Source organism: Daejeonella sp., from assembly GCF_044348475.1.
Taxonomy (GTDB): domain Bacteria; phylum Bacteroidota; class Bacteroidia; order Sphingobacteriales; family Sphingobacteriaceae; genus Daejeonella.
In genome coordinates this window covers 1-57671 of sequence record NZ_JBIKSU010000009.1, presented here as the reverse complement: position 1 = coordinate 57671, position 57671 = coordinate 1, and the positions used below count along the sequence as shown (strand labels likewise).

57 protein-coding genes (1 of these 57 running past the window's edge) are annotated in these 57671 nt (G+C 37.4%); 36 read left to right on the top strand and 21 right to left on the bottom strand.

Annotation, left to right across the window (positions count from 1 at the left end; translation table 11 throughout):
• Positions 1-127 carry the beginning of an argininosuccinate synthase gene (locus tag ACIQZ6_RS04225; RefSeq protein ID WP_395808523.1) on the bottom strand. It extends 1064 nt beyond the left edge of the window, so the window shows 127 of its 1191 coding nt (coding positions 1-127); the start codon lies at positions 125-127; its stop codon lies beyond the left edge, outside the window.
• A 3-nt stretch (positions 128-130) separates the two neighbouring features.
• Positions 131-856 carry a GNAT family N-acetyltransferase gene (locus ACIQZ6_RS04220; RefSeq protein ID WP_395808513.1) on the bottom strand — a complete coding sequence of 242 codons (726 nt, stop codon included), beginning with the start codon at positions 854-856 and terminating at the stop codon, positions 131-133.
• A 581-nt stretch (positions 857-1437) separates the two neighbouring features.
• Between ACIQZ6_RS04220 and ACIQZ6_RS04215 the strand changes: the two genes are divergently transcribed.
• The 22 genes from ACIQZ6_RS04215 (at position 1438) to ACIQZ6_RS04110 (ending at position 20493) form a co-directional block, all read left to right on the top strand.
• The gene (locus ACIQZ6_RS04215) at positions 1438-2838 is read left to right on the top strand and encodes an APC family permease (RefSeq protein ID WP_395808511.1); all 1401 of its coding nucleotides are present in this window, start codon (positions 1438-1440) and stop codon (positions 2836-2838) included.
• Between the two features lie 462 nt (positions 2839-3300).
• Positions 3301-4062, top strand: a complete 762-nt coding sequence (locus tag ACIQZ6_RS04210; protein WP_395808509.1) for a class I SAM-dependent methyltransferase — start codon at positions 3301-3303, stop codon at positions 4060-4062.
• Positions 4063-4154: 92 nt separating this feature from the next.
• Entirely contained in the window at positions 4155-5243 is a 1089-nt protein-coding gene (locus tag ACIQZ6_RS04205; protein ID WP_395808507.1) for a glycosyltransferase family 87 protein, read from the top strand.
• Between the two features lie 164 nt (positions 5244-5407).
• Positions 5408-6700, top strand: coding sequence for an amidohydrolase family protein (locus ACIQZ6_RS04200; RefSeq protein ID WP_395808505.1), 1293 nt, complete (start codon positions 5408-5410; stop codon positions 6698-6700).
• A gap of 202 nt (positions 6701-6902) precedes the next feature.
• A complete protein-coding gene (locus ACIQZ6_RS04195) occupies positions 6903-7376 on the top strand; it encodes a nuclear transport factor 2 family protein (RefSeq protein ID WP_395808503.1) in 474 nt (157 codons plus the stop codon).
• A gap of 229 nt (positions 7377-7605) precedes the next feature.
• Complete coding sequence (locus ACIQZ6_RS04190; RefSeq protein ID WP_395808502.1) at positions 7606-7800, top strand: hypothetical protein; 195 nt, start codon at positions 7606-7608, stop codon at positions 7798-7800.
• Positions 7801-7915: 115 nt separating this feature from the next.
• The gene (locus ACIQZ6_RS04185; RefSeq protein ID WP_395808500.1) at positions 7916-8821 is read left to right on the top strand and encodes a prohibitin family protein; all 906 of its coding nucleotides are present in this window, start codon (positions 7916-7918) and stop codon (positions 8819-8821) included.
• A gap of 47 nt (positions 8822-8868) precedes the next feature.
• Positions 8869-9393: a peroxiredoxin family protein gene (locus ACIQZ6_RS04180; RefSeq protein ID WP_395808498.1), complete on the top strand. Its 525-nt coding sequence runs from the start codon at positions 8869-8871 to the stop codon at positions 9391-9393.
• Positions 9394-9515: 122 nt separating this feature from the next.
• Positions 9516-10232, top strand: coding sequence for a hypothetical protein (locus tag ACIQZ6_RS04175; RefSeq protein WP_395808496.1), 717 nt, complete (start codon positions 9516-9518; stop codon positions 10230-10232).
• Positions 10233-10470: 238 nt separating this feature from the next.
• A complete protein-coding gene (locus ACIQZ6_RS04170; RefSeq protein WP_395808494.1) occupies positions 10471-11415 on the top strand; it encodes a glycosyltransferase family 2 protein in 945 nt (314 codons plus the stop codon).
• On the top strand, positions 11412-12185 hold the full coding sequence (locus ACIQZ6_RS04165) for a polysaccharide deacetylase family protein (RefSeq protein WP_395808492.1): 774 nt from the start codon (positions 11412-11414) through the stop codon (positions 12183-12185). The genes ACIQZ6_RS04170 and ACIQZ6_RS04165 overlap by 4 nt, the downstream gene beginning before the upstream one ends.
• A gap of 63 nt (positions 12186-12248) precedes the next feature.
• A complete protein-coding gene (locus tag ACIQZ6_RS04160) occupies positions 12249-12707 on the top strand; it encodes a PH domain-containing protein (protein ID WP_395808490.1) in 459 nt (152 codons plus the stop codon).
• 225 nt (positions 12708-12932) lie between these two features.
• Positions 12933-13376, top strand: a complete 444-nt coding sequence (gene rplM, locus ACIQZ6_RS04155) for a 50S ribosomal protein L13 (protein WP_306551826.1) — start codon at positions 12933-12935, stop codon at positions 13374-13376.
• A 9-nt stretch (positions 13377-13385) separates the two neighbouring features.
• On the top strand, positions 13386-13772 hold the full coding sequence (gene rpsI, locus ACIQZ6_RS04150; RefSeq protein WP_090702659.1) for a 30S ribosomal protein S9: 387 nt from the start codon (positions 13386-13388) through the stop codon (positions 13770-13772).
• An 18-nt stretch (positions 13773-13790) separates the two neighbouring features.
• The gene (gene rpsB / locus ACIQZ6_RS04145) at positions 13791-14648 is read left to right on the top strand and encodes a 30S ribosomal protein S2 (protein ID WP_395808487.1); all 858 of its coding nucleotides are present in this window, start codon (positions 13791-13793) and stop codon (positions 14646-14648) included.
• Between the two features lie 163 nt (positions 14649-14811).
• Positions 14812-15651: a translation elongation factor Ts gene (gene tsf, locus ACIQZ6_RS04140; RefSeq protein WP_395808485.1), complete on the top strand. Its 840-nt coding sequence runs from the start codon at positions 14812-14814 to the stop codon at positions 15649-15651.
• 57 nt (positions 15652-15708) lie between these two features.
• Positions 15709-16818 carry an N-acetylglucosamine-6-phosphate deacetylase gene (gene nagA, locus ACIQZ6_RS04135; RefSeq protein ID WP_395808483.1) on the top strand — a complete coding sequence of 370 codons (1110 nt, stop codon included), beginning with the start codon at positions 15709-15711 and terminating at the stop codon, positions 16816-16818.
• Between the two features lie 33 nt (positions 16819-16851).
• Entirely contained in the window at positions 16852-17559 is a 708-nt protein-coding gene (gene pyrH, locus ACIQZ6_RS04130) for a UMP kinase (protein WP_395808481.1), read from the top strand.
• 79 nt (positions 17560-17638) lie between these two features.
• Positions 17639-18202 carry a ribosome recycling factor gene (frr, locus tag ACIQZ6_RS04125; RefSeq protein ID WP_395808479.1) on the top strand — a complete coding sequence of 188 codons (564 nt, stop codon included), beginning with the start codon at positions 17639-17641 and terminating at the stop codon, positions 18200-18202.
• 76 nt (positions 18203-18278) lie between these two features.
• On the top strand, positions 18279-20027 hold the full coding sequence (locus tag ACIQZ6_RS04120) for an ABC transporter ATP-binding protein (protein WP_395808477.1): 1749 nt from the start codon (positions 18279-18281) through the stop codon (positions 20025-20027).
• Positions 20028-20056: 29 nt separating this feature from the next.
• On the top strand, positions 20057-20284 hold the full coding sequence (locus ACIQZ6_RS04115; RefSeq protein ID WP_395808475.1) for a PLDc N-terminal domain-containing protein: 228 nt from the start codon (positions 20057-20059) through the stop codon (positions 20282-20284).
• Positions 20281-20493: a PLDc N-terminal domain-containing protein gene (locus tag ACIQZ6_RS04110; RefSeq protein WP_395808473.1), complete on the top strand. Its 213-nt coding sequence runs from the start codon at positions 20281-20283 to the stop codon at positions 20491-20493. Before ACIQZ6_RS04115 ends, ACIQZ6_RS04110 begins: the two co-directional genes overlap by 4 nt.
• On the opposite strand, the gene ACIQZ6_RS04105 is transcribed toward ACIQZ6_RS04110, so the two are convergent.
• The 7 genes from ACIQZ6_RS04105 to ACIQZ6_RS04075 all read right to left on the bottom strand — a co-directional run bounded on the left by ACIQZ6_RS04105 (position 20490) and on the right by ACIQZ6_RS04075 (position 28274).
• Positions 20490-21764 (bottom strand): MFS transporter, encoded by a 1275-nt coding sequence (locus ACIQZ6_RS04105; RefSeq protein ID WP_395808471.1) that lies wholly within the window; start codon positions 21762-21764, stop codon positions 20490-20492. The two genes, ACIQZ6_RS04110 and ACIQZ6_RS04105, sit on opposite strands and share 4 nt — an antisense overlap.
• Positions 21765-21796: 32 nt before the next feature.
• The gene (locus tag ACIQZ6_RS04100) at positions 21797-23176 is read right to left on the bottom strand and encodes a M20/M25/M40 family metallo-hydrolase (protein WP_395808469.1); all 1380 of its coding nucleotides are present in this window, start codon (positions 23174-23176) and stop codon (positions 21797-21799) included.
• A 36-nt stretch (positions 23177-23212) separates the two neighbouring features.
• Positions 23213-25318, bottom strand: a complete 2106-nt coding sequence (recG, locus tag ACIQZ6_RS04095; protein ID WP_395808467.1) for an ATP-dependent DNA helicase RecG — start codon at positions 25316-25318, stop codon at positions 23213-23215.
• A 5-nt stretch (positions 25319-25323) separates the two neighbouring features.
• Positions 25324-26253, bottom strand: a complete 930-nt coding sequence (locus ACIQZ6_RS04090; RefSeq protein ID WP_395808465.1) for an EamA family transporter — start codon at positions 26251-26253, stop codon at positions 25324-25326.
• A gap of 2 nt (positions 26254-26255) precedes the next feature.
• On the bottom strand, positions 26256-26636 hold the full coding sequence (locus ACIQZ6_RS04085) for a RidA family protein (protein ID WP_395808463.1): 381 nt from the start codon (positions 26634-26636) through the stop codon (positions 26256-26258).
• 38 nt (positions 26637-26674) lie between these two features.
• Positions 26675-26812: a DUF6728 family protein gene (locus tag ACIQZ6_RS04080; RefSeq protein ID WP_395808461.1), complete on the bottom strand. Its 138-nt coding sequence runs from the start codon at positions 26810-26812 to the stop codon at positions 26675-26677.
• Positions 26813-26891: 79 nt separating this feature from the next.
• Positions 26892-28274, bottom strand: a complete 1383-nt coding sequence (locus ACIQZ6_RS04075; RefSeq protein WP_395808459.1) for an OmpA family protein — start codon at positions 28272-28274, stop codon at positions 26892-26894.
• A gap of 161 nt (positions 28275-28435) precedes the next feature.
• On the opposite strand from ACIQZ6_RS04075, the gene ACIQZ6_RS04070 reads away from it, so the two are divergent.
• The gene (locus tag ACIQZ6_RS04070) at positions 28436-29725 is read left to right on the top strand and encodes an aminopeptidase P family protein (protein WP_395808457.1); all 1290 of its coding nucleotides are present in this window, start codon (positions 28436-28438) and stop codon (positions 29723-29725) included.
• Here the strand turns inward: ACIQZ6_RS04070 and meaB are convergent.
• Positions 29712-30614: a methylmalonyl Co-A mutase-associated GTPase MeaB gene (gene meaB, locus ACIQZ6_RS04065; RefSeq protein ID WP_395808455.1), complete on the bottom strand. Its 903-nt coding sequence runs from the start codon at positions 30612-30614 to the stop codon at positions 29712-29714. The genes ACIQZ6_RS04070 and meaB overlap by 14 nt on opposite strands.
• Before the next feature lie 168 nt (positions 30615-30782).
• Between meaB and ACIQZ6_RS04060 the strand changes: the two genes are divergently transcribed.
• Genes ACIQZ6_RS04060 through ACIQZ6_RS04045 form a run of 4 tightly spaced genes read left to right on the top strand, consistent with a single transcriptional unit; the run spans position 30783 to position 35489 of the window.
• The gene (locus tag ACIQZ6_RS04060; RefSeq protein WP_395808453.1) at positions 30783-31661 is read left to right on the top strand and encodes a glycosyltransferase family 2 protein; all 879 of its coding nucleotides are present in this window, start codon (positions 30783-30785) and stop codon (positions 31659-31661) included.
• On the top strand, positions 31658-32665 hold the full coding sequence (locus ACIQZ6_RS04055) for a glycosyltransferase family 2 protein (protein ID WP_395808452.1): 1008 nt from the start codon (positions 31658-31660) through the stop codon (positions 32663-32665). The genes ACIQZ6_RS04060 and ACIQZ6_RS04055 overlap by 4 nt, the downstream gene beginning before the upstream one ends.
• A gap of 41 nt (positions 32666-32706) precedes the next feature.
• The gene (locus ACIQZ6_RS04050; protein WP_395808450.1) at positions 32707-34542 is read left to right on the top strand and encodes an ABC transporter ATP-binding protein; all 1836 of its coding nucleotides are present in this window, start codon (positions 32707-32709) and stop codon (positions 34540-34542) included.
• Between the two features lie 2 nt (positions 34543-34544).
• Positions 34545-35489: a glycosyltransferase family 2 protein gene (locus tag ACIQZ6_RS04045; RefSeq protein ID WP_395808448.1), complete on the top strand. Its 945-nt coding sequence runs from the start codon at positions 34545-34547 to the stop codon at positions 35487-35489.
• A gap of 17 nt (positions 35490-35506) precedes the next feature.
• Here ACIQZ6_RS04045 and ACIQZ6_RS04040 read toward each other — a convergent pair whose 3' ends face one another.
• The 5 genes from ACIQZ6_RS04040 to ACIQZ6_RS04020 form a co-directional block, all read right to left on the bottom strand.
• Positions 35507-36313 carry an FkbM family methyltransferase gene (locus ACIQZ6_RS04040; RefSeq protein WP_395808446.1) on the bottom strand — a complete coding sequence of 269 codons (807 nt, stop codon included), beginning with the start codon at positions 36311-36313 and terminating at the stop codon, positions 35507-35509.
• Between the two features lie 84 nt (positions 36314-36397).
• Positions 36398-39403, bottom strand: a complete 3006-nt coding sequence (infB, locus tag ACIQZ6_RS04035; RefSeq protein WP_395808444.1) for a translation initiation factor IF-2 — start codon at positions 39401-39403, stop codon at positions 36398-36400.
• A gap of 115 nt (positions 39404-39518) precedes the next feature.
• Positions 39519-40754 carry a transcription termination factor NusA gene (gene nusA, locus ACIQZ6_RS04030; protein WP_306551851.1) on the bottom strand — a complete coding sequence of 412 codons (1236 nt, stop codon included), beginning with the start codon at positions 40752-40754 and terminating at the stop codon, positions 39519-39521.
• A gap of 33 nt (positions 40755-40787) precedes the next feature.
• Positions 40788-41252, bottom strand: a complete 465-nt coding sequence (gene rimP / locus ACIQZ6_RS04025; protein ID WP_395808442.1) for a ribosome assembly cofactor RimP — start codon at positions 41250-41252, stop codon at positions 40788-40790.
• A 137-nt stretch (positions 41253-41389) separates the two neighbouring features.
• Positions 41390-41845, bottom strand: coding sequence for a hypothetical protein (locus ACIQZ6_RS04020; RefSeq protein ID WP_395808440.1), 456 nt, complete (start codon positions 41843-41845; stop codon positions 41390-41392).
• 30 nt (positions 41846-41875) lie between these two features.
• Here ACIQZ6_RS04020 and ACIQZ6_RS04015 point away from each other — a divergent pair, with 30 nt between their 5' ends.
• The gene (locus ACIQZ6_RS04015; RefSeq protein ID WP_395808438.1) at positions 41876-42223 is read left to right on the top strand and encodes a phage holin family protein; all 348 of its coding nucleotides are present in this window, start codon (positions 41876-41878) and stop codon (positions 42221-42223) included.
• 50 nt (positions 42224-42273) lie between these two features.
• Here ACIQZ6_RS04015 and ACIQZ6_RS04010 read toward each other — a convergent pair whose 3' ends face one another.
• From ACIQZ6_RS04010 to panC, 6 genes are all read right to left on the bottom strand, one after another.
• On the bottom strand, positions 42274-44394 hold the full coding sequence (locus ACIQZ6_RS04010) for a M1 family metallopeptidase (protein ID WP_395808436.1): 2121 nt from the start codon (positions 44392-44394) through the stop codon (positions 42274-42276).
• Between the two features lie 2 nt (positions 44395-44396).
• Positions 44397-45644 carry a TlpA disulfide reductase family protein gene (locus tag ACIQZ6_RS04005; RefSeq protein ID WP_395808434.1) on the bottom strand — a complete coding sequence of 416 codons (1248 nt, stop codon included), beginning with the start codon at positions 45642-45644 and terminating at the stop codon, positions 44397-44399.
• 16 nt (positions 45645-45660) lie between these two features.
• Positions 45661-46800: an acyl-CoA dehydrogenase gene (locus tag ACIQZ6_RS04000; protein WP_395808432.1), complete on the bottom strand. Its 1140-nt coding sequence runs from the start codon at positions 46798-46800 to the stop codon at positions 45661-45663.
• Positions 46801-46990: 190 nt separating this feature from the next.
• A complete protein-coding gene (rfaE2, locus tag ACIQZ6_RS03995; RefSeq protein WP_395808430.1) occupies positions 46991-47485 on the bottom strand; it encodes a D-glycero-beta-D-manno-heptose 1-phosphate adenylyltransferase in 495 nt (164 codons plus the stop codon).
• Positions 47463-48476 (bottom strand): lysylphosphatidylglycerol synthase transmembrane domain-containing protein, encoded by a 1014-nt coding sequence (locus ACIQZ6_RS03990; protein WP_395808428.1) that lies wholly within the window; start codon positions 48474-48476, stop codon positions 47463-47465. The genes rfaE2 and ACIQZ6_RS03990 overlap by 23 nt, the downstream gene beginning before the upstream one ends.
• Before the next feature lie 11 nt (positions 48477-48487).
• Entirely contained in the window at positions 48488-49327 is an 840-nt protein-coding gene (gene panC / locus ACIQZ6_RS03985) for a pantoate--beta-alanine ligase (RefSeq protein WP_395808426.1), read from the bottom strand.
• 146 nt (positions 49328-49473) lie between these two features.
• On the opposite strand from panC, the gene ACIQZ6_RS03980 reads away from it, so the two are divergent.
• The 8 genes from ACIQZ6_RS03980 to ACIQZ6_RS03945 all read left to right on the top strand — a co-directional run bounded on the left by ACIQZ6_RS03980 (position 49474) and on the right by ACIQZ6_RS03945 (position 57455).
• Positions 49474-50298, top strand: coding sequence for a glycogen/starch synthase (locus tag ACIQZ6_RS03980; RefSeq protein WP_395808424.1), 825 nt, complete (start codon positions 49474-49476; stop codon positions 50296-50298).
• A gap of 99 nt (positions 50299-50397) precedes the next feature.
• Positions 50398-51780: a DUF4270 domain-containing protein gene (locus tag ACIQZ6_RS03975; RefSeq protein ID WP_395808422.1), complete on the top strand. Its 1383-nt coding sequence runs from the start codon at positions 50398-50400 to the stop codon at positions 51778-51780.
• Between the two features lie 372 nt (positions 51781-52152).
• Positions 52153-52794, top strand: coding sequence for a DUF1080 domain-containing protein (locus tag ACIQZ6_RS03970; RefSeq protein ID WP_395808420.1), 642 nt, complete (start codon positions 52153-52155; stop codon positions 52792-52794).
• Between the two features lie 337 nt (positions 52795-53131).
• Positions 53132-53839, top strand: coding sequence for an orotidine 5'-phosphate decarboxylase / HUMPS family protein (locus ACIQZ6_RS03965; protein WP_395808418.1), 708 nt, complete (start codon positions 53132-53134; stop codon positions 53837-53839).
• 31 nt (positions 53840-53870) lie between these two features.
• Positions 53871-54896 (top strand): zinc-binding dehydrogenase, encoded by a 1026-nt coding sequence (locus tag ACIQZ6_RS03960; protein WP_395808416.1) that lies wholly within the window; start codon positions 53871-53873, stop codon positions 54894-54896.
• A gap of 5 nt (positions 54897-54901) precedes the next feature.
• Positions 54902-55696 carry an SDR family NAD(P)-dependent oxidoreductase gene (locus ACIQZ6_RS03955; RefSeq protein WP_395808415.1) on the top strand — a complete coding sequence of 265 codons (795 nt, stop codon included), beginning with the start codon at positions 54902-54904 and terminating at the stop codon, positions 55694-55696.
• Between the two features lie 17 nt (positions 55697-55713).
• On the top strand, positions 55714-56601 hold the full coding sequence (locus ACIQZ6_RS03950) for a sugar phosphate isomerase/epimerase family protein (protein WP_395808413.1): 888 nt from the start codon (positions 55714-55716) through the stop codon (positions 56599-56601).
• Between the two features lie 476 nt (positions 56602-57077).
• On the top strand, positions 57078-57455 hold the full coding sequence (locus ACIQZ6_RS03945; RefSeq protein ID WP_395808411.1) for a BlaI/MecI/CopY family transcriptional regulator: 378 nt from the start codon (positions 57078-57080) through the stop codon (positions 57453-57455).
• Positions 57456-57671: the final 216 nt, after the last annotated feature.

The following is a 57671-nucleotide window of genomic DNA, read 5'->3' as shown; positions in this document are numbered from 1 at the left end:
GGTCGGAAAAACCACCAGTATTCACAATCACTGAATGTACTTCCATATCACGATCTCTGGATAAGTAAATACAGCAAAAGGAAGTATCCAAACCTCCGCTGAAAGCTAAAACCACCTTCTTCTTCATCATTTAATTTTGTAAAAGTTTAACGAATAATGCACTTATACCAACAACCATTTTTAAAGAGTTGCGCAATTTCTCTTCTATACGCTCCAAAAGCGTTTGTTTACGTGACACCTTGTTCAAATGTTCTTCAGCAGTTTTATTTTTCTGCTCTTCAGCTTCTTTCATTTTCTGCTCAATCTCTTTGGCCTTTTCTTCCGGATCCCAAAGCATGGCTGTGCACATACAGTTTTTGCGGTCCTTACTCATCAAGATGTCATAGTTCACACAGCTCTGACAGCCTTTCCAGAAATCTTCGTCCTGTGAGAGTTCAGAATAGGTAACAGGCTCATAACCAAGCTCCGAATTAATTTTCATAACCGCTAATCCGGTAGTCAGACCAAAAATCTTTGCCTCCGGGTATTTCTCTCTAGAAAGTTCAAATACGGTTCTTTTGATCATCTTGGCAAGCCCTTTGTTGCGAAATTGCGGATTAACAATCAACCCTGAATTGGCAACAAAAGTACCATGGCTCCAAGTTTCGATGTAGCAAAAGCCCGCCCATGTACCATCTTGCTGCAGGGCAATAACCGCCTTACCTTCCAACATTTTTTGGGTAATATAATCTGGAGTTCTTTTAGCTATGCCCGTGCCTCTAGCCTTGGCAGATTCTGCCATCTCATCACAAATTTGCTCTGCGTACTTAATATGATGTTCTGTTGCCGGGATGACAACAAATTCGCTTTCTTTCATTGATTTAAAGAAAAAATCCGGTTTTGAATCGGAAAAAAGAAACGTTTTTCTTTCCTTGTGTAAATAATCTGATTGATTGATTTGCCGGCTGGAAGGTTCCGGTTACCTATGGGTTAATGCCAGGATTCAAGTCCGCGGCATAAAGGGTCGTCGGAAACGCAACACTAACTTCTCAGGCCTAAAATTACTACAAACAATACCCCTCATATAACCCGTTTGGGTTACTGATACTGTATTGGCCTGGTAGTGTAAACTATTCATTGTTAATAGTATATTGCTATTGAATTTTTACAAAAAAACAAAAAAAATACTGAAATCTACAATATTAAGGGGATAATATTACAATTTTTTAATGCAGCTATATCGTTTGATAAATAATATGATACTCTCTAATTGAACGAGTTAGCCAGTTTAAAATCGTATCATTTGATTTTATAACCCTAGTCATGATCAAAAATAGACATTAAATAATGTCATTAAGCCGGCCAATATTTAATTAAAAATATGCTTATACCTTATTATCTTGCAATTGCTAAAGCCTGAAAAGCAGGGCATAACACTAAAAATATCCATGCAATACCATGAATGATCAAATAAAACCAGAAGCATCACTAAAAAGAACATTAGGGCTTTTTGCGAGCACATTAATGGTAGTGGGCATAGTTATAGGGAGTGGGGTATTTAAAAAAATAGTCCCAATGTCTCAAACCGGCCTGGGTGAGACTGCAATCTTGATGGCCTGGCTTCTGGCCGGAGTAATTAGTTTATTTGCAGCATTTACAGTTAGTGCTTTAGCTTCACTTACCGAAGAGTCTGGAGGCTTATATGAATACTTCCGATTATCTTATGGAGATTTCCTGGCCTTTATTTCTGGCTGGGCCGATTTTATAATTATTAGTCCGGCAGCCACTGCAGCTTTGGCTTTCCTATTTGGCGAAATCATTAATTCATTCATTCCTCTTTACAATCCATTAGATCAATGGAAAGATCTTTCTATTGGTGGCTTCATTTTTCCATTTGCAAATTCAGGGGTAAAACTGGTTGGTATTTCAGCAATTGTTATCCTAACAGGGATTAACACGTTAGGTTCACGCGAAAGCGGGGTATTCAACTCTATTATAACCTCGGCAAAAATTTTAGGAATATCGGTTCTTATTATTGTGGGATTAACCTATTCAGGCCAGGTGGCAGAAATCAGCAGCACGTTAACAAGTTCAATGAAAGTGCCGCAAGGAATGTTATTCTTTAGCGCCTTTTTTGCAGCTATGTTAAGTGCTTTTTGGGCTTATAATGGTTGGGAAACTGCCACAAACATCTCAGGAGAGATAGTTAATCCAAAAAAGAACCTTCCATTAGCGCTAACAATTGGCTTATCGATAGTAGCACTTATCTATACGCTACTTAATTACAGCTATTTTAATGTGCTTAGTCTGGAGCAGATCAGGGCTATTCATTCAAATGAAATTGGTGCATTCATTGTAGCTGAAACCTTATTGGGTAATTTTGGCAAAATCTTGCTTATTGTATTGCTGGTTATCTGTGTATTTGGAGCCCTAAACAGTACTATCGTTACTTCTCCACGCAAGTTCTACCGCATGGCGCAGCAAGGATATCTGTTTAGCCATTTACAAAAAGTACATTCTAGATTCAGAACTCCCCATGTTTCATTAAGGTATATGATGGTAATTGGCTGTATTATGCTTATTTCAGGATCATTTGACATGCTCACCAATATGGTTATTTTTCTGAATTTCGTACTTTATGGATTTTTAGCTTTTGCAGTTTTAAGGTTGAAAAGAATGGGAAAGATTCAGGTTAAAGTTATTGGATATCCAGTGGTGCCAATGGTATTACTCCTTTTCTCGATTGCCTTAACATTTAATACTATTTGGGTTCAGCCCCAGCAGTCTTTGGTTGGAATCATACTTGTTCTAAGCGGAGTACCCTTTTATTATTACTTCAAAAAGAAGAAAAAGGCTTAATAATTGGTGTACCAAAAATCAATCAATAGGTAAATAAACCCTTAGTCTTAATTTATACCAGTGTAAATTAAGCCCAACATGTATCCTCATGGTAAGAGCGTAAACCAAGCAATACTTTCTTAAAATTAGGCTCTTGACACGAATTTACTTTAAATCTGTATAGTCGAATAATTAACAAGAGAGTGCCTCTAAATACCCCAAAAAGCATACTGTCAACCTAGCTGATGTATTCTAAATAGTACGATTGATACTGTTGGAATTGAGCTGAAAAATCTAAAAATATGCCACGCATGATGTAAATAAGTGAAACATAATTTGTTTTAGATTTTTGATTTAAGCATATTATTGTAATATTTACGTTGCAATAAACCTTTTATCTTTTTGATAAATGAAAGAATTTTTGAGTAGCCTTTATTTTGAACATCATTAAATTGTTGACTGCCAGCCAGAAAGAATACCAGCATGGACATTAATTATTACAAAGAATATGCAACATTAGAACGTCAACACTGGTGGTTCAAAGTAAGAGGAAAGATCATAAGCAGACTGATTTCAGCAAGTATCCAGAATAAGGAAAATAAACCCTTAACTATTTTAAACATTGGTGCAGCTACTGGCAAAACCAGTGAATTACTCTCCAAGTTTGGGACAGTCACTTCGCTAGAGTATGATCAGGATTGCTGCAATTATGCCAATCAACAGTTTAATATGACTATCATCCATGGTTCTATCCTTGAGCTACCATTCAAAGATGAAGAGTTTGACCTTGTTTGTGCGTTTGATGTGATTGAACATGTTGAAGATGATTTATCAGGTGTTCATGAAATGAAAAGGGTTTGTAAAAAAGATGGCCAAATTGTACTAACTGTACCCGCATATATGTTTTTATGGAGCCACCATGATGTAGTGAACCATCACTTTAGACGATATACTCTCAAAAGTTTAAAAGATTTAGTTAAAAAATCAGATTTACTTACCGTAAGAACCACTTTCTTTAATACGATATTATTTATACCCATCACTATTTTTAGATTGTTGAGTAAAATGATACCTGATAAGATAATCAGAAAGGGAGCAGGCTCAGACGCCACCCTCCATACATACGATGGTTTAATCAGCCGCATATTATACCGCATATTTAGTTGGGAATTAAGCATGCTCAAATTATTTAATCTTCCATTTGGCGTATCCATCTTTATTTCGCTATCAAAAAATAATTCATAATGCTGAAGTCTGTCAATACTTTTTTTACTGAAACAATTTTTAAAAAGAAGGTTTATATTTTTTCATTATGGTACCTAATCAGCGCGATAGCATTGATAAAAATTTTAAAGAATGGTAACTACAACAACTTCCTTATTTTTAAATTCACTTTTTTCAGCCTGCTAGATCAAAAGAATTTATTTTTACCACAGCCTGAAAATTTTCAGCATTATAATTTATACGGTCCAATTTTTAGTGTTCTGATTGCTCCTTTTGCGATACTTCCAAACTGGCTCGGTCATACCCTTTGGACGTTCTTTAACTCATTCATCCTCTTATTTGCAATTAGGAAATTGCCCTTATCATCTGGCGCAACCTTGGCAATTTTACTAATTGCGGCGCATGAAAACCTAACCTCCATTCTCAGCTCGCAGTTTAATCCATCCATGACAGCAATTATTTTGCTAACCTATACCTTCATCGATCAAAAAAAGGATTTTTGGGCAGCCTTAATGATTGTCTTAGGCACATTCATCAAGCTATATGGGATAGTTGGATTAGCTTTCTTTCTATTCTCGAAAAATAAATTAATGCTTGTATCTGGTCTCATTTTTTGGAGCGCACTTGCATTTTCTATTCCCATGCTATTTTCATCACCTGCATATATACTTCAAACCTATAAAGATTGGTTTGAGGCCATTACAGAAAAAAATAAAATGAATAGTACACTAATTACCGACCAGGATCTTTGTTTGATGGGCATGGTGCGAAGAATATCCGGAAACCCTTATATTCCAAACTGGCCATTTTTGGGAGCGGGTCTTTTCTTATTTTCAATTCCTTATTTACGCATCAAACAATACAAAGAGCCGGCATTTAGGTTATTGCTCTTATCAAGTACCTTAATATTTACTGTTATTTTTAGTACAAGCTCTGAATCTCCAACTTACATTATTGCTTTCACAGGTGTAGCCATTTGGTTTGTAACTCAAGAAAGACCTTTGAAAGCCTGGCAAGTAGTTCTTTTTGTTTTTGCCATGGCCTTAACCAGTTTCTCGCCCTCTGATTTATTTCCCAAATTTATTCGGAATGAATTTATTAAACCGTATTCACTAAAAGCGCTTCCATGCGTGCTAATCTGGTTCGTAATCAGTTATCAGTTATTGACTAGAGATTTTAGAAAGAATGCCCAGGTCAAATGAAAAATTAGTTTTATAATTTGCTGGTCAATAATTTAGCTTAAAAGCAAATGGCCGGATTAAAAAAGCTAAGGTCATTACATTCCGATCAAGGAAGCAGATTGCAAAAACATAAATATGCCTTTTATTATCTCTATTTTTCCGAAAAATAAAACTCAAAATTGATCATGATGAATCGCCGTCTCACCCTGCTTTTTGTATTTATATTTCTGGCAAGTGCACTTTTTGCACAAAAAACTATACAAAAGCCTATCAAATCACTTAATGAAGCTGAACTGCCCCAGGGTACCAGAACTATAGCCATAGTGGATGTTCTTCTGATTGACGGAAATGGTGGACAAGCAATTTCAAATGGTTCAGTACTCGTTAAAGGGAATAAAATTATCGCAGCTGGTTCATCAAAAAGTATTCAGATACCTCAGGGTACTGAAATTATTCAGGGCAAGGGGATGTCGTTATTACCGGGGCTTATTGATTCCCATTTCCATATCGACGGAGCTGAAGATCTTCCCTCAACTTTTCTGCAAAATGGGATTACTTCAATTCGTGATCCAGGACTATGGATTGAAATGTATGATCAGGTACGAAAATCAAGTAAACATAAGCCACGACTCTTTTTAAGTGGCCCGCATTTGGATGGTTCACCTCCTGCATATCCCAATGATGCCTATGTGGTTCGCGATGAAGCAGAAGCAATCAGACAAGTAAACGAAGTTGTAGACCAGGGTTCAACTGTCATCAAAATATATTTCAGAACCCCGCCAGGACTGATCAAAGCAATCACCGATGCCGCACATAAGCGTGGAATTCCGGTTACCGGGCATCTGGAAATTACTGAAGCAAAACATGCCATTGAAGCCGGTCTCGATGGGATTGAACACATTACATCATTCGGATTATCTCTCACTCCAAAACGCAAAGCCGAAAAATATCGTCAAAGCATGCTGGCCGATAATAATTATCGGAAACAAGGACGTTATGAAGCCTGGGCTGCACTTAATCTAAACTCTGCAGCAGCCGATAGTCTAGCCCGATATCTAGTCAAAAAAGGCACATTTGTTAGTCCGACCCTAGCAATTTTTGAATATCAACCTGGAAAGGGAGCTATTGACAGTATTCAGCTTAAAGGATTCGATCAAATGATGAAACTTACATCAAAACTTCAAAAAGCTGGCGTAAACATTGTCGTTGGTTCACATGGCATGGTTCCATATGCCGAAAAAGGCTGGGCATATCAGCGAGAAATGGAACTTTTCGTGGAAAGTGGAATGTCAAACTCAGCGGTTATTCATGCCGCCACAATGGTAAATGCCCGCTTTTTCAGGATTGAAAAGGAATTAGGCAGCATCGAGAAAGGAAAGCTCGCAGATTTGATACTGGTTAGAGGTAATCCACTGGAGGATATTAAAGCGATGAGGAATATTGAGAAAGTGATGATTAACGGGGTATTTGTCAAATAAATTTATTCGTTGGTATAGTAAAAACTATTCACTCACCACAAATTTGACTATTAAATTTTAATGTAGTTTTACCTTGGGCTCCATTTTACATCGGTTTAATCTGCATCTTGAGGTTTAGTCTAGTTGCCAAAAATTATACTAAAAGTTTGGCAATGTAACAAGTACAAGCATTCATTTATCCGTCCTAAAAGAAATAATACTCATGAAAATAAAAGCTCTTTTAAATGCTTTTCTAATATCATTGTTATTGACGATATCTGTATCAGCACAAGAAAAGAAGGTTGCCCATACATCTTCAGAGTTATTCAAAGAAATTGAACGAGCCGACCGCATCCTATTTGAGGCCTTCAACAGGCAGGATATGACTACGTTTAAGGCCATGTTCACAGAAGATCTGGAATGGTTCCAAGACAATGGCGGGCTCATACCCTATAAAACCGTTTTTGAAAATTTTGAAAATACCTTTAAGAATGAGAATAAACTCAGCAGAGTATTGGTAAAAGGAAGCCTTGAAGTACACCCAATAAAAGATTATGGAGCTATACAGATCGGATCACATCAGTTTCGTCATTTTGAAAATGGAAAAGAAGAAGTCGGAACCTTTAAATTTCTAATGATTTGGAATAAAAAAGATGGTAATTGGAAGATCTCTAGAGTGGTGAGTTATGACCATTAATAGAAATTATGACACCATAATTAATTGAGAAATATCAATTTTTCATCTATATATTTACATTGAATCAAATTTCATACTTACACTATCTATCGGCTAAAATTAATTGAAAAGTCTAAACCTACTTAAACCGGTATTCTTTATTAGTCTGACATTGGTATTTGCTCAATACTTATGTAAATATTTGAATTTACCAGGCCAGAACCTTTTTAATGTTATAAATCTGCCATTTATGGTGATCTACATAATTATGGCATTAAATGAAATTTATACTTCAAACAGGGTAAATTTGATAGAAAAAATCATGTGGACCATAAGTTTTATAGGATTGGGCTGGATTGCAGGACTTATCTATTTGCTTTTTGCAAGGAAGAGAATGTTTAGAAAATACAAAATGCTTTTCAATGGTACAGAGTCATTCGCATGAATGAATTTTGCTGTACCTCTAAATTTGTCTTTTCGTTTTAATAAGATTTAAACTGATACCGTTTTCTTAAATTAATAGTGCTTAATCTAAAATCATTTAACCTAAATAACTCATTATGTTTTTAATTATCATTGGAATATTTGCCCTTGTCGCCAGCTTTTTTATGGCCTCACAGGATGGACCAGCAGCACGATTTAGTACTATTACACGTATTGGCGCAATCATATTAGTACTAATCGGTGCATCATTTTCCATGTTCAAAGTAGTTGAATCAGGAGAAGTTGGTGTTAAAACGCTTTTCGGAAAAGTTAATAATGATGTTTTATACAGTGGTTTAAATATTGTAAACCCAATGATAAAGGTAACTACCTTTGATGTAAAAACTCAAAATTATACCATGTCTGGAATAAACGATGAAGGATCTAAAGCTGGCGACGATGCCATTAGGGTACTTTCAGCAGATGGTTTGGAAGTGGTCATTGACCTTTCTGTACTTTTTAAGGTAAAGCCTTCTGCTGCACCTGAAATTCTTCGTACCATCGGCACAGACTATCTAGATAAGATTGTTCGGCCCATAGCACGTACTGCCATAAGAGATAATGCAGTTTCATACGATGCTGTGGCTCTTTATTCGAGCAAGCGGGATGAATTTCAAAATAAAATATTCAATACAATCAATAAAAGTTTTATAAAACGCGGACTTGAATTAGAGCAGCTGTTAGTTAGAAACATAACTTTACCGGCATCCGTTAAAACCACCATTGAATCAAAGATCAATGCTGAGCAAGATGCCCAGAAAATGACCTTTGTACTTCAAAAAGAAAGACAGGAAGCCGAACGAAAACGTGTTGAAGCTCAAGGTATAGCAGATTATCAAAGAATTTTGTCTACAGGATTAAGTGATAAACAACTTCAATATGAAACGATCAAAGCCCAGAAGGAGATTGCACTTTCACCAAACACGAAAGTAATCATTATGGGAAACAGCAAGAATTCACCAATCATTTTGGGCGGCAATTAATTGAATGAGCTATTAATCAAGCCATTGGAAAAAGATTGAAAAAGATTATGAAAATCAAGATCAGCCTATTAACGCTATTGTTATTAATATCTCTAACTGTACTTGTTAATGCCCAAACAATCATAAAACTAGGGTCAGCAACAGATAATCGTGAGTTTGTGCTAAGCAAAGAAAAAGGCAAATTTGTTGCCCTTCATTTCCTGCTTAAAACAGAATGCCCTTATTGTATACGCCATACTCAGGAATATTTTAGTAAAGCAAAAACACTTAAAAATGTAGTGCAAATATTTATTAAACCCGATACTGAACTTGAAATCAGAGCATGGTCTGGAAAATTAGCAGCCGAGGATCTAAAAAATTTTCCAATCTATCGCGATCCCGATGCGCAACTAGCCAATCAACTGGGAATACCTGATGGTTATAAATTTCATAATCAGATTGTACATTATCCTGCTACAATTTTATTTGACAGGAAGGGTAAAGAAGTATATCGTTATGTTGGGAAAAATAACTCGGATCGTTTATCTTTCGATCAATTGGCTTTAAAAATTCAGGAACTGAGTAAAAAATAAATGGATATCTGCTTAAAAAAACTAAGCTAAAAAAATACCTATTAAAGCACATAATCTATTCAAACATAGAAACTTCAGACCCACTTTTTACTTCGTTAAATGATCTAGACAGCGCCCAGTGTTTGTCTAAACAATTTACCTTTCTGGATGGTGATAAACCTCATCCTCTATGCAAGATTGCAGCAGAACAAGTGCAAGATTATCTGATCAATCAAAAAGACTGGATTCATAATTTTGGTTTAAACGCATCACAAAAAGGAACTGTAATTGGCAAGATGTTTGGAGTTCTGGTAGTTAAAAATCATCGAAATGAAACAGGTTATCTTGCTGCTTTTTCAGGAAAACTTGGAGGTGCTAATCATCATGCTAAATTTGTTCCTCCGGTTTTTGACAGCCTAACAGAAAACAACTTTTTAAATCGAGGAATGGCTGAACTCAACCAAATGAATCAGGTAATTTCTGAAGAAAATGAATACAAGCTGCAGGGCTATCTGGATCGAATTAGTATTCTGAAAATCAGAAGAAGAAAACTCTCCAATAACTTGCAGCAAGAATTATTCAATAATTATCATTTTTTGAATCAACATGGTGAAGAAAAGAGCTTGAACGAGCTTTTTGCACAAGCTTCTTATAAAAACCCACCTGCAGGGGCCGGAGAATGTGCCGGACCTAAACTACTTCAATATGCGTTTCAACATAAAATGAAACCAATCGCTATCGCAGAATTCTGGTGGGGCCAGTCTCCAAAATCAGAACAATGGAAGCATGGCCACTATTATCCCTGCTGCAAAGAAAAATGTGAGCCCATTTTGGTACACATGCTAGACGGAATAGCTTGATGATGTAATATGCTCTATAGCATGTTTGATATACTTGAATTTTAGCATAAGCAACTAAAAAACAAGAAAATCTTTTTTCTGAATTCAATCAAATTTTATTCATTTTTTTATCTGAATTATTAAAATATTTCTATTTTAGAGATGTAATATTTTAATTACAATTAAACCTTTGCCTTATTGCGAGCCAGCTCACAAATTTATTACATGTTACTATTAGACGTTAAGCATTACAAAAACTATGGTACCAAATAAGTTAGTCTCCGTAGTTATACCTGCATTTAATGAGTCAGAAAACATAGTCAAAATATGTTCAGAACTTGCCGAAGTTTTCAGCAAACTAAATTACTCTTATGAAGTTATCCTTGTAGCCGATGGCTGCACAGATAATACAATGAAAACCATTGAAACGCTCATTTCCATTCATAATAACCTATTTTTTATTGAGTTTTCACGAAATTTTGGTCATCAGCTAGCCTTAAAAGCTGGCTTAGATTATGCAAAAGGGAATTGTGTCATCAGTATGGATTGCGACCTTCAGCACCCTCCAGGGCTCATTCCTGAATTATTAGCAAAATGGGAAGAAGGATATGAAGTAGTGTACACAATTCGTTTAGAAGATAAAAAACTACCGCTAGGTAAACAACTATCTTCGAGGCTTTTCTATAAAACATTAAACAGCCTTTCAAATGTTGAACTAGAAACCGGATCGGCAGATTTCAGATTACTTGACAGCAAGGTTTTATCGGTGATCCGAAATTTTCACGAAAATGAGCCATTTTTGAGAGGTTTATTTAAATGGATAGGGTTTAAACAAACTTCAATTGTGTTCAAGCCTAACGCCAGGCATAGTGGAAAAAGCAAATACAGTGTCCAGAAAATGATCAAATTTGCACTGCAGGGAGTAACATCATTTTCTGTCAAACCTTTATATGCAGCTATCTATCTTGGCTTTACATTCTCTGTCTTATCTATTTTATATCTCCCATATGTGTTACATGCTTTCCATACCGGCAAGGAGGTATCTGGCTGGGCATCTATCATTATGACTATCGTATTCTTTGGTGGATTACAACTTACTATTTTGGGGATCATTGGAATCTATATCGGCAAAATGTTCATGCAAGTAAAGAATAGACCTAATTATATTATTCGTTCCACTAATATTAAAGAACAGCAGTATTGATTCTTCTTAGCTTTGATATAGAGGAGTTTGATATGCCTCTTGAATATGGAAAAGAAATAAATTTTCAAGATCAGATAGATATATCTATCAGTGGTACCAATCATATTCTTGATATTCTCGATAAGCATCGGGTAAAAGCTACCTTTTTCAGTACGGTAGTATTTGCACAAAATGCGCCTGATATAATCAAGCGAATAATCAAAAGCGGTCATGAACTCGCATCGCACGGATATTTTCATTCAGCATTTGAGCCTGAACATCTTGCATCATCCAGAAATGAACTGCAAGAGATTTCATCTCAAAAAATAACCGGATTTAGAATGCCGAGAATGAAGCCAGTTGATGAAAATGAGGTCAAAAAAGCCGGCTACCTCTATAATTCATCTATTAATCCAACCTGGCTACCCGGACGTTATAATAATTTAAACCGGCCACGAACCAAATTCAAAGAAGCTGGTATATGGCAAATTCCAGCATCTGTTAGTCCGATACTACGTTTCCCTTTGTTTTGGCTATCCTTTCACAATCTCCCAATAAAAATATATCAGTGGGTGGCTGAAAGAACACATAAAAAGGATGGATATCTTAACATTTATTTCCACCCATGGGAGTTTACAGAACTGGGCGATCAGGAAAGATTTGGTTTCCCGGGATATGTAAGCCGAAATTCGGGCAGGAAAATGATTGAACGGATGGATCAGTTTATTGGAGCCTTAAAATTGAAGAATTATTCATTCAGCACAATTTCAGAGTTTATTCAAAATTCATAAGGGGCATAAAAAACAGGTAAATTCTATACTTTATGGTATATTATACTAAAATTAGCTGTTCATATGATTTACAAAGCCTCACTCGACAAAACTGCAATCCTAATTACCAGTTTGGTAACCCTGATTTTTGGAGCTCTGATCGTCTTTAATTTTAGCCTACCTCTTGCCATATTTTTAATACTCATCTATTTAATATGCTTGCTTTTAAAACCTCTTAGCTATGAGATTACTCAAGATGAGCTAATTATACGCAGGCTAATCAAAAGTGTTCGCATTAACAGGAATGATATTAAAAGTTTGGAATTAATTGAAAAAGCTACACTTTCAGGAACCATTAGGACCTTTGGAGTTGGCGGACTATTTGGTTGGTACGGAAAATTCGCCAATTTTCAATTAGGTGCTATGACCTGGTATGTAACCCGTAGAGATAAGCCGGTATTAATTATAAAAAAGGATAGCAAAAAGATTCTTATTAGCCCAGATGAAGCAGAAGCCTTCGCTAAAGAATTTAATGGATTTTAGCCTAAATATAAGTATCAAAAAAACTACTAGTTTCCTTCCACTGATAAAGACCATTTTTTTGCTAATTGGTATTTTATAAAAATCGATGCTGGCTTTCAAGCATTAATAAACGAGAGCTATCAAAAAAAATCGAAATACCCCTTGCCAATTAATCAAATTCTCGTATCTTTGCAATCCCTATTTTTAGGGCATTTAATAAATAATACATAATTTAAATTAAAGCAAGTGAATACGTTAAGTTACAAAACTGTCTCTGCCAATAAAGCGACCGCCAACAAAGAATGGGTAGTTGTTGACGCTCAGGGCGAGATTTTGGGGCGCTTGTCTTCTAAGATCGCAATGATCATCAGAGGAAAAAACAAGCCATCGTTCACCCCACACGTAGACTGCGGAGATAATGTAATCGTTATCAATGCAGACAAAGTAAAACTGACAGGAAACAAATTTGCCAACAAGCAATATGTTTCTTATACAGGTTATCCTGGCGGTCAGAAATTCATTTCTCCAAAGGAGTTAATGGCAAAGCATCCTACCCGCGTGGTAGAGAAGGCTATACGTGGAATGTTACCTAAAAACAGTTTGGGCCGTGCATTGTACAAAAACCTGTTTGTTTATGCAGGTACTGAACATCCGCATGCAGCACAAAATCCTCAAACCATTAAACCGTAATTAAGAGAAATGTCAACTACAAACACTTCAGGAAGAAGAAAAACAGCAGTTGCACGCATTTATCTAACAGATGGAAGCGGCAAGGTTACCGTAAACGGTAAAGATTACAAGGAGTATTTTCCAACATTGCCATTACAATACATCGTAATGCAATCAACCGAAGTTTCTGAATCAACAGGAAAATTTGACGTGATTGTAAACGTTGCTGGCGGTGGTGTTAAAGGACAGGCTGAAGCCGTTCGTTTAGCAATTGCCAAGGCTATTGTAGAGCTAGATCCAGAGAAAAAACCTGCATTGAGAGCTAAAGGTATTATGACCCGCGATGACCGTATGGTTGAGCGTAAGAAACCAGGTCGTAAGAAAGCCCGTAAGAAATTTCAATTTAGTAAACGTTAATCTCAGGAGGATCAGACAATGGCAAGAACAACATATCAAGATTTATTGGATGCAGGTGTACATTTTGGTCACCTTACCCGCAAATGGGATCCGAAAATGGCACCGTACATTTTCATGGAGCGTAATGGCATCCACATTATAGACTTAAACAAAACATTAACAAAATTAGAAGAAGCTGCTGCTGCGATCAAACAGATCGTAAAATCAGGTCGCAAAATCTTATTTGTTTCTACAAAGAAACAAGCTAAGGATATTGTTGCTGAGCAAGCTCGTTCTGTAAACATGCCTTACGTAACCGAACGTTGGTTAGGTGGAATGTTAACTAATTTTGCAACTGTTCGTAAGTCAATCAAAAAGATGTCAAACATCGATAAGATGACTAAAGACGGAACTTTTGATGTATTATCAAAGAAAGAAAAATTAATGATACAGCGTGAGCGTATCAAATTAGAGGCACTTCTTGGAGGTATCGCTGATTTGAACCGTTTGCCTGCAGCATTATTCATAATTGACGTAAAGAAAGAACATATCTCTGTGGCTGAAGCGATGAAATTAAACATCCCTACTTTTGCAATGGTAGATACTAACTCTGATCCGTCAAATATCGACTTCCCTATCCCGGCGAACGATGATGCAACTAAATCAATCACATTGATCACAGATGTTATCATGAAAGCTATCCACGAAGGATTAGACGAGCGCAAGCGTGAAAAAGAAGAAGAAGCTGACAAAGAAGCTGCAGTTGCTAAAGCAAAATCAGATACTGCAGGTGAAGCAAAAGACGAAACGGCTACTCCAGGAAAACGTACCCGTAAGGCTACAGGATCAGAAGGTGTTGCAGTAGTAGCTGAACCAGAAGCAAAAGACGAAGAATAATTGCTGAATTAATCGCAATTACCAAGGCAAAATCTACATTGAACAAGGATAAAATCCTCAATCGATAACAGATTTTACCTTATCAACTATCAAATTAATTTTAATAATATCCCTTTAAATCCCCGCCCAAGGCGGGGATTCAAAGGATTAAAAGAAAAATAACATGTCTACAGTACAAATTACTGCCGCAGATGTAAATAAATTACGCCAGCAAACCGGAGCCGGTATGATGGATTGCAAAAAAGCATTGACCGAAGCAAACGGTGATTTTGAAGCTGCAATTGATAACCTTCGTAAAAAAGGTGCAAAAGTTGCTGCAAGCCGTCAAGATCGTGAATCAAATGAAGGAGTAGTTATCGCAAAAACAACAGCCGACGGAAAACGTGGTGTGGTTGTTGAATTCAATTGCGAAACCGACTTCGTTGCAAAAAATGCTGATTTCGTTGCATTCGCAAACAGCATTGCAGACTTGGCAATTGAGAAAAACCCTTCTTCATTAGAACAACTACTTGAGCTTGATCTCAATGGCGAAAAGTTAGCTGATACCATCATTTCACAAATTGGAAAAATTGGAGAAAAAGTTGGTGTTTCTAAATTTGAGAATGTGACAGGTGAAAAAGTTATCGCTTATATCCATGGAAATTTTCGCTTAGGCGTATTAGTAGCATTAAGCTCTAATCCAGCTAGCGCTGATGAAGTGGGTAAAGATGTAGCGATGCAGATTGCTGCAATGAACCCAGTTGCTATCGATAAAGGCGATGTTGACTCAAAAACTATCGAAAGAGAACTTGAAATTGCTAAAGATGTAATCCGCGCAGAGGGCAAACCTGAAGAAATGGTTGAAAAGATCGCTGCAGGTAAGCTTAATAAATTCTATAAAGATTCTACTTTACTAAATCAGGAGTTTGTTAAAGACTCTTCTAAAACTGTTGCACAGTTTTTAAATGATGTAGAAAAAGGCCTCACCGTTTCTGCATTCAAGCGGGTTCAGTTAGGAGCTTAATATTTTAAATCCTCTCCAAAACGGAGAGGATTTTTTTTGTCTGAAAATTCCTGCGCCATGAAAGTTGCTTTAATAAACGCTATTATTTTTACCGGGGAAGAAAAATTAGAGAATAAATCTATCCTAATTCAGGACGGCCTGATATTCTCAATCACTGACCAATCAGAAATACCTTCAGATTACCAAATCACCGATCTTCACGGACTATCTATTGCTCCTGGTTTAATAGATCTTCAGATTTATGGCAGCGGAGGAAAATTATTTGGCGCTTTACCAGATGAAGAAGGTTTGGAACAATTAGAAAATGACCTTCTTGATCAAGGCACAACCGGATTTTATGCCACAGCAGCAACCAATAGTGATGAAGTGGTCATCAAAGCAATTGATACTGCAAAGGCATACCGCAAAAAAGCTAAGGGTAATTTTTTGGGCTTACACCTAGAAGGACCCTACCTAAACGAAAAAAGAAAAGGTGCACATCCAGAAAAATATATCAAAAAAGGAACTCTTTCAGAGATTAAAAGCTGGGTAGAACGAGCAGAAGGTGAATTAAAAATGATAACCATCGCCCCAGAGCTCCAAGATCAGGAATTAATTGATTACCTCCACTTTAACAATATCATTATATCTGCAGGACATAGTAATGCCAGTTATGAAGAAGCACTTTCCTTTTTAAATAATCCGGTGCAGGCAGCTACTCATCTTTACAATGCCATGCCACCCATTCATCATCGTGAACCAGGACTTATCCCGGCAATTTTTAAATTGAAACCATTTACCAGTATCGTAGCCGATGGAGTTCATGTGAGTTTTCCAATGATCGAACTGGCTAAACGTGAGTTAGGTGCAAAATTATTTCTAATTACAGATGCAGTAACTACAAGTAATGAAGGTGCTTATCAACATCAATTTACTGGCAACCGATATACAATGCCAGACGGAACATTATCAGGATCATGCCTTACCATGCTAAAGGCTATAGAAAACTGTGTAGAAAAAGTGAATATTTCATTGGATGAGGCCTTAAGAATGGGCTCCACCTACCCGGCACAATTAATAAAAGATAGTACTCGCGGACTGCTGAAAGCTGGTTGTAAAGCCGACATTATTGTTTTTGATAAAAATATTAAACATCATAGCACCTATATTTCAGGCAAACTGAACTAAAATATTTTAATAACTTTAAAAAAAAATCTCCTCATGAAGTTCAAACGTATCCTGTTAAAATTAAGCGGCGAAGCATTAATGGGCGAAAAGCAGTACGGAATCGATATTGATCGTGTTGCACAGTATGCCAAAGATATTCAGGCCGTTCACGCTAAAGGAATAGAGATCGCACTGGTAATTGGTGGTGGTAATATTTACCGCGGATTAAGTGCAGAAAAAGCAGGTATGGATCGTGTACAGGCAGATTACATGGGGATGCTAGCCACAGTAATCAATAGTATGGCATTGCAGGATGCACTAGAGAAAACCGGTGTCAAAACGCGTTTACTAACTGCTATAAAAATGGAGCAGATTTGTGAGCCCTTCATCCGCCGCCGAGCAGTTCGACATCTTGAAAAAGGCAGAATCGTTATTTTCGGTGCGGGTACTGGTAATCCATATTTTACTACAGATACTGCTGCCTCTTTGAGAGCAGTAGAGATCAATGCCGATGTAGTAATGAAAGGCACGCGCGTAGATGGAATTTATACCGCAGACCCATTAAAAGATGCGAATGCAACAAGATACGACGAAATAACATTTGACGAAGTTTACAAAAAGAACCTAAATGTTATGGATATGACGGCATTCACCCTGTGTCAGGAAAATAACCTTCCAATCATTGTATTTGATATGAATAAACCAGGTAATTTAATGCGTCTGGTAGATGGTGAACCAATCGGTACTTTAGTAAAAGGATAAGAAATCAAGGGTTGGGTAAAGCTTAAATACCTTAGAATAACAGGAATTTAATTAATTTTACAGATCGAACAGATATATTATGAACGAGCTAATTAAGAAACAACTGGATGATGCAAAAGCTCATATGGAAAAAGCCATTGAGTTTTGTGATAATGAACTAATAAAGATCCGTGCCGGAAAAGCAATGCCTACAATGCTAGACGGAATATTTGTAGATTATTACGGCACACCAACAGCACTCAATCAGATTGGAACTGTGAATACTCCTGATGCCCGCACACTCGTGGTGCAGCCTTGGGAAAAAACTATGTTAATTTCAATTGAAAGAGCCATTATGGAGGCAAATATAGGCCTCAACCCACAGAATGATGGGATAGTGATTCGTTTGAATGTTCCGCCCCTTACTGAAGAACGTCGTAAAGACTTGGTAAAAAAAGTTAAAGAAGAAGCAGAAAAAGGACGAATTGCAGTACGTAATATCCGTAAAGATGCGAATGAAAAGATCAAGCGTTCAAAATCTGAAGGTATTTCTGACGATGAAATCAAAACTGGCGAAGCTGAAGTTCAAAAATTAACAGATAGCTTTATCGTTCGAATTGACCGCCTGATGGAGGCCAAAGAGAAAGATGTGATGACGGTCTAATCTTCATATACTTAAAAAAAGAAAGGGAATAGGAATTTAGCTTGTTCCCTTTCTTTTTTACTGAAAAAATTAAAGCATGAAACTATTATTAGAGTATTTAAAAAATTATAAAAGCTTGATCTTCCTGGCACTCCTACTTGCTGCAGTAAACCAGGTCTTCTCTTTACTTGATCCATGGATCTTTCGCAAAATCATAGACACCTATGTAACACGTTACCAAGAATATACAACAGAAGAATTTTTTAAGGGTGCAGGTTTGTTAATTCTAGCAGCAATGGGTGTTGCAATGGTTTCTCGAATCGCGAAAAATTTTCAGGACTATTACGTAAATGTGATCACACAACGACTAGGAGCCAAAATCTATTCTGATGGCCTGGCACATTCTCTTGAATTACCTTATTCAGTATTTGAAGATCAGCGAAGCGGCGAAACCTTAGGTATTCTACAAAAAGTAAGGACTGATAGTGAAAAACTAATAACCGCACTCATTAATATTGTGTTTACATCATTAGTTGGTGTAACCTTTGTATTTATTTATGCAATCAATATCCATTGGTCAATCGCTGTAGTTTATATCTCTGTTATCCCTGTTCTTGGGATAATTAGTTCAGTTTTAAGTAAAAAAATCAAGGTTGTTCAGAAAGCAATAGTAAGTGAAACCACCATACTTGCTGGTTCAACAACCGAATCGCTACGCAACATTGAGCTTGTAAAAAGTCTCGGGCTATCAAGTCAGGAAATCAAACGACTCAACAACACAACAGATAAGATCTTAAAACTAGAACTTAAAAAAGTAAAATATGTACGGAGTTTGAGTTTCATACAAGGCACTTTAGTTAACCTGCTTCGTAACATGATCCTGCTGCTAATGCTTTACCTGATATTTGCAGGGCGGATCAGCGTAGGAGAATTTTTCTCTCTGTTTATTTATTCCTTCTTTATTTTCGGACCCCTACAAGAGCTTGGAAATATTATCAATATCTATCGTGAAACTGAAGTATCACTGGATAACTTCAAAGGAATATTAAATACACCGAAAGAGAAAAAACCAGAAAAGCCAACCATTTTAGGCCGAATTACCAAACTAAAATTTGATACTGTAAGCTTCAAACATCAGTCGTCAAACCGGAATGCACTCGAAAATATCTCCTTTGAAACTGAAAAAGGTCAAACAATCGCATTTGTTGGGCCTTCCGGATCGGGAAAAACCACCTTGGTCAAACTTCTTGTTGGTCTTTATAATCCAGACAGCGGGCAGGTACTTTACAATGAGGTATCATCTACCCATATCGACCTAAATGAACTACGTGAAAAAATTGGATTTGTAACTCAGGACACTCAGTTATTTTCAGGAAGCATTCGTGAAAATCTGCTATTTGTACGGCCAAATGCAAGCGATGAAGATTGTATGCTCGTTTTACAAAAAGCAGCCTGCCAGAATCTACTTTCACGAGCAGATAAGGGTCTAGATACGATTATTGGAGAAGGTGGAGTTAAAGTATCAGGTGGAGAAAAACAACGCCTATCTATAGCCAGAGCATTGCTTCGGAATCCCAACATTTTGGTATTTGATGAAGCAACATCTTCACTTGACTCATTAACAGAAGAGGAGATTACAGAAACTATCCGTGATGTTTCTGTAATTAGTGATCATATAACCATACTGATTGCACACCGGCTTTCAACTATTATGCATGCTGATAAGATCTTTGTTCTTGAAAAAGGCAAAATTATCGAAGCAGGTAAACATGATGAATTACTTGCCGAAAAAGGATTGTATTTTGCCATGTGGCGTCAGCAGATAGGTGAGAAATTATCAGTTTAAGTGTAAATTTTTAATTAAATTTAATAGCGATGATTTGCACATTACTAAATATTAACATTGGGCTATGGGAAACCGTCATGATTGCTTTTGCAGTCATTGCACTTTTTCTGATCATTCCATTTGCGATATTTGATACTGTAAGATCAAAAGACCTGAGCACCACACAGAAATTTCTCTGGATACTGTTTATTCTGATAGCCCCATATTTGGGAGCCATTGTCTATCTTTTCTGGGGCCGTAAACAAAAAGCAATATGAGTATATTAATAATAATTCTATTTATCGGGGGCTTGTTGCGCTTCCTTATGGGTATCGTTTGGTTTGTTTTGATTGTGTATACCCTGATGGATCTACTCAGAAGCAATTTGCCAACAAACACGAAGTTATTGTGGTTGATCGTCATCCTGATTGCACCATTTCTGGGGTCAATAATCTACCTTGTAGGCGGAAGAAATAAACAAATTTAATGACTGTTTATCTGTTTTAAGCTTAATGGGACAAGTCTTTTGGTTTTGAAATAGGTAAAAATAACGATCATTATAGTCATGCTTCCTCCAAAAATGACCGAGGGTATAGTTCCCATCAGCCTTGCGGTAGCTCCCGACTCAAATGCCCCAATTTCATTAGAAGAATTGATAAAGATTCCATTCACTGCTGATACTCTTCCACGCATCTCTTCTGGTGTGAGTATCTGTAAAATGGTAGAACGAATAATCACGCTGACACTATCAAAGGCACCCTCAAAAAATAAACACAAAAGCGTGAGATAAAAATTTCGGGAAAGCCCGAAGCAAATGATCGAAATTCCAAATCCTGCAACCGCTAGCAAAAGATTTCTCCAGGGTTTATTCATTGGTGGATATTTTGCCAAAATAAACATGGTGATCACCGCCCCAAGTGCTGGTGCTGCACGCATAAAGCCAAGCCCCTCAGCACCTACCTTCAAAATATCATGCGCAAAAATTGGCATCAGCGCTACCGCGCCACCAAAAAATACCGAAAACATGTCAAGACTTAATGCCCCAAGAATCATTCTACTTTTAAAAACAAATTGAATACCTTCTGACAGGCTTTTAAAAATGTTTTCCTTAGGTACAAAATAAGCGGGATAATTTTTAACGAAAAATATGATGCATCCAAGAGCAAGGGCAAGAAATGTAACGATTACAACAAAACAAGCTGTTATTCCACTGAAAGCATACAGCAGGCCTCCAACTGCAGGGCCCATGATCGACGCTGTTTGCCAGCTACCACTATTCCAAGTAGACGAGTTTGCATAATGCTCTTTTGGAATAATCTGTGCCATTAATGCAAAGGCTGTTGGCGAATAAAATCCACGCGTAATACCAATAAAAAATATCATTACATAAATGATGATGATCACCGGCGTTTGTCCAATTAAGCTCAATACATGATCAGTAGTTACCACGGTAAGTACCGCCGAACAGCACAGCATAGAGCCAATGATCCAAATCAGAAGTTTTTTCTTGTCTGATTTATCGGCAATATAGCCCCCATAAAGAGTAACCATTATAGAAGGAATGGCTTCAGCCAGACCAATCAGGCCCAATGATAAAGGATCTTTGGTTAGCTGATAAATATGCCAGCCTATCACAACTGCCTGAACCTGATAAGCAAAGGTGAAGAGAAACCGCATCGCAATGTACGAGCGGAACTCCGGAAAGCGCATCGCTATATACGGATCAGTTTTAATTGCTTCTGACTTTAAATCACCCATTCGGAGCTATCCAATTAATTGCTGAAATCTACCTATTTAGTACCATATTGATCAATAAGATAGATCAGTGAAGCCATGGATGCTGCTCCAAGCTCCAATTCACGTTTATTCACATTTTCAAACACATCATTGCTAGAATGATGAATATCAAAGTATCGCTGTGAATCTGGTCTAAAACCAATAAGAACTACTCCGGGAATGACTCTCAACGGACCAATATCAGCGCCACTGCCACCTGCGTCTAAATCATTTAAACGGTATGGAGCAAGAAGTGGCTTCCATTTAGAAAAATGCTTTAAAGCCTGAGGGGCATTTTCTACACTAAATCCGCGGGGAGTAAATCCTCCTTCATCCGATTCCACAGCAGCAACATGCATCTCATTATTTTGCTTTGCTATCTCGGCATATTTCATTCCTCCGCGTAAGCCATTTTCTTCATTCATGAACATCACAGCCCTGATTGTGTGCTTTGGCTTGATTTTCAGCGATTTGAATATTCTTAAAACCTCTACAGACTGCATAACTCCGGTTCCATCATCATGAGCTCCTTCAGCAAGATCCCATGAATCGAGATGACCGCCAACAGTAATGATTCCATCAGGTTTTTCAGTACCACGAATCTCACCAATTACATTGTAGGAAACCGCATCAGGCAGGGTTCGGCAGCTTTGCTTAAAATAAAATTGAATGACTGGTAGTTTCTTGAGTTTTAATTTCTGACTCAATAAGTTAGCGGCTTTTGTACTGATTGCTGCGGCAGGAATTTTTGTAACCCCTTCCTGATAGCGCATTCCGCCAGTGTGAGGAAAATCATCAACGATGCTAGACATGGAACGAACAATCACTGCTACAGCTCCTAATTTTGCTGCCTCAATTGCCCCCTGACCACGCTGATCAACAGCACCACCATATGCACTGAATGTATTGAACAATTTAGGATCAAAAGGACGATTGAAAAATATGATCTTACCTTTAACAACCTGCTCACCTAAGGCTTTTAACTCTTCGAAATTTTGAACCTCTAAGATTGGGGCGGTAATACCTTGTGCCTGACTAGCAATTGAACCGCCAAGAGCTGCAATAGGTACACGTATTTTTGTTTTACCTTCAATAATATAGGCTACTTCTTTTTCACCACGCTCCCAAACAGGCACCATCAATTCTTGGAGGTAAACCTTGTCAAAACCATAGTCTTCCATCAACTTTTTAGTCCATTCAACAGACTTTTGTGCATTCGCTGAGCCGCTAAGCCTGGGTCCAATCTTTTTGCAGAGGTACTCCAAATTTTTATAGGCATGCCCATTAGACAAAGCCTCATCATAGATTTTACGGATTTGGATAGAATCTGTATTCTGAGCAAATAATGATGCTCCGATAAACAGCGCGGGTAACATAATCTTATAGAATTTCATTTTTTTTAATTAGATTGTTTTTAAAAATCAATTTGTTCAGGATATCTTATCCCAGCTTATGCCACCTGATTTTGTCTCAAAATACTGTCTTAGAATACGATTATCTTCATTCATCAATTCAGGATCATTGTCAAGGATATGAATAACAGTTTTTCTGGCCTCTGCCAATAATTGCTGATCGATAGCAAGGTCAGCTAATTTAAGATCAAGAACGCCACTCTGCTGTGTTCCTTCGATATTTCCAGGTCCACGAAGCTGAAGATCAATTTCAGCGATCTCGAATCCGTCATTGGTACGAACCATTGTGTCCAATCGAATTTTTGCATCAGAGCTAAGCTTCATACCCGACATTAATATGCAAAAAGATTGCTCAGCTCCACGGCCAACTCTGCCTCTTAACTGGTGCAATTGCGAAATTCCAAACCGCTCTGCGTTTTCAATGATCATGACGCTCGCATTTGGAACATTAACTCCTACTTCAATCACTGTTGTGGCTACCATGATCTGGGTTTCACCCTTTACAAAACGCTGCATTTCAGCAGCTTTATCTTTTGCTGCCAATTTACCATGTACAATACTGATTCGATATTCAGGCAGAGGAAACTCAATGGATATTGCTTCAATACCAGCTTCAAGATATAAAAGATCAAGTTTTTCACTTTCCTTAATCAAGGGATACACAATATAAACCTGTCGGCCTTTAGCTATTTCTTCGCGCATGAAACCAAACATCCTTAACCGCTGACTATGATATAAGTGAACCGTTTTTATGGGTTTTCTTCCTGCAGGAAGCTCATCGATCACTGAAATATCTAAATCGCCGTATAGTGTCATGGCCAGCGTACGTGGAATTGGGGTTGCCGTCATTACTAAAACATGCGGAGGAATAACATTCTTTCTCCATAAACGCGCCCGTTGTTCTACCCCAAACCGATGTTGTTCATCAATAACCACAAGCCCAAGGTTCTGAAATTGTACCGCATCTTCTATTAACGCATGTGTGCCAACTAGTATATTCAATTGGCCACTCTCCAGACGCTCATGCAGCCCACGCCTTGCCTTTTTTGGTGTAGAGCCTGTAAGTAATTCAACACTTATAAAACCGTCTCCTAGAAGGCTTTTAATAGAAAAATAATGCTGTTGTGCCAGAATTTCTGTTGGGGCCATGATACAAGCCTGAAATCCATTATCAATAGCCAGTAGCATGATCATCAAGGCAACCACAGTTTTCCCGCTACCAACATCCCCCTGAAGCAAGCGGTTCATTTGAACCCCACGTTGAGTATCCTGCCTAATTTCTTTGATCACACGCTTCTGAGCCACAGTTAGTTCAAAAGGTAATTTTTCTGAATAGAAGGTGTTGAAATTATCGCCAACATTATTAAAAACTGAACCTTTGAATTTTTGCGACCGTAATACTTTGGTTCTGAGAAGCTTTAGTTGTATAAAAAAAAGCTCTTCAAATTTAAGTCGTTTCTGAGCCTCTCTAAGTGCTTGTACATGCTCCGGAAAATGGATTGTATACAGCGCTTTCTGCCTACTAATTAGTTCATGCTTTTGCATGATATATACAGGAAGAGTTTCTTCAACCTGCCTAATCACCTGATCGATAAGTGCGGCCTGAGCACGCTGAATTCCTTTACTATCCAGATTAAACTGCTTGAGTTTCTCGGTAGAACTATATACTGGCTGTAGCGTTAAGTTACCTTGGCTCACTACATTTGGCTGATATACTTCCAACTCTGGGTGAGAAATAGAAAAATGCCCGTTAAAAAGTGTTGGCTTCCCAAAAACAATAAAAACTGCACCAGGCTGAATAATTTTATCAATCCAGCGAATACTTTGGAACCATACCAATTCCATACTGCCCGTATCATCTTTAAAACGAGCAACAAGCCTTTTTACATGCTTATCACCAATAATTTCTTTTGAAACAATACGTCCAAGAATCTGTATAGCAGGCAGATCCGGATTAAGCTCTCTAATCTTATAGAAACGCGTACGATCAATGTAGCGGAACGGATAATGTTGCAGAAGATCAGCATAAGAAAATATTTCAAGGTCTTTCTTAAGGATCTCAGCACGCTGCGAACCTATTCCTTTTAAATACTCAATAGGGGTTGTAAAAATCTGTTCTGCCAATCCGCTTAAGGGATAATGACCGGCGTTTTATTGGCCGGCGTTTTAAATAAAATTTCTTTAATCGTAGCCCAGTTAAAGACTATGACCGCTACCAACAAGATCAGATATGAATATACTTGAACCATGCTGATTTCTTCGTGAAAATAGAAAAATGCGACTGCAAAAGCAACAATAGGATTTATATAAATGATAATACCTAGGGTGGATGAAGGCATACCTATTAGAGCATAAAGGCTTAAAAAAAGTGGAATAATTGTAAAGAAAACAGAAATTACTACGATAGTTATCCAGAATTTAGGATCAGAGGGCAAAAATTCAAAATCAGATAGAAAAAAAGGAAGCATCAATAGTGCTGCAATAAGAAGATGTAAGCCAAGCATATTGAACTTGTCGATTCGAACCATTACTCTTTGTATAATCAAATAGAAGCTGTAAAGTGCAGCTACCAATACAGACCATAATACATCTTTTAAAGAACCCTGGGCCAGGATTACAATGCTTACCGATGCAAATCCCAAAGCAACCAGCTTCAATGTAGAAAGCTTCTCTTTCAGAATCAAGAAACCACCTAATGCCGTGATCAAAGGACAGACCATGTATGCGAATGCTGCAGATTTAAGACTTACATTGTTCACCACGTAAATGTAAGTGAACCAATTTCCAGTTATTAATAATCCGGCAAGCAGGCTAAGCCAAATGAGCTTCTTAACACTATATATCTCTTCCTTTTGAATGTATTCAATATCTAATTTGATCTGGTTTTTTCTGAAAAGAAAAATATATAACCAGGTCAATAAAAGGGAAGTAAAAATGCGATAATATAAAATTTGTTCAGATGGATAATCCTGGAGCATTCGCAGAGGGATTGAGAAAAAACCCCAAACTACTACCGCAGAAAATGCAGCAATAAAATATTTAAGTATACCCTCTTTCAAGTTCAGGCTTTGACAGCAATTAAAGAGATCTCAACATTTACATTTTTAGGTAAACCAAGCACAGCTACAGTTTCTCTGGCCGGATAATCAGATTTAAAATAAGATCCATAAACTTCATTAACATCGCCAAAATGATTCATTTCACTTAAAAAAATGGTGGTTTTAACCACATTCTCGAATGAGAAACCAGCTTTCTGCAATAGCGCGCCAAGATTTTGCATAACCTGTTCTGCTTCATCTTTGATAGTGCCGCTTATGAGCTGATTAGTTTCAGGGTCAATTGGGATTTGCCCAGAAATAAAAAGCATATTTCCAGTTTGCACAGCCTGGCTATACGGGCCGATAGGAGCCGGTGCTTTTTCTGTAAAGATGATGGATTTCATAAATCTAGTTTAGTATGATCAAAAGAGTTTTAAAAAAATCAAAAGACATACCATTCAAGCAGCTTGTAAATAATACCAGCTAAGAACATAATTATTGCAGTAGTATTGATGATGTGCATGATCTTCAGATTAAAATTCTTTGGTCTGCTAGGATCGTTCTTTCTAAAAAAATACATAATGCCAAAATTATTAAAAAAAAAAAGAGTCCCGATTAATCGGGACTCTTTTTTACAATTTGCTTATATACAATATTGTTTATTGTTGTTTGAATTCAACACGACGATTTTGAGTACGTCCTGCTTCAGTAGAGTTTGAAGCAAGTGGACGGCTTTCACCGTATGCACTTGTAGCAATTCTACCTGCAGCAATTCCAGCATTAACTAAGTAAGTTTTTACTGAGTTAGCTCTGTCTCTTGATAAAGACATGTTGTATTCGTCAGTTCCTTCAGCAGAAGCATGACCATCTAATTGAACAATACTAGAAGAATTAGCTTTTAAATCAGAAGATAATTTATCTAAAATTGGGTAAGCATTAGTTTTCAAAACTGAAGAATTGAATTCGAACTGGATTGCAATTGCAGAACCACCTACAAACTCAGGACATCCGTTAAGAGCAGCAGTACCTTTAACAGTAGGACATGCATCTTTTGAATCAGGAATACCGTCAGCATCAACATCTAATGGACAACCAGAACCATCAACTTTAATTCCAGCCTCAGTGTTAGGGCATTTGTCTAATTTGTCAGCAACACCGTCACCGTCAGAATCTTTTAACAAATCAGCAGCTTCTAGTGCAGAAACACGACCTTTTAATGCTTCAACTTCTTGACGTAATGTAATATCTTTCAATTCATCATACATCAAAGCTAAAGGATTAACCCAATCTAAGTTTGGCTTAGCTGTTGAACCTAAAGAGAATTCTAAACCAGCTGATTTATATGACCATTTATCTTTTGTGAAACCTTTTCCTTTGGTACCATCAAGATCATCAGCATCAAGGAAGTTCATTGTGTAACCTAAATCAAAGTTAACACGTTCAGAAACCTTGAACTTTACACCAACACCAACAGGAACGTATTCGTTTCTGATATTGTTGCGATCACGATTCGGACCATAAGTACCTTTAGCTGGAGTTGCATTAGGATTGATTTCAACCCAGTGATATGCAGCTTGTCCAAAACCAGCTTTAACGGTAAAGTTTATTGCATTTTCTCTTTTAAGGAAATCAACAGTAGCTACATTAGTAACTGCCATAATACTTACAGCAGAACTGATTTGAGTAACTCCGTCAGTACGTGGACCAGAACCTAAGTTGATAGTTGCACCATCATTATCATAGGTAAGTCTTCCACTTAGGAATCCTAACTCAAGACCAAATGCATGACCTAATTGCTTTCTTACTGTAAAACCATATCCTAAAGATGGGCTCCAGTTAGTAAAATCATTAGTACCGCCAATTTTAACAAGAGGTTCTAATACTCCAGCATTGACACCTAAATTCCAGGTTCTATACTGTCCTCTTCCACCAAAAACTTTGGCCGAAGAGCTCGCAGCAGTCTGTGCCAGAGAAACCTCTCCAAGGGCCAGTAATGCTACTAATGAAAACACAAGGGCCTTCTTAATTGTAGAATTCTTCATAATAGTTAATTTAAAGGTTAACAAATTTCATCAGTGTAATTTACACAAAAATAGTCATAAATTTGACTTGTGCAAATAATCAAATACAGTTCTAGTAATTTTGTTAACAAATTTAATAGGATAAACTATTTTAATCCGGTCAATACTCACCTATTACACCTATGAAATATCCAATCATAAATAATCAGCTATTTAAATTAAACCGAGAAAATTTCAAAAAACGGCTTTCTAATGGATCTATAGCTATATTTCAATCAAATGACGAATTTCCAAGAAGTGGTGATCAATCTTTTACATTCAAACAAAATCCTGATCTTTTCTATTTAAGTGGGATAGATCAGGAGCAAAGTATTTTAATTTTATTTCCTGATTGCCCTAATCCACAATACAAAGAAGTACTATTTTTAAGACAAACAAGTGAACATATCGCCGTATGGGAAGGCCATAAACTGACTATTCAGGAGGCAAAAAAGGTTTCAGGAATAGAAAATATCTATTGGCTGGATGAATTCTGGAATATATTACCCTCCATTATTAACTATGCGGAACTCATTTTTTTAAACACCAATGAGAATGATAGGTACGCACATCAGGTACCTTACCGCGATATCCGTTTCATTGAAAAGTTAAAAAATCTCTATCCCTTGCATCGCTATGAACGCGCTGCACCAATTTTACGCGACCTCAGACCAGTAAAATCGGATATTGAAATTGAGTTAACGCAAAAGGCATGCGACATTACTAGGGATGCCTTTAACCGCATACTTAAAGTTATTAAACCTGGAATTGCTGAATATGAGATTGAAGCAGAGATAATCCATGAATTCATACGTCAGGGTGCAACCGGGCATGCCTATAATCCCATCATTGCCTCAGGTAAAAATGCCAATATTCTTCATTATAATGATAATAACCAGATATGTAAGGATGGCGATGTGATACTATTCGACTTTGGTGCTGAATATGCGAATTACAATGCTGACCTCAGTCGCTCAGTTCCAGTAAATGGCCGTTTCACTAAAAGACAGAAAGATGTTTATCATTCAGTTCTTCACATTATGAAAGAAGCCCGAAAAATGCTTTTACCAGGAACCATCTGGAATGAATATCATACTGAAGTTGGAAAAGTGGTTGAGTCTGAACTGATTAAACTTGGATTGCTTGATAAGCATGATATTGCAAAACAAGACCACAAAATGCCTCTGTATAAAAAGTTTTTTATGCATGGCACCTCACATCACCTTGGATTGGATGTACATGATTTTGCAAGTAGGTACAAGCCATTTGAAGAAGGCAATATCTTGACTTGCGAACCAGGGATTTATATTCAGAATGAGGGATTAGGAATTCGTCTAGAGAATGATATTCTACTAACTAGAGATGGCAATATCGATTTGATGGCCAATATTCCAATTGAGGCTGAAGAAATTGAAGAAATTATGAATGCTTAATACTACCGAGAATCTTATCAATAAAACGGTATAAATTAAATGAAGGGTCAACTGAAGCAATACTAATTTCCTCGTGAAGCTTTATTCTGCTGATATTTTTCATTTTTTCATGCTGAATAAGCTTCCATGCCTTTTCGGCAAGTAGAAAAGTACGACGGCTGTTATTCTTAAAGGGCTGATCTTTGATTACCTGCATGAGCTCTTCAATACCTGTTGACTTTTCGGCAATGGTATTGATAACCGGGATAATCTCTGTTCGTTGATGTACAAGTTTCTTTAGATTATTGGCAAATGCCTCAGCACCCTCACGATCCGACTTATTTACCACAAAAATATCGGCAATTTCCATCAATCCCGATTTCATGCTCTGAATTTCATCGCCAGACTCTGGCACCAATACCACCACACTAATGTCTGCCAGGCCAGCAATCTCTACTTCCGATTGCCCCACACCAACCGTTTCAACCAAGATATAATCAAACCCCGATGATTTAAGTATATCAGTCATCTCAATTGTCTTTCCTGATAAGCCCCCCAATGATCCACGAGTTGCAAGAGAACGGATATACACGTTAGGCTTATTAAACTGTTCAGACATCCTAACGCGATCGCCAAGCAAAGAGCCTAAGTTAAAAGGAGATGTTGGATCAATAGCCAAAACAGCAATGGATTTACCCTGAGCGCTTAGATTATTTATCATGGCGTTTACTAAGGTGCTTTTGCCTGCTCCCGGAGGCCCGGTAATACCTATAACAGGGGTATCTGATGGCCCAAGCTCTTTGAGTAAATCTTCAGAACCTGCCAAATCATTCTCAACCAAAGTCAAATCTCTGGCTAATTTTTTAAAGTCACCAAGCTGAATTGGATTTTTGATTAGGGGTAACTGCATGATACAAAAAAGGTGTTTTTATTCCATATTACAAAGTTTGGGTTTTTATTAACTTTGCGTATCTAAATTATAATATCTCATATCTCATATCTCATATCTCATATCTCAAATCTCATATCTCATATCTCATATCTCATATCTAACATCTCATATCTAACATCTCATTAAATGAAAGTTACAGGTTTTTCATTCATTCGTAATGCCGTTAAAAATGACTACCCTGTTGTACAGGCAATTCTTTCTATTTTACCCATATGTGATGAGTTTGTAATAGCCCTTGGCAACTCTGAAGACAATACACAGGAACTCATTGAAAGTATCGCCTCTCCAAAAATAAAAATCATTCATACCATTTGGGATGAAAGCATACGAGAAGGTGGAAAAACATTCGCTCAGGAAACTGATAAAGCATATGCTGCTATTTCAAAGGATACCGATTGGGCTTTTTATATCCAAGGAGATGAATGCGTCCATGAAAATTATCTTCCTGTAATAAAAAAGGCAATGGAAGAAAATTTGGGTAATAAAAATGTGGAAGGTCTTTTATTTAAATACCTACATTTTTATGGCTCTTACGATTTCATAGCTTCTTCAAGACGTTGGTATAGAAACGAGGTCAGAGTTTTAAAATTTGACCCAGGGGTTCATTCCTACCGGGATGCTCAAGGTTTTAGAAAAAATGACAGGAAAATAAAGGTTAAACCCATAGATGCCTATATTTATCATTATGGATGGGTTCAGCCTCCTGCAGGTCTGGGAAACAAGGTTCGTAATTTTAATAAATTTTATCATGAAGACTCCTGGATTCAGGAACATCTTCCTGAAAATCAGCAATTTGATTATGGCAACGCTGATCGCTTGATCAGATTTGAAGATACTCATCCGCTTGTTATGCAAAAGCGAATTGAAGTTAGCAATTGGAAGTTTCAGGCCGACCCAACACTTCTGAAAAAGAAAATGAGCCTGAGACGCCGAATATTACAAAAAATAGAAGATGTATGGCAATGGAGAATTGGAGAATATAAAAACTACAAAATTGTTCAATGAAAAAAGCGTCCACTTCTAGAAAAAGTATATCTGTAGTTATACCAAATTATAATGGCAGACACCTGTTGGAACGAAATCTATCTTCAGTTTTAGATGCCTTAAATAGTGCTAACACAGATTTTGAAATTATTATAATCGATGATTGTTCAACAGATAGTTCTGTGGACTTTCTAAAACAAAGCTATCCAACTATACGCTTGATTATTAGCGACCAAAATCAGGGCTTTTCAGCCACCTGCAACAAAGGAATAGCGGTAGCCGAAAAAGATTTAATTTTACTTTTAAACACCGACATTGAGCTCAACAACAACTATTTTGAAACTCAATTTAAATATTTTGAACTTCCGGATACGTTTGGTGTAATGAGTAAAATAATTGAAGCCAAAAATGCTGAAACCCAAGATACTGCACGGTTTTTAAGATACTCCGGATTTAAAATCAAAGCCAATGATTTTTTTTACGTTGAGGATGAGAACTTTCTTACTCCAACCGCTTATTTATCAGGCGCAAATGCTTTAATAGACGCCAAAAAATTAAAAGAAATAGGAGGTTTTGATGAAATCTTTTCGCCTTTTTATTGCGAAGATTTTGATTTGGGGCTAAAGGCATGGCGCTTAGGCTGGAAATGTTATTATGACCCAAAATCTTATTGCATTCACGATCATTCATCAACTACCAAAAATTATCGTACTCAAAACTGGGTTAAAGCCATATATTTTCGAAACAGATTGTATGTACATGCCATACATTTGAGTAGAACCAGATTAATTTTTTGGTTGATGCAAATAACCTTTATTGATTTTCTTTTCATGTGGCTTGGGTTAAAATTTTATTTCTATAAAAGTTTCGGAATGTTTTTTAACAATTTAAAGCACCTGGTGCATTCCCGTAAAAAGATGAACCAATTAATGACCCAGCATCAAGGCTCAGCAAGCATTGATGAGGTGATCAATAAAATTGACAAGATGCTAGAGGGGCAAACAATCATTCAGGGTAGAAATTAGACCTGCTTCAAAATGATTAACTTTACAGGACAAATTAATTTATGAAAACCTTTTTCCGACTTTTCTCTTTTGCATCACCGGTTCAGCGATTTGCCGTTCCATTTTTTATTGCCTCGGTATTAGGTGTCATCTTTGGACTGCTCAATTTCACGCTACTTATCCCTGTATTTGAGCTATTATTCAACCAATCTGGTAAAATAGGAGCCCAAAAACTAACTGTGGTACCTACATTCGATTTTAGTTTGAGCTATTTTAAAGACTTATTCTATTTCTATTTTCAAAGCGTAATCAACAGTTCGGGCAAAGTTGGAGCATTGAAAATGGTCAGTATTGCCATAGTCATTTCTGTAATTTTGAGTAACCTATTTAAATATATTTCGGCTAGGGTTATTGAAAATTTCAGGTTAATGATTGTAACCCGAATTCGAAGCAGTATTTTTAAAAAACTAACGGATATCGATATCCAGTATTTTAGCAGCCAACGCAAAGGAGATCTGATCTCAAGATTCATGACCGATGTTGTCACTATTCAAGACTCTATCATCCGCTCCATACAAGTTATTCTACGTGAGCCTATTGCCATTATTCTGAACTTTGCAGTACTATTTACCATTTCTGCCAAACTGACATTTTTTGCACTGATCTTAATTCCAGTTTCTGGTCTGCTCATTTCAACAATCGTAAAACGACTTAAGAAGCATGCCGCTGCAGCCCAGGAATCTCTAGGATTATTGGTTTCCAGTATTGATGAGGGCCTTAATGGGGTTAAAATTATCAAATCGTTTAATGCTGAAAAGTATATCCAGGAAAAATTCAATGCCATTAATATGTGGACAAGCAAGATCCATAGGCGACTGGCTAGGCGGCTTCTACTGGCTGTTCCGGTTTCTGAAATGATGGGGGTAATTACTGTGGCTGCACTCCTCTATTACGGAGGCACGCTAATACTTCAAGAGGGGTCGGATCTAAGGGGAGCTGAATTTATTGGCTATATCATCATATTTTCACAAATAATTATTCCGGCAAAGGCTATTTCAGAAGCTTTTGGGAATATCTCCCAAGGCATCTCTGCTGGCGAGCGTGTTTTCCAATTACTAGATGCCCCAGAAAATATCACTGATAAACCAAATCCAATTTCAAAAACTTCATTCAATGAATGTATCCAGTTAAAAAATGTCTCTTTCGCTTATGGAGATAAAGAAGTATTGAAAGGAATCAATTTTGAAATTCGAAAGGGAAGTACAGTTGCCTTGGTTGGCCCTTCGGGTGGAGGGAAAACCACACTCATGGATCTCCTTCCAAGATTTATGGATCCTTCTGAAGGTGAAATTTGCCTGGATGATATTAGTATCAAAGAGATAAGTATGCACGATGTAAGAGCGCTCATGGGCATTGTAAATCAGGAATCTATACTTTTCAATGATACCATTTACAATAATATTGCATTTGGAAGATCTTTTACACAAGAGGAGGTAGTTGAAGCAGCTAAAATTGCAAATGCACATGAGTTCATTGTTAAAACCTCTGATGCTTATCAAACCAATATTGGGGATAAAGGGATGAAATTATCTGGCGGACAAAAACAACGAATTTGCATTGCCAGAGCAGTGCTTGCAAATCCGCCTATTCTGTTGCTTGATGAAGCTACTTCAGCTCTGGATACCGAATCAGAAAAATTAGTTCAGGGAGCACTCAAAAAATTAATGCAAAACCGCACTTCTATTGTAATTGCCCATCGCTTAAGTACCATTCAGGAAGCCGATCAGATCGTTGTTTTAGAAAACGGTAAAATTCAAGAACAGGGTAACCACAATGAACTGATTTTAGCCGACGGCCTCTACAAAAAATTAATCGAAATGCAAACATTTAACGATTAAAAATGAATCATAAAGCACTGATTTCCATAGCTTTATGTACATATAATGGCGAAGCCTATCTGCGAGAGCAGTTAGAATCAATTGTTAATCAAAGCTACTCGCCACTTGAACTTATTGCGGTTGACGATTGTTCCTCAGACAATACCCTAAGCATTCTGAAAGAATATGAAGCTAATTACCCATTCATCAAAGTTTTTGTCAATCCAGAAAATCTAGGGTATATCAAAAATTTTGAAAAAGCACTAAAACTTTGCAACGGTGAGTTCATTGCTTTATCAGATCAGGATGATATCTGGGATTTGCATAAGATTGACAAACAGGTTAATGCAATTGGTAATCATTTAATGGTTTACCATGATTCTGAATTCGTTGACCAGGATGGACAATTATTAAATAAAAAAATGTCTGATATAATGAATTTATACCGTGGAGATCAGCCAGAGTCATTTTTGTTTTTTAATTGCATTTCTGGACACTCCGTATTAATGAAAAAGGAGCTACGAGATGAATTATTGCCATTCCCGAATGCTTATTTTCATGATTGGTGGATGGGATACGTGGCCACTAATCTGGGCACTATTGACTGCATTGATGAACCCCTTGTCAAATACCGGCAACATCACACCGCAGATACGAATATTTTAAAACGAAAGCGTGATAATGCAACTAGAAATCAGCTCAGTGCATCAATGAAATATGACAAAAAAATGCGATGGTTGAAATCTTGTGCAGAATATCCAAAAAATAAAGATCCTCAATTCATTCAAAATTTATATGCTGAATTCATGAAAAATAAGACCGTTTATTTTTCTTTCGGACTGGCTCGAATGATCCATGCTAACCGTTCTATACTCTTCAGCATCAATAAAAAGAGTTTATTCAGTAAATTAAATTTTGCCCTGAAAGAGCTATGGGGTGGAAAAATGAGGAGTATTTTTTCAGACTAATTCAGACTTTCTTCTCTTTATACTTTATAGCAAAAAACATTGATCGCCATATCAAAACTTTCACAGATCAGCCTAGTGTCTACAAATGGGCTTTTTCTTGTAGCTGATTCTTTTATATAATAATGGAATCCAAGACTTTCAACCAGTGCAAGAAGCTCATGAAGAGTTTGCTTTGAATTCACATTGTTATGATATTCAAAAAAGATATGATCGGCATTCTGTAAACTCTTGCCACAGTATTTCAATACGGTATCCTCAGCACCTTCAATATCGATTTTCAGAAAATCAACCTCATCGGTCAGGAAGTCTAAAAGTGGTACTGCCTCTATAATTTTAGGCTTCTGATCAGCATATTCATTGCCTATGCGCCCTCCCATTCCTCCATCAGTATAAAAGGATAGCGTTTCTGTTTTAGTCCATACAGCCTTCTGATAAAGGGTCACATTCTTTAATGCGAATGTTTTAACATTCTCCTCCAAAATTGCAAATATCTCAGCATCCGGCTCAAATGCAATAACTTGATGATCAGGATAATTTAGAGAAAAATACAAAACACTTAGCCCCATATTGGCGCCGCAATCAAGAATGACTGCTGAACCAGGAGTGGGTTGAAAACGATAAATTTCTGTTTCAAAAATTTCGATATACGACTCAGCAAAACTTGGCCCGTGGTGAAATTTAAAAGGCTTATCAAACACATGCGCATAGCCCACCGTAAAATGTTTGAAATCAGCAACACGGCCTAATTCGAGTTTGATATCACCCGCAAAAAACCTAGAAATAATTCTTCTCTTAAGCCTTCTGTATTCTTTTCTTAAACCCACGAATGATAGAATAAATTGATTCCAAAAATATGATTAAAACAAAAAAAGCGATCAAAAGATCGCTTTTAATTATATCTATTAAAACTATAGTTTTCTTTTTACTTCTACCTGTTCGTATGATTCTACAATATCACCAACCTCAATATTATTGAAATTTTGAATATTTAAACCACACTCATATCCTGTAGCTACTTCTTTCACATCATCCTTGAAGCGCTTCAATGAAGCTAACTCTCCGGTATAAACAACTACACCATCACGAATAATACGCACCTTGCTATTTCTAGTGATCTTTCCATCTAATACCATACAACCTGCAATAGTACCCACTTTAGTGATTTTAAACACCTCTCGTATTTCAACGTTTGAAGTGATTTTCTCTTCAAATTCAGGGTCAAGCATACCTTCCATTGCAGCTTTAACTTCATTGATAGCATCGTAAATAATAGAATATAGACGAATATCAATCTGTTCGGCTTCGGCCAATTTACGTGCACTTGCTGAAGGACGTACCTGGAAACCGATGATGATCGCATCAGAAGCTGAAGCGAGCAGTACATCAGATTCAGAAATCTGACCAACTGATTTATGAATGATATTAACTTGAATTTGTTCAGTAGAAAGCTTCAGTAATGAATCAGATAATGCTTCAATTGAACCATCCACGTCACCCTTAACAATCACATTCAACTCTTTAAAGTTTCCGATCGCCAAACGACGTCCAATTTCATCAAGCGTGATATGTTTCTGGGTACGCAATCCCTGCTCACGTTGTAATTGTAATCTCTTATTAGCAACCTGGCGTGCTTCCACTTCACTTTCCATCACGTTGAATTTATCGCCTGATGTAGGTGCACCCTGCATACCAAGTACCTGAACAGGAGTTGATGGTCCGGCATGGTCTAATTTAACGCCACGTTCATTATGTAAAGCTTTTACCTTTCCGCTATATCCACCTGCAAGTATGGCATCACCAACCTTCAGTGTTCCTGATTGAATTAATACGGTAGTAACAATACCTCTACCTTTATCTAATGCTGCTTCAATAACAGTACCAACTGCACGTTTGTTAGGATTAGCAGTTAATTCAAGCATATCGGCCTCCAGACAAACTTTTTCAAGTAATAGGTCAATACCCATTCCCGTTTTACCAGAAATTTCCTGACTTTGATATTTTCCACCCCAGTCTTCAACCAAAATATTCATGGCAGAAAGTTGCTCACGGATTTTATCAGCATTTGAACCCGGCTTATCTACCTTACTAAAGGCAAATACGATGGGCACATTTGCAGCTTGTGCATGATTAATAGCTTCACGCGTTTGAGGCATCACACTATCATCTGCAGCAATTACAATAATCGCAATATCAGTGACATTTGCTCCCCTTGCACGCATGGCTGTAAAGGCTTCGTGACCAGGAGTATCTAAAAATGTTATTTTTCTTTCGTTTTCAAGGCTAACCTCATAAGCACCAATGTGCTGAGTAATACCTCCGGCTTCACCGGCAATCACATTAGTTTTACGAACAAAGTCAAGTAAAGATGTTTTACCATGATCCACGTGACCCATTACCGTTACGATTGGGGCCCTTGGCAATAGATCTTCCGGCTTATCTTCTTCACCGAATAAACCGCTTTCTTCATCTTCGGGTTTTACAAATTCTACCTCGAAGCCAAACTCATCAGCTACAATGGTGAGGGTTTCAGCATCAAGCCTTTGGTTGATGGAAACAAACATTCCCAAACTCATACAGGTAGAAATAACCTGAGTTACAGGAACATCAAGCATGAGTGCTAATTCATTTGCAGTAACAAATTCGGTTACCTTAATGGTTTTAGATTGTGCTTCAAGTTCTAATGCAGCATCTTCAGCTGTTTGAGCAACATCATCACGCTTTTGACGACGTAATTTAGCACGCTGAGCAAATTTACCTGATTTACCTGCTCCACTTAAACGGGCAAGTGTTGCTTTGATCTGATCCTGAATTTCTTTATCGGTAGGTTCAGCCTTTGGAGCATCCGGTGTACGCGGTTTGTTTCTAAAATCTGGTCGAGCTGCTGATCCACCAGCACCAGGTGCTGGTCTACTTCCTCTGAAATCTGGACGGTTTCCCTGATATCCAGCACCAGGTGCCGGACGTGGAGTACTTCCTGCCTGTCCTTGAGGAGCTTGTCCCGGCTGCTGACCGGGAGCATTATCTTTACGCTTACGTTTACGTTTATGATCAGCGCCTGCAGCTGCAGACGATGATGCTACAGGCTGACCACGACGTGGCTGCGCTATTGGCAATTCAATACGTCCAATTACATTAGGACCTGATAAACGTTCTGCTTTAGCCCGTATAACTGGTGCATTAGGGTTACCCTCCTGCGTATTTGGTTTATTTTCTTGTTTTTCCTGAGCAGGCGGAGCTGTTGCGGGATTAATGGCCGCTGGAGCTGCAAGCACTTCAGGCTCAAGCTTCTTTGAAGCTTTTGGAGTTTCTATAAGCTCATCAACCGAAGCTACTGGCTCAAGCTTTTCGGCTGGTATAGCTACTGGTTCTTTTACTGCAATCGGCTCTGCAATTACTGGTGCCTGAGCAACTGGCTCAGGTTTAACAACAGCTACCGGAGCAGGTTTTTCTGGCTCAGGGTTTTTCTTTTCTGGACGGGTTTTTGAGTTAAGCTGATTTAAATCAATCTTACCTACTACTTTTACACCCGGCAAAGATCCTTCATCAGGTGTAGGTTCAACAAGTGCAGCCTCATTTGGTTTTTCAACCACAGGAGTAGTAAAAGGATTTACATTCTTGATCAGAATCTCTTCCTGTTCAAATTCCTTTGAATGCTGTGGCTCCGACTTCTCAACGGCTACAGGGACATCATCGCGTCGAATCTTGCCAATCACAATTTGTTTGGCTTCCTCTTTTACAATCTTATCACCCTGATACTCCTTAAGAAGAACATCATACATCTCATCGGTGAGCTTAGTATTGGGCCTGGCTTCAACTTTGAAGCCTTTTTTTCCTAAAAACTCAACCGCTGTGGACAAGCCAATATTCAGCTCCTTCGCAGTTTTAAGTAAATTTGTGCTTTTACCTTCTGACATTTATTATTTAACCTCGCTATTTTTGTATAAAAGTACGTTTTTTATATGTTATATGTTTTAGGATCGGGCAATTTCTCTACCCAGGATTTTTTTCAAATATCCCAACTCAAATAACTTATTCGAATTCTGACTTCAGAATCTCAATTACATCCTTCACTGTTGTTTCTTCCAGATCGGTACGTTTTACCAATTCATCTGCATTTAATGCCAGAATTGATTTTGCTGTATCTAGTCCAACACGCTTGAATTCATCAATAATCCAGCCTTCAATTTCATCTGAGAATTCCTCAATATCCACATCCTCATCATCTTCAAGTGCTTCACGGTATACATCGATCTCGAACCCTGTCAGCTTTCCGGCTAACTTAATATTGTGTCCACCACGGCCAATAGCGAGTGAAACCTGATCTGGTTTCAAATATACTGCAGCTCTTTTTTCTTCTTCGTCTAATTTGATACTGGTTATCTTGGCCGGACTTAAAGCTCTTTGAATATACAATGAAATATTGTTTGTGAAATTGATCACATCTATATTTTCATTCTTTAGTTCACGAACAATACCATGAATACGTGACCCTTTCATACCCACACAGGCTCCTACAGGATCAATTCTGTCATCATAAGATTCTACCGCAACTTTTGCTCTTTCGCCTGGTTCACGCACAATCTTTTTGATGGTAATTAGGCCATCAAAAATTTCAGGAACTTCCATTTCGAATAAACGCTGTAGAAACTCAGGTGCAGTACGTGAAATAATAATCTTGGGGTTGCCATTTAACATTTCTACCTTTTCAATTATTGCACGTACAGAATCGCCTTTTTTGAAATAATCTGCTGGGATCTGCTCAGTTTTAGGTAATAAAAGCTCATTGCCTTCATCATCAAGCACGAGCGTTTCTTTTTTCCAAACCTGGTAAACTTCACCAGAAACAATTTCGCCAACACGATCTTTATATTTTTTAAATATTTCGTCTTTTTCAAGTTCAAGGATTTTTGAAACAAGTGTTTGACGGGCAGCAAGTATTGCTCTGCGTCCAAAACTTTCAAGTGTGATCTGTTCGATAAAATCATCACCAACTTCTAGATCAGCGTCAAAAGTTTTTACTTCAGCCAGCTCAATCTCCAGATCATCATCTTCAGAAAATCCATCCTCCATAACAGTACGGGTACGCCAGATCTCCAAATCACCATTGTCTGGGTTGACAATCACATCGCAATTTTCGTCAGTACCATACCTTTTACGCAACATGCTGCGGAAAACCTCTTCCAAAACACTAATAACCGTAGGACGGTCAATATTCTTGAAGTCTTTAAACTCCTGGAATGAATCGATTAAATTAATATTGCTCATTTTTTATTGAATTTGTCCCATTTATATAGGACGTTATTTAAAACTCACTAAAACTATACTTTCTGAAATATTTTCAAATGGGATCAAGCTTTCAATCAATTCTGCTTTTTTCCCTTTTCCTTTCACACTTTCCTGTATGGTAATGCCCGATTCTTCGACATTGATCAATTTACCTTCCTTAGTATTACCATCCAACAACTTGATTTTCAAGGAGCGATTGATATTTTTCTGAAATTGCCTGAATGATTTTAGCGGAGTATCTATACCTGGAGAAGAAACCTCAAGCCTATAAGCCTGTTCAATTGTATTTTCCTCTTCAAGATGAAAACCCACATGGCGGCTAATTGCAACGCAATCACTAATTGCAACGCCATTATCGCCATCTACTAAAATAGACAAAATTCCGCTCCCATGCATCTGAACATCAACCCAAAACAAATCTGGACGATCAGCTATCTTCTCTTCAACTAATTCAATTACCCTTTTCTCTATGTTCATAATCGACCTTTTTTGATCCCATTAAAAAAATGGGAAGGTAAAAAAAGAGCCCCGATAACGTCGGGGCTCTTCTCAGATCGATGCAAATATAAAAAAACTATCCGGCATTGCAAATACCTGGTTTCAATACATTTATATTATTTACTTGACCTGAATTTAAATTCAATGAAATCGCCGCTAGTGAATACTTTTCTAGTAGAAATAATATCTTCAGGCTTCCTGAGCAAAATTTTAGTATAACACCTGGCAAAGTAAGACACGCCAGGATTAAAACCTACTTCTGGCTTAAATTTGATTCTGTCTTGGGCGATAGTATAAGTTCCTTCTAAGGCAGATTGAAAATCTCTAAGTTCTTGATCGGAAGTATCTTTATAAACAGCAAAAAAATTGACCCATTCAGTATTCTTCAATGAATCAGAACTCAATTCTTCAATCATAAACGATGGCACTTTAGATAGGATCACTTCAGTACTATCATCAGAAAGACTAATTTTTAACTCGCTACTTACCTTGTCTTTTGGTATTTCCTGCCTGCAGGAATTAAGCAAGAGAAAAATAAATGTGAAAATGTAAAATAGAATATTCAATTTCATTGTTTATTACATTTTTTAAAAAAATGAATTATGAGACTAATCATTGAGATATTATTAATGGGAGCTGCAGTTGCCATAGCTGCATACCTTTTGCCAGGAGTTACGGTAGAAAATTTCTGGGCTGCAATTATAGCAGGTGCTCTCATTGCATTAGCCAATGCTACAATCGGTATGATTCTTCGGATTTTAACTTTTCCAATCAATTTTTTAACACTCGGACTAATGTCATTTATTATTACTGTGTTGATGGTATTATTAGTTGATCAATTAATGGTTAGTTTTAATACACAGGGATTTTTCTCTGCCTTTTTATTTGCTGCTGTTCTTGCACTGATTCAAATGATATTTTCTGCTTTCCGCTCAGAAAAAGCTATTTAAAATTTTATTTGAACCCAATCACTGTCTTTAGAATCAGGGATTGGGTTTCTTTATTTTTGTAATGCATCATTAGTAGCCTTTTTCACAGCAAGCGATTTATCGTTTGCTGTAATAGCGAAAACAGTACGATTATCCATTGATCGGTAATATTTACCAAGAATTTGAACTGCTGAAGCTCTTACCTGTGAATGGTCATCTTTCAGAGCCAATTCCTTTATTTTTCCATAAACCGAGGTTCTTTCTTCGTTCGAAAGGTATTCCAATACCATTAAAGCAGTATTCCGAATTACCCAGCTTTTATCTTTAAAAGCTTCAATCAACATTCTTTTGGCAAGGCTTTCCTCTTTTTTCTGCAGGAACATGATTACTGCCTCTAGTCTATCCATAAAAAGCGGAGCATGCTCGTATTGAAATACATTTTGTTGTAAGTTTTTAACTTCTGATTTTTCAGCTAGAATATACTTTTCGGCATCAACATTGACCAAATCTGGAAGTGTAGCTACAGGAAAAACAAACGACTGCTTTTGCTTATCCAGAACAATCTCCTTACGTTCTACTTTCCCGTTAAAATAAATGTCAATAGCAATAGGAATACGATAAAGTGGAGTTTTTGACAGGTCCTGATTTTGCCTGATTGTTACAGAAACTTCTTTCCTTTCAGGATCAAAAGTATTCTGTATGTTTAACACAGGGTGGCCTGATGACAAAAACCATTGATTAAAAAACCAATTCATGTCAGTTCCAGTTACCTCTTCAAAAACAAGTCTCAAATCATGAATTTCAGCAGATTTATAGGCATAACGGGTAAGATATAGGTTGAGTGCTTTGAAAAATGCCGCATCTCCAACAGTGTTTCGCAGCATATGAATGATTCTTCCACCTTTCTGATAGCTGATTTCATCAAACATGTGTTCACGATCTGCGTAATCAAAACGTATGACATCTACGTTCTCTTTACTTTTATTACCGAAATAAATCGAAAAATCCTGAAATCCTTTAAAATCAGCCTGCTCTCTGCCATATTTAAATTCATTCCATAAATATTCAGCATAGGTAGCAAATGACTCATTCAATGGAAGGTTTGCCCAAGATTCTGCAGTTACCAAATCGCCAAACCAATGATGAAATAGCTCATGAGATATGATATCTTCCTGATTTTGGTCAATATACTCCCCTTCAGACATATTTAATCCTTCATAAAAAACTGTAGCGCTGGTATTTTCCATGGCTCCGCTTACAAAATCTCTTACAACAATTTGCGAATATTTATCCCATGGATAATCAACACCTAGTTTGACAGAGAAAAACTCCATCATTTGGGGAGTGTTTCCAAAAACAAGCCTAGCCGTTGAGGCGAATGCCGGTTCGGTATAATAACTTACCTCCTTATCGCGCCATTTATCTTTGGTGATGGTAAAATTTCCTACAGCCAGCATGGTTAAATAGGTTGAATGCGGCTGCTCTTGTCTCCAGCTATCTGTTCGAGTTCCATCACCATTCATACTTGAAAACTCTAGGGTACCATTTGAAAGGCTCACAAATTCATTAGGAACCGTGATATTTAGTTCCTGAGTCATTTTTTCCTGAGTGTCATTTATTGTTGGGAACCAGTTTGAGTTGCATTCAGTTTCACCCTGAGTCCAGATCTGTTTGGGTTTATCCTTGTCTTTTCCATCTAAATTGATGAAGTACATTCCACGGTCGCCAGACGACGATATATCTTCACCGATCTTCAACTTATTTGGCATGGCCACATAATCTATAAAAACCGTATAACTTTGGTCGTTGTTATACACTTTATCAAGAGTTATTGCGAGTATTTTACCATCATAACGATAATGAAGAGGCTTTTTATCGTAATTATTAACTAAAGAAACATTTTTGATACGAAAGCCATTGGCATTGAGTAGCAACTGATCTGTGGCATAGAAATATGGTTTTGCTTGAATTGTGGCCTTTCCATGAACATAGGCACTGTCCCAATCAAAGCTAAGGTCAAGTCGGGTATTAATCAAGTCAGTTTTTCTGGTATAGCTGCCACGATATACTGTAGAACCTGGCATATTTTCGGTTACCGTTACCGGATCAAGATTCACCAGTTTGGGTGTAGAACACGACAGTAGAAAAAATGCTGTAATTAGGGGCCAGCTTAGTATTAATTTATAGTTCATCTTTATTTTTCTGCCAGCAAATCATCTATTGTTTTCTCGAACTCTTTTACAAAATCAGCATAATGGGATCCGGTGCCAGGTCCGCTAAAACCGGTATGAATCTTTCTGATTTTGCCATTTTTGTCAATAATCATCAGGGTTGGAAATGCCATAAATTTTTGAAGCATCGGTAAACTCTTAGAAACCTCCACTTTATCGTTTGTAAATCCTGTGACCAACATATCATAAGGCACTGAAAATCTGTCTCTCAACCTAGCTATGTTTTTTCTAGAACGTTCAAAATCTTTGGTACGTTCATATGCCAGTGCAACAATTTCAACCCCTTTATTCTGATATTTTTTATAAAAGCTGGTTAGGTACGCTGTTTCATCCATGCAATTAGGACACCATGATCCAAAAAACTGAACAAGCACAATCTTGTTCTTAAACTTCTGGTCAGCAATTGAAACTTTTTTTCCATCAAGACCCGGAAATGAAAAATCGATTTTATCATAACCAGGTTTAAGATCGGTTATTGAATACGCATCAGGAAGAATAGCCTGATCATCTTTATTCGCAGTCCAGGTTTCAATAGAGGATAGGCCAGAATAGAATTTACCTTCTGTAATGGTGCTATCATTCAAAAGCTTACCTGTAAAAAGATAGGCATGGCTTCCGTCAAAACAGGATAAAAATAATTTTTGATCAGAAACTGTTCCTTCAAGAAATCGGTAATCGCCCGTGGAGGTTAAAAATGTTCCGAAAACAAGGCCATTTTCTTGGGTAAATTCACCTACTGAGGCGTAACTGCTTTTGTTATTCAAGGTATTGAATGTAACTGACCAACGCCCAGATATAGCGGTTTTGCTAGCAGTATTATCCTTGAAAAAACGCCAAGAATCGCCTTTTTTGGCATTAAACTGCATAACTTCATCACTATCACCATAATGCTTTATCCATTGTCCGCTAAGTGTTTCATTTTTTAGCGCTGCTCTGATTTCTGAATCAAAGAGAGGCATCTGAATAATGATTGAATCGGATAAAGTAGAAATTTCATTGACTCTAAATCGTTCTTTTCCATTGATAATATCCAGTAATTTGTGGTCAGCAGAATCGGTTAATTCAAAATTAAAGGGAATCTCTTCACCAGATCCCGTTTTTAGGGTGGCCCGCCATATTCCTGTTTGTAATGCACCGTCAGAAGTGCCCTTGCAGGATGAAATTAGGATTATAAGTAAACCTACTCGTGTTAAATTGAAAAAATATTTCATAGTTAAATGTACTGGGTTATTTTAAAATCTCACGTGCAATAATCATACGCTGAATCTCTGATGTTCCTTCATATATCTGAGTTATCTTGGCATCGCGCATGAGTCGTTCTACATGATACTCTTTAACGAAACCATATCCACCATGTATTTGAACAGCTTCAACAGTAGTTCTCATTGCTACATCAGAAGCAAAAAGTTTAGCCATTGAACTAGCCTGCGCATAGGGCAGACCCTGATCTTTTAACCAAGCAGCTTTAAAGCAAAGCATCCGTGCAGCTTCTATTTCAGTTGCCATGTCTGCAAGCTTAAATTGTATTGCCTGATGTCCTGAAATAGGTTTGCCAAAGGTTTTACGTTCTTTTGAATAAGCCAAGGCTAGTTCGTAGGCCCCAGAGGCAATACCCAATGCTTGAGAGGCAATACCTATTCGTCCGCCATCAAGAGTTTTCATTGCAAAGGTGAAGCCAAAACCTTCTTCACCAATTCGGTTTTCCTTTGGAACCTTTACATCTGTAAACATTAGGGAATGAGTATCAGATCCGCGAATGCCAAGTTTGTTTTCCTTAAGACCAACGCTAAATCCCTCCATTCCTTTTTCAACAATAAGCGCATTGATACCCTTATGTCTAAGAGCAGAATTGGTTTGAGCAATAACCAGATACGTAGAGGCATTCCCTCCATTTGTGATCCAGTTTTTTGTTCCGTTTAGCAGGTAGTGATCACCCATATCTACTGCTGTAGTATGTTGAGAGGTAGCATCTGAGCCTGCTTCTGGCTCTGAAAGGCAAAATGCCCCGATATTTTTTCCTGCTGCTAATGGCTTCAGATATTTTTCTTTTTGAAATTCGGTACCATACATTTCAAGGCCAAAACACACTAGAGAGTTATTGACAGAAACAACGACAGAAGCAGAAGCGTCAATTTTTGAGAGTTCTTCCATGGCAAGAACATAAGAAATGGTATCCATTCCAGAGCCATTATATTTTGGATCAACCATCATCCCAAGAAAGCCCAACTCTCCTAGTTTTTTAATCTGTTCATGAGGGAATTTTTGATGTTCATCTCTCTCAATTACTCCTGGTTTCAACTCGGTATTGGCAAAATCTCTGGCAGCCTGTTGTATCATCAGGTGCTCTTCAGATAATTCAAAATCCATGGTAATTGGTTTTTATTCAAAAATAGTGTTTCAAGCGGACATCCTGAATGCGAGTAGAATAAATTTTTTTATTCAAAAATTGAATACTGCTTCAGGAGAACTCAATTCCGGTTATAGGAAATCCTGCATGCTTTAGATTTATTTTTAAACGAGAAATTTCAATGCAGATTTAGGCGGGCTAAAGAAAAGGTTAGGAGAGTGATCTTATCTTTTTTTCAATACTAGTGGTAGAATAACCTGAGAGGTATTCAATGGTTTGAACATCACCGCCATATCCTAAAACAAGATCTGAACCAACAATCTGATCAACTGTATAGTCAGCACCTTTAACCAATACATCGGGTCTGATCTGGGCAATTAATTCAAGAGGGGTAGGATCATCAAACAGAATAACAGCATCTACAAATGAGAGTGAGGCAAGCATGATTGATCGTGAATATTGATCAATTATTGGTCTAGCTGGACCCTTTAGAGCCGCTGTTGAGGCATCTGAATTGAGCCCGATAACTAATTTATCACCCAGATCAGCCGCCTTTGAAAGATAATCGATATGGCCAAGGTGCAGCAAATCAAAACAGCCATTCGTGAATACAATTTTCTTTTCAAGTAAACGCCAAATATTCAGGTTGGCGCGCAGCTCTTCTGTATGAAATACCTTTCCTTTAATTAGTTCCAGCTTCCTCATTTCGGATCTTTTTTGGTGAATTAATAAAAAGTAAAATTAAGCTTATTGAACCAGTAAATAGAATAATTAATGTTTGAAAAGAGTGAAGTAAAAGTGCAAAGGCTAGCCCCTCACTCCTTTCAATCCCATAAATGGTTAGCCCTTCAGAAACCATCCAGTGAAATGCTCCTATGCCACCCTGCACCGGAGCTATCATAGCAAGACTGCTGAAAACCAATGTTGAAAGTGCCACCACTGGCCCTAATTCGGCGGTAGCTTTTAAAGCAAAAAAGCATAAGTAAACCGATATTCCATACATCAGCCAAATTAAAATTGAATAGGCAATGAACCCCGCCTTGTTACCCATGGCCTTTATTGAAAAGATTCCACTTTTAATATCCAAATAGAACTTATGGATTTTATACCAAATACCTAATTTCTCTCTTTTTTTAAAGATATAGAACAGTACTAACATCAGAATCAGCATACAAGACGCAAAAACCAATAGTGTAAAATAACCTTCACTTCGGGTTAACTTTATCAAGAGGTTATTGTATAGAAAATCTGAAAGTAAACCAAATTGGATTGCGATTGCCAAAAATATAATGAATCCAAGCATCAAGAGATCTATCAGTCGTTCAGCTACTACGGTTCCGATCAGTTTCACAATAGGAATTTGATCAGTTTTATTAATCACTCCGCACCGTGAAACTTCACCCATCCTAGGAAAGGCAAGATTAGCAAGATATCCAATGAGTACAGCAGAAAAGGTATTGGTCAAAGATGGAGTGCCATGTCCAAGTGAGCTAATCATCATTCTCCAGCGATATGCCCTAACTAGATGAGCAAGATAAGCAAAGAGTACAGATGCAAAAACCCAAACATATTCAGCTCTGCGCAAATCTTCAAACAGTAAATTCAGGTCCTGTTCTTTGAAGGCAAAATATAAAAGTACTAGGCCTATTAATAGCAGAATAAGATATTTGAAGCTTTTAGCTATAACCTGTTTCAAAAATTATATTTCTATTTAAGTATCATATTGTCAATAATACGGATCGAGCCTACTTTTGCCGCAACTAAGGCAATCAAGCTAGCGGGACGTTTTGAAGAAGTGACTGCAAATGAATTTGCATTAAAAATCTCAAAATATTCAATTTCTATACCCGGAGCAGCTTTCAAATAAGATTCAACCTCTTTTTTAATCTGAAGAATAGCTTTGGTTTTAAAGTGCTCTTTTACTTTATTTAGCGCTTTAAACAAAGCAAGTGCATTCTTTCTGTCGTTGGGCGATAAATAAATATTTCTGGAGCTCATAGCCAATCCGTCAGTTTCACGAATAATTGGGCAAAGTACAAGCTTAATCTTTACAAAAAGCTTTTTTACCATGTAAGAGATCACCATAAACTGCTGGTAATCTTTTTGTCCAAAAAAAGCGTAATGTGGATTGATCGTATCAAATAATTTTTTAACAATCTGGGTAACACCCTGGTAATGTCCCGGTCTAATCTTTCCTTCAAGAATTTTGTCAAGATTGCCAAGCTCAATAGTCCATTTTTCGGCACTATTATACATTTCATTTACAGTAGGGATGAAAAGTACATGGCATTTAACTTTTTCTAGCTTTCTGATATCATCCTCAACCGGCCGAGGATAGTTTTCAAGATCTTTTTTGTCGTTAAATTGAGTAGGATTTACAAAAATACTACAAACAATAACATCAGCTTTTTGTTTGGCAAGTTTAATCATAGATAAATGCCCATCATGTAATGCACCCATAGTTGGAACAAAACCTATAGATTTACCTGATGCCCTCAATTCATTCAAATAATTATGAACTGCTTGTCTGCTGTTAAAGATTTTCAAAATATAAACTAATTTTACTAGGGTCAAAAATGGTTAATTACTTCCCGAGAACCAAAACGATTTGCATAATTCATTGATATTTCATAAGATAATGCTTATCTTTGCTCTTCTAATTTTTTTACAACCCCAAATTAACCAAATCGGAGATGGCAAAAACCAAGATTCTTTTTATTACGCATGAGATGTCGCCTTTCCTAGAATTAACTAAAATTTCTGAGATTACCCGTCACCTGCCACAGGCGATGCAGGACAAAGGGTTCGAAATACGTATCCTGATGCCACGCTTCGGAAATATTAATGAACGTCGTAACAGACTTCATGAAGTAATTCGACTTTCGGGCATGAACATTATCATTAACGACAATGATAATCCACTGATAATCAAGGTTGCTTCAATCCCTTCAGCTCGTATGCAGGTTTATTTCCTCGATAATGAGGAATATTTTCAAAGAAAACATGTCTTTGCAGACAATAGCAACAAGTTTTATGAAGATAATGACGAACGTACAATATTCTTCTGCAAGGGTGCTCTTGAAACAGTAAAAAAATTAGGTTGGTCTCCAGAAATTGTTCATTGCCATGGCTGGATGAGTGCATTAGTACCTGCTTATTTAAAAACTATCTATAAAGACGATCCAACTTTCAAAAATTCTAAAGTTGTTTACTCTGTTTACGATGATCATTTCCAGAACTCATTAAATTCTGATTTTGCAAAAAAAGCAATTATGAATGGGATGAATGCTGACCATACTCAAATGTATTCAGAGGCTACAAATACAGCTCTTAATTTGGGTGCAATTTCGTACTCAGATGCAGTTGTTTATGCGAGTGAGAACATCAATGAGGAAGTGTTAAAGTTTGTTAAAAAAGGCAATAAACCAACTCTGGAGTTCAATTCTACTACAGATTACGAAAATTATTACAACCTTTACGAAGAAATAGTTAGCGAAGAACTTATTTCATTGGTGTAAATTAATAAGCAAATGACCTGAACCACTGACAGGATTAAGATTAGTCAGGAGTGAATTAATAGTAGAGTCATGGGGCTTTTAAAAAAAAATGTAATACAGATGAAATTATACAAACTAGACTTATTAACGCTGTTGATAGGTCTTTTTATTTTAGGTGGCTGCCAGGAAACAGAAACAATCGGGCTTGATGTTGACACTGCAACAGAGATTAAAGGAAATTTAATAGACACCATCACAGTTATTGCATCAACCGTAGCTGAAGATACCATCATTACTAATACCCTAGAACAGTATCCCCTTGGATATCTGAATGACCCAATAATGGGTAAAACTACAGCAAACATTGCATTATCCCTGACACTTGATCCTCCGGGACTTACCTTTGGCACAAGCCCTGTATTAGATTCAGCCATATTAGTTTTATATTATGGTAAGGAATTTCATGGCGACAGTACATCCAAATTCAATGTTGAAGTTCATCAGCTTAAAGAAGCGTTAACTGAATCAACTCCCTATTACAATACAAAGCCAGTAGCCTATTCAAGTTCAATACTTGGCAGTAAATCTCTACGATTTAATTTAAAGGACAGTGTGAGAGTTTATGAATTGGTTACTGGTAAACCAGATGTGCAAAAATCAAAAGCACCTCATATTCGTATTGCCTTAGATCCGAATTTTATAAAAACTAATTTTTTAAATGCAACTTCAACAGTTCTTTCAAGCGATTCAGAACTGAATAAATCAATAAAAGGACTTTATCTCACGGTAAATAAAGCACAAAGCACAGGTGCTGGAGGAATAACATTTTTAAATCTAACAGACTCAAGCCGACTAGAAATTTACTATAAAAGCGAGAATGGAGCATTAATTGATACAACACTTCACAAATTTCCAATTAAGAATAATGCAGCACCGGTAGTTGCTGACTTTAAGCATGATTATACTGGAACGAATATTCAAACCCAACTAAGTAACCCTAACACAAAATTTGACTTTACTTATGTTCAAGGCCTAGGTGGACTTCGTACACGAATTCGCTTTCCTTATCTTGATAAGTTAAAAAATCTTGGCAATATTACCATTAATAAGGCTGAGCTTGTTTTGTCTGTAGTAGGCGGGATGGACAAAATCAAGCCTGCGCAAAGATTATTACTTTACCAGAACGACATTGCAAGCCAAAGACAATTTGTTCCTGATTTTAGTACTAATCCTGTATTTTCAATGACTGACTACGATTTTGGTGGGTACTACGACTCAACTAATAAGCGATATAAATTTGTCATTACAACCTATATTCAAGACATCTTAAAGGGTAAATTAAAGCAATACGATACATTCATTGCTCCGATCAGCTTGAATTATAATCGTCAACAAGGTCCTGTTTCATCAGGCACAACAGCTACCAGTGCTGTTATTGGCAGTGGCAAGGCCGGTGTTAGTTATAAAATGAAGCTAAATATCATTTATAGTAAGATCAATTAAATTAATTTACCAGCTTCCTTAATTCATTCTTCTAAATCAGTCGTTTAGTATTATTATAATAGGTAAGGCATTTTAGGTCATTGGCTTGTGCGAAGCCTAACCTAGTGTTATTGGTCAATCATCAGCATAAATTGGATAAAATATTTCTAAATTGGTAGCGTATTTCCATCATTAAGAATTAAAAAAATGTCATGGAGCAGAAGCCAAACCAATCTACAGCGAAATCATTAAAGAGAACTGTCATTAGATAAAGAGACTCTTTTCATCAGAACAAAAGATAGCAATCGTAAATTTTTTAAAGAAAAAATCTTACATTTAAACAAGTACATTGTCTACTTTCTTTGACGATATACATTAGTTTAAAAGTATTTTATGAAAAATGTTATTTTATTTTTTGCGGTACTATTCATTTTAACCGCATGCTCAAGTGTTAAAAAAGTAAATAGTAATAAATGGATAAGCCTCTGGGATGGCAAAACATTGGACGAATGGAAATTCAGTGAAAAACCAGGTACGTTCTCTGTAGTTGATGGGAGCATCATGGTATTCGGTCCACGTTCACACCTCTATTATGTGGGGCCTGTAGCTAATGCCAATTTTAAGAACTTTGAGTTTGAGGCAAAGGTAATGACCACTAAAGGGTCTAATTCGGGAATCTATTTTCATACGGAGTATCAAGATCAAAATTTTCCTGACAAAGGATTTGAAGTGCAGGTGAATAATTCTCATACCGACTGGAAAAAGACAGCCGGATTATATGATATCTTAGACACCAGAGACGTTATTGTTAAAGATGATGAATGGTTTACAGAAACTATTATCGTTCAAGGGAAACACATCATTACTAAGATAAATGGTAAAATTATAACAGATTATACAGAACCTGAAGCTTACGTACCACTTAAAAATCACCTAAACAGAAAAATTGCTACCGGAACATTTGCACTCCAAGGTCATGATCCAAAGAGCAAGGTGTTTTTTAAAGACATAAAGGTGAGAATATTACCAGACTAGGGTGTCTGTTCATGCTGACTATTAAAACAGCCCAGACCTTTAGATATTCCTAATTATCATATTTTTACACGGGGATATGTGCGATACATTTACATGGTGTTATTTGAAAATTAAACCAATTTTTCAAAATTATAAAGATTGTGGTGAATACCCTTCCGTTCAAAATGATGGAAGGGTATTCACCATTATTGCCGTAAAAAACTGGCAACCTAATAAACAGTATCGTAGCCCTAGTCAGCAATTGAATCATTTCATTTATAAAGGGAATGGGTTAATCGACAATTCGCTCAAATAAGCAATTAAATAGCCTGAACGCATCTATATCTAAAATATACTTATGAAACCTGTAGTACAAATTTCGCTTGATTTAACAAATATTGACGAGGCACTTGAAACTGCCGCATTGGCCATGAGGGCTGGAGTTGACTGGCTGGAAGCAGGCACACCGCTAATTCTGGCAGAAGGGCTGCATGGCGTGAGAGCATTGCGTAAAGCCTTTCCTCATGTGCCTATTGTTGCAGACCTTAAAACAATGGATGGGGGATATCTTGAAGCAGAAATGATGGCTAAAGCCGGAGCAACACATGTGGTGGTTATGGCAAGAGCCCATGCTGAAACTATTAAGTGTGTAGTGAATGCGGGCCGGGATTTTGGGGTGAAGGTCATGGGAGATAATCTTGGCTGTGAAGATATGATTGGGGCAGCTAAATGGCTGGAAGACCTGGGCTGTGATTATGTTATTCATCATATCGGTTATGACGAACGCCGCGGAATTGCTGCACAAGGAAATCGCATGCCTAGTCCTCTTGATCAGCTTCGCGAAGTAGTGAATGCGGTAAATATTCCTGTTCAGGCAGTTGGTGGATTAACATTAGAACAAGCCATTCGTTGCCCAGAATTTGGAGCGCCAATGGTTGTTCTTGGAGCGCCTTTAACAATTGATGCTGATGCTTTCAAAACGGCTGATGGTAATCTAGAAAGCTCGCTTCGTTTAATTTGCGAAAAGATACATGCCTATGGGGATGTAGCTATTGGGAAAAAATAAAATCAGTTCAATAATCTTTTTTATAAAAAATATGAAATCAGCCGCTGTTGTTAACTATGCACCTGAGAAAGGGTCAGTTGAAATTCGTGAAATTGAAAAGCCAACCATTGGTGATAATGATATATTGCTCGAAGTAGCCAATGTAGGAGTTTGTGGCAGTGATCTGCATCAATGGACAGCTGACCATAGCTGGCCAGTGAATTATCCTGTTGTTCTTGGACATGAATTTGGAGGATTTATTGCTGAAACAGGCAAAAATGTAACCAAATGGAAAGAAGGTGACAGAGTGGTTAGTGAAACTGCCGCGATCATAGATATGAATAGCCCGATGACAAAAATCGGATTATATAACCTTGACCCTTCCAGAAAAGGCTTTGGATATGGCGTAAATGGTGCAATGACCCGTTATGTTCGTGTTCCGGAACGTTGTTTACATGGAGTGCCGGATCAAATTTCTTTTGAGCACGCCTGTCTTACTGAGCCCTGTTGTGTAGCATATAGCGCTGTTGTTGAAAACGCACGTCTTAAGCCAGGCGACCGGGTTGTTGTACTTGGTCCGGGAACAATTGGGATCCTTTGTGCAGCAATGGCAAGGCTATGCGGTGCAGAAGTTGCTATTGTTGGATTAGAATCAGACAAACATCGTTTAGAAATCGCTAAGCAATATGGTTGTGAGGTATTCATCGGAGATGCTACAGAATGGGCAATGAGACGTGACGGGCTTGGTGCAGATTGCATTATTGACGCAGCAGGTGCAAGTATTACGATGAAAATTGCGATGGCGCTGGTTCGTCCGAATGGGATTATATCAAAAGTTGGCTGGGGTCCTCAGCCTCTGGGATTTTCTTTGGATCCTATAATCCAGAAAAACGTCAGACTTCAAGGTAGCTTCAGCCATAACTGGCCTATTTGGGAGCGTGTTATCGCATTAATGGCGAGCGGGGCATTGGATGTAAGTCCAATTATTGGAGGGGTGTGGTCTATACATGACTGGCACACAGCCTTCGAAAAAATGCATAAGGGCGAAGTAGTAAAAAGCGTACTTAAACCATATTAAAACTGATGCGATTAAAAGATAAAGTTGTCATTATAACTGGAAGTACAACAGGAATAGGAAAAGCCATAGCGATACGCTGCGTAGCAGAGGGAGCAAAGGTGGTCATCAACGGACGAAACAAGGAGGCAGGAGAAGCCGTAGTGAAAGAACTGGGTGAAGCAAATGCTGTATTAAGCATTGTCGATATTTCTCTTGAAGATGCTCCACAACACTTAATCGATGCGGCATTGAAAGCTTTTGGCAAGCTCGATTCAATTGTGAATAATGCGGCAATGATTGTTTCCTCAGATATTCACAGTACCGATTCTGCATTTCTTCGTCAGGTTTTGGAGGTAAATACCATTTTCCCATTTGCACTAACCAAGGCTGCTTTGCCACACCTTAGAAAAACACATGGATGTGTACTCAATATCGGTTCAGTAAATGCATACAGCGGCGAACCTAATTTGCTTCCTTACAGTATTTCAAAAGGCGCAATGATGACAATGACCCGTAACCTTGGTGATACACTTCTTCGCGAAGAAGGAGTACGGGTGAATCAGATCAATCCGGGGTGGGTTGCTACTGAAAACGAAACTATCCGAAAACGTGAGCATGGCCTTGGAGACGACTGGTATAAGGACGTTCCGCGTGTTTATGCACCTTCAGGCCGAATTTTATGGCCGGAAGAAATTGCGGCAGGTGTTGTATACTGGATCAGCGATGAGTGCGGTCCGGTGTCGGGACAGGTGATGGATCTAGAACAGTACCCTTTTATAGGCCGTAATCCGCCTAAGGATACCTCAATACTTGATAAATAATATTTCAAATAATTACTATGCCAAAATTAGCCGCATTCCCCAAAGCGTTTATCACTCCTTTATGCAAAGGAAGCATGGGTCTATCAGAATGGATAGAATTAGCATCAAAACTAGAGATCGAAGGATTAGAGTGGTACGCCGGGTTTTGGGAGATGGAAGATGAAAAAAACTGGGCCAAATTTCGCCGCCAGGTTGAAGATCATGGGAAACAGATTCCGATGATGTGCTGTTCTCCAGATTTTACACACCAGGATGCTGCCTTCCGAAAAAATGAGATCGAAAAACAGAAAAGATGGATTGATATGACCTATGCTCTTGGCGGTTCTTATTGCCGTGTGCTATCAGGACAGAAACGTCCAGAGATTGCTGTAGATGAGGGCATTAAGTTAGCAGCTGATAGTATAAATGCCTGCTTACCCTATGCGCAGGAACGGAACATCACGCTTATTCTGGAAAATCATTATAAAGATGATTTTTGGGAATACCCTGAATTTGCACAGAAAATGGACGTATTCTGTAAGCTTGTGGATAGTATAGACCATCCTTTTTTCGGGGTCAATTACGATCCAAGTAACACGTACCTTGCAGGAGAAGATCCTGTTGAACTTCTAAAAAGAGTATCGCATCGTGTAGTGACGATGCATGCCAGCGATAGGTATCTCAAGGAAGGAACGATTGAAGACCTACGCAGCGAAGAAGGCGGTGCGGTGGGATATGCAAAAAGACTGAGCCATGGCGAGATTGGCAAGGGGCTTAATGATTATGATGCTATTTTCACAGAACTGAAGAGAGTTGGATTTGATAGCTGGATCAGTATTGAAGATGGTGTAGATGGAATGGATCAGCTTGAAAGAAGCGTGACTTTCCTTCAAAAAAAGATCGCACAACATTGGCCTGTGGCATAATATAAAAACTACCAATGCTGAGCACCCCATCCTCCATTCCGATATATTGCCTTGGTAAAATGGGATGTTGCCGGATAGACCACAACCCGGAGGCGTTCCTTTAAACGTAGCCTATCACCAGAAAAGCTATATTCCCCACTAAGCAAGATAGGCGATGACCAGAATAGTTTGATATAGATACTGATGATGTTCAGTATAATATGAAACCCAAAGATCAGCACTATTAAATTTCTATGCTAAGGCTAAGAAAATATCTCATAGCATCACAATCTTTGGTAAGTACGGAAAATGGATCATATTTAATCACCATTGAGTAAAAATCACTAGCATTCCTATTCTTCAAGCTGCTTTTCTATGCAGAAATAAAAATATTTTAAAAAAAATTTGTCTAACTAAATTATTAGTTATAATATTGACTAATAATTTAGTTAGAATAAAAAACTCACACAGGCCCAAGAACAAATACTACAAGTACTATGATCAAAAAAACTGGTGGCTATGTCAAAGACATCCTAGAATTACTGGATGAACCCAAAGCTCATAATCATATTGTAGCAACATTGCCAAAGATATGGGTAGAAAAAGGAGTTATAGAGATCAAGAACGCTAACCGAAACAACCTCTACTATCCACTGGTTACAAAATATACTTATTCTGAGCAAAGCATTGAACAACTTACAAAAAGCTATTTTGAAAGATTGAACTGCAATGTAGTATCCTTTGTAGTTGATAAAAAGCAGATGTCAATTGAAGATTTAGAACTCGTATTAAAGGAACTGAAAAATAAGCTTAATTGCCTGCTTAAAGTAGATGAGCTCATAGCAAAAACTTATTGCAATAAAGTATTTACTTAACTTTAACTATTCTTTAAACCATTTTTGGTTAGATTTGTCCAATTAACCAGCTTGCAATTAATATTCCCGCTATTTATTAACCTTTTATCAAAAAAAAAATCAAACTAATAGGCGTTCTGTTATTGTTTTTATATATCAGATGCATCTAATCAGAGTTGTTTATTAAATCAAAGATTATACATCATTAAAATAGAATAAAATGAGAACCAATATTTT

Bases quoted from the DNA above. Each gene is read 5' to 3' on its own strand.
- ACIQZ6_RS04170 (WP_395808494.1), top strand. From the start codon at position 10,471: ATGGTACCAAATAAGTTAGTCTCCGTAGTTATACCTGCATTTAATGAG.
- ACIQZ6_RS03945 (WP_395808411.1), top strand. From the start codon at position 57,078: ATGATCAAAAAAACTGGTGGCTATGTCAAAGACATCCTAGAATTACTG.
- ACIQZ6_RS04005 (WP_395808434.1), bottom strand. From the start codon at position 45,644: ATGAAATATTTTTTCAATTTAACACGAGTAGGTTTACTTATAATCCTA.
- ACIQZ6_RS04055 (WP_395808452.1), top strand. From the start codon at position 31,658: ATGAAAAAAGCGTCCACTTCTAGAAAAAGTATATCTGTAGTTATACCA.
- ACIQZ6_RS03950 (WP_395808413.1), top strand. From the start codon at position 55,714: ATGCCAAAATTAGCCGCATTCCCCAAAGCGTTTATCACTCCTTTATGC.
- ACIQZ6_RS04010 (WP_395808436.1), bottom strand. From the start codon at position 44,394: ATGAACTATAAATTAATACTAAGCTGGCCCCTAATTACAGCATTTTTT.
- ACIQZ6_RS04215 (WP_395808511.1), top strand. From the start codon at position 1,438: ATGAATGATCAAATAAAACCAGAAGCATCACTAAAAAGAACATTAGGG.
- ACIQZ6_RS04110 (WP_395808473.1), top strand. From the start codon at position 20,281: ATGAGTATATTAATAATAATTCTATTTATCGGGGGCTTGTTGCGCTTC.
- rpsI (WP_090702659.1), top strand. From the start codon at position 13,386: ATGTCAACTACAAACACTTCAGGAAGAAGAAAAACAGCAGTTGCACGC.
- ACIQZ6_RS04075 (WP_395808459.1), bottom strand. From the start codon at position 28,274: ATGAAGAATTCTACAATTAAGAAGGCCCTTGTGTTTTCATTAGTAGCA.
- ACIQZ6_RS03980 (WP_395808424.1), top strand. From the start codon at position 49,474: ATGGCAAAAACCAAGATTCTTTTTATTACGCATGAGATGTCGCCTTTC.
- ACIQZ6_RS04220 (WP_395808513.1), bottom strand. From the start codon at position 856: ATGAAAGAAAGCGAATTTGTTGTCATCCCGGCAACAGAACATCATATT.
- ACIQZ6_RS03965 (WP_395808418.1), top strand. From the start codon at position 53,132: ATGAAACCTGTAGTACAAATTTCGCTTGATTTAACAAATATTGACGAG.
- ACIQZ6_RS04105 (WP_395808471.1), bottom strand. From the start codon at position 21,764: ATGGGTGATTTAAAGTCAGAAGCAATTAAAACTGATCCGTATATAGCG.
- ACIQZ6_RS04080 (WP_395808461.1), bottom strand. From the start codon at position 26,812: ATGTATTTTTTTAGAAAGAACGATCCTAGCAGACCAAAGAATTTTAAT.
- ACIQZ6_RS04185 (WP_395808500.1), top strand. From the start codon at position 7,916: ATGTTTTTAATTATCATTGGAATATTTGCCCTTGTCGCCAGCTTTTTT.
- ACIQZ6_RS04210 (WP_395808509.1), top strand. From the start codon at position 3,301: ATGGACATTAATTATTACAAAGAATATGCAACATTAGAACGTCAACAC.
- ACIQZ6_RS04050 (WP_395808450.1), top strand. From the start codon at position 32,707: ATGAAAACCTTTTTCCGACTTTTCTCTTTTGCATCACCGGTTCAGCGA.
- ACIQZ6_RS04100 (WP_395808469.1), bottom strand. From the start codon at position 23,176: ATGAAATTCTATAAGATTATGTTACCCGCGCTGTTTATCGGAGCATCA.
- tsf (WP_395808485.1), top strand. From the start codon at position 14,812: ATGTCTACAGTACAAATTACTGCCGCAGATGTAAATAAATTACGCCAG.
- ACIQZ6_RS04085 (WP_395808463.1), bottom strand. From the start codon at position 26,636: ATGAAATCCATCATCTTTACAGAAAAAGCACCGGCTCCTATCGGCCCG.
- rpsB (WP_395808487.1), top strand. From the start codon at position 13,791: ATGGCAAGAACAACATATCAAGATTTATTGGATGCAGGTGTACATTTT.
- nusA (WP_306551851.1), bottom strand. From the start codon at position 40,754: ATGAGCAATATTAATTTAATCGATTCATTCCAGGAGTTTAAAGACTTC.
- rfaE2 (WP_395808430.1), bottom strand. From the start codon at position 47,485: ATGAGGAAGCTGGAACTAATTAAAGGAAAGGTATTTCATACAGAAGAG.
- frr (WP_395808479.1), top strand. From the start codon at position 17,639: ATGAACGAGCTAATTAAGAAACAACTGGATGATGCAAAAGCTCATATG.
- ACIQZ6_RS04000 (WP_395808432.1), bottom strand. From the start codon at position 46,800: ATGGATTTTGAATTATCTGAAGAGCACCTGATGATACAACAGGCTGCC.
- ACIQZ6_RS04120 (WP_395808477.1), top strand. From the start codon at position 18,279: ATGAAACTATTATTAGAGTATTTAAAAAATTATAAAAGCTTGATCTTC.
- ACIQZ6_RS03970 (WP_395808420.1), top strand. From the start codon at position 52,153: ATGAAAAATGTTATTTTATTTTTTGCGGTACTATTCATTTTAACCGCA.
- ACIQZ6_RS04060 (WP_395808453.1), top strand. From the start codon at position 30,783: ATGAAAGTTACAGGTTTTTCATTCATTCGTAATGCCGTTAAAAATGAC.
- ACIQZ6_RS03975 (WP_395808422.1), top strand. From the start codon at position 50,398: ATGAAATTATACAAACTAGACTTATTAACGCTGTTGATAGGTCTTTTT.
- ACIQZ6_RS04190 (WP_395808502.1), top strand. From the start codon at position 7,606: ATGGTGATCTACATAATTATGGCATTAAATGAAATTTATACTTCAAAC.
- meaB (WP_395808455.1), bottom strand. From the start codon at position 30,614: ATGCAGTTACCCCTAATCAAAAATCCAATTCAGCTTGGTGACTTTAAA.
- ACIQZ6_RS04180 (WP_395808498.1), top strand. From the start codon at position 8,869: ATGAAAATCAAGATCAGCCTATTAACGCTATTGTTATTAATATCTCTA.
- rimP (WP_395808442.1), bottom strand. From the start codon at position 41,252: ATGAACATAGAGAAAAGGGTAATTGAATTAGTTGAAGAGAAGATAGCT.
- ACIQZ6_RS04200 (WP_395808505.1), top strand. From the start codon at position 5,408: ATGATGAATCGCCGTCTCACCCTGCTTTTTGTATTTATATTTCTGGCA.
- nagA (WP_395808483.1), top strand. From the start codon at position 15,709: ATGAAAGTTGCTTTAATAAACGCTATTATTTTTACCGGGGAAGAAAAA.
- ACIQZ6_RS04070 (WP_395808457.1), top strand. From the start codon at position 28,436: ATGAAATATCCAATCATAAATAATCAGCTATTTAAATTAAACCGAGAA.
- pyrH (WP_395808481.1), top strand. From the start codon at position 16,852: ATGAAGTTCAAACGTATCCTGTTAAAATTAAGCGGCGAAGCATTAATG.
- ACIQZ6_RS04115 (WP_395808475.1), top strand. From the start codon at position 20,057: ATGATTTGCACATTACTAAATATTAACATTGGGCTATGGGAAACCGTC.
- ACIQZ6_RS04020 (WP_395808440.1), bottom strand. From the start codon at position 41,845: ATGAAATTGAATATTCTATTTTACATTTTCACATTTATTTTTCTCTTG.
- infB (WP_395808444.1), bottom strand. From the start codon at position 39,403: ATGTCAGAAGGTAAAAGCACAAATTTACTTAAAACTGCGAAGGAGCTG.
- ACIQZ6_RS04195 (WP_395808503.1), top strand. From the start codon at position 6,903: ATGAAAATAAAAGCTCTTTTAAATGCTTTTCTAATATCATTGTTATTG.
- ACIQZ6_RS03960 (WP_395808416.1), top strand. From the start codon at position 53,871: ATGAAATCAGCCGCTGTTGTTAACTATGCACCTGAGAAAGGGTCAGTT.
- ACIQZ6_RS04160 (WP_395808490.1), top strand. From the start codon at position 12,249: ATGATTTACAAAGCCTCACTCGACAAAACTGCAATCCTAATTACCAGT.
- ACIQZ6_RS03955 (WP_395808415.1), top strand. From the start codon at position 54,902: ATGCGATTAAAAGATAAAGTTGTCATTATAACTGGAAGTACAACAGGA.
- ACIQZ6_RS04045 (WP_395808448.1), top strand. From the start codon at position 34,545: ATGAATCATAAAGCACTGATTTCCATAGCTTTATGTACATATAATGGC.
- ACIQZ6_RS04015 (WP_395808438.1), top strand. From the start codon at position 41,876: ATGAGACTAATCATTGAGATATTATTAATGGGAGCTGCAGTTGCCATA.